At 72.1% G+C, this 56419-nt stretch carries 56 protein-coding genes (2 of these 56 cut by a window edge); 40 read left to right on the top strand and 16 right to left on the bottom strand.

Going from position 1 to position 56419, the window contains the following annotated elements:
- Positions 1–274: the end of a SpoIIE family protein phosphatase gene (locus BLT82_RS20610; RefSeq protein WP_093656913.1), read on the top strand. The gene continues 1628 nt to the left of window position 1, outside the view; 274 of the gene's 1902 nt are visible here — the last part of the coding sequence; the start codon falls outside the window, past its left edge; the stop codon is at positions 272–274.
- A 91-nt stretch (positions 275–365) separates the two neighbouring features.
- Positions 366–1568 (top strand): radical SAM family heme chaperone HemW, encoded by a 1203-nt coding sequence (gene hemW, locus BLT82_RS20605; RefSeq protein WP_404204719.1) that lies wholly within the window; start codon positions 366–368, stop codon positions 1566–1568.
- A gap of 111 nt (positions 1569–1679) precedes the next feature.
- On the opposite strand, the gene BLT82_RS20600 is transcribed toward hemW, so the two are convergent.
- Positions 1680–2480, bottom strand: coding sequence for a DUF3097 domain-containing protein (locus BLT82_RS20600; RefSeq protein WP_093656909.1), 801 nt, complete (start codon positions 2478–2480; stop codon positions 1680–1682).
- Between the two features lie 10 nt (positions 2481–2490).
- Complete coding sequence (locus tag BLT82_RS20595) at positions 2491–3213, bottom strand: MBL fold metallo-hydrolase (protein WP_093656907.1); 723 nt, start codon at positions 3211–3213, stop codon at positions 2491–2493.
- Positions 3214–3387: 174 nt separating this feature from the next.
- On the opposite strand from BLT82_RS20595, the gene hrcA reads away from it, so the two are divergent.
- The 4 genes from hrcA to BLT82_RS20575 all read left to right on the top strand — a co-directional run bounded on the left by hrcA (position 3388) and on the right by BLT82_RS20575 (position 7560).
- Positions 3388–4404 (top strand): heat-inducible transcriptional repressor HrcA, encoded by a 1017-nt coding sequence (gene hrcA, locus BLT82_RS20590; RefSeq protein ID WP_093656905.1) that lies wholly within the window; start codon positions 3388–3390, stop codon positions 4402–4404.
- On the top strand, positions 4405–5541 hold the full coding sequence (dnaJ, locus tag BLT82_RS20585) for a molecular chaperone DnaJ (RefSeq protein WP_093656903.1): 1137 nt from the start codon (positions 4405–4407) through the stop codon (positions 5539–5541).
- A gap of 217 nt (positions 5542–5758) precedes the next feature.
- Positions 5759–6832: a nitronate monooxygenase gene (locus BLT82_RS20580; protein ID WP_093656901.1), complete on the top strand. Its 1074-nt coding sequence runs from the start codon at positions 5759–5761 to the stop codon at positions 6830–6832.
- A complete protein-coding gene (locus BLT82_RS20575) occupies positions 6829–7560 on the top strand; it encodes a 16S rRNA (uracil(1498)-N(3))-methyltransferase (protein WP_093656899.1) in 732 nt (243 codons plus the stop codon). Before BLT82_RS20580 ends, BLT82_RS20575 begins: the two co-directional genes overlap by 4 nt.
- Before the next feature lie 83 nt (positions 7561–7643).
- Here the strand turns inward: BLT82_RS20575 and BLT82_RS38700 are convergent, their stop codons facing one another.
- Complete coding sequence (locus BLT82_RS38700) at positions 7644–8252, bottom strand: hypothetical protein (RefSeq protein ID WP_342029419.1); 609 nt, start codon at positions 8250–8252, stop codon at positions 7644–7646.
- A gap of 72 nt (positions 8253–8324) precedes the next feature.
- On the opposite strand from BLT82_RS38700, the gene BLT82_RS20565 reads away from it, so the two are divergent.
- The 4 genes from BLT82_RS20565 (at position 8325) to BLT82_RS20550 (ending at position 11423) form a co-directional block, all read left to right on the top strand.
- The gene (locus tag BLT82_RS20565) at positions 8325–8870 is read left to right on the top strand and encodes a hypothetical protein (protein ID WP_093656897.1); all 546 of its coding nucleotides are present in this window, start codon (positions 8325–8327) and stop codon (positions 8868–8870) included.
- Between the two features lie 225 nt (positions 8871–9095).
- Positions 9096–9455, top strand: coding sequence for a histidine triad nucleotide-binding protein (locus BLT82_RS20560; protein WP_093656895.1), 360 nt, complete (start codon positions 9096–9098; stop codon positions 9453–9455).
- Positions 9456–9483: 28 nt separating this feature from the next.
- Positions 9484–10392: a ribonuclease Z gene (locus tag BLT82_RS20555; protein ID WP_093656893.1), complete on the top strand. Its 909-nt coding sequence runs from the start codon at positions 9484–9486 to the stop codon at positions 10390–10392.
- Positions 10393–10421: 29 nt separating this feature from the next.
- Positions 10422–11423 carry an adenosine deaminase gene (locus BLT82_RS20550; protein WP_093656891.1) on the top strand — a complete coding sequence of 334 codons (1002 nt, stop codon included), beginning with the start codon at positions 10422–10424 and terminating at the stop codon, positions 11421–11423.
- Positions 11424–11715: 292 nt separating this feature from the next.
- Here the strand turns inward: BLT82_RS20550 and BLT82_RS20545 are convergent, their stop codons facing one another.
- Positions 11716–13002 carry an MFS transporter gene (locus BLT82_RS20545; RefSeq protein ID WP_093656889.1) on the bottom strand — a complete coding sequence of 429 codons (1287 nt, stop codon included), beginning with the start codon at positions 13000–13002 and terminating at the stop codon, positions 11716–11718.
- Between the two features lie 334 nt (positions 13003–13336).
- On the opposite strand from BLT82_RS20545, the gene BLT82_RS20540 reads away from it, so the two are divergent.
- The 10 genes from BLT82_RS20540 (at position 13337) to era (ending at position 22594) form a co-directional block, all read left to right on the top strand.
- A complete protein-coding gene (locus BLT82_RS20540; RefSeq protein ID WP_093656887.1) occupies positions 13337–14446 on the top strand; it encodes a carbohydrate kinase family protein in 1110 nt (369 codons plus the stop codon).
- 290 nt (positions 14447–14736) lie between these two features.
- Positions 14737–15759, top strand: coding sequence for a PhoH family protein (locus BLT82_RS20535; protein WP_093656885.1), 1023 nt, complete (start codon positions 14737–14739; stop codon positions 15757–15759).
- Between the two features lie 14 nt (positions 15760–15773).
- A complete protein-coding gene (gene ybeY, locus BLT82_RS20530) occupies positions 15774–16271 on the top strand; it encodes an rRNA maturation RNase YbeY (protein ID WP_093656985.1) in 498 nt (165 codons plus the stop codon).
- Positions 16268–17536, top strand: a complete 1269-nt coding sequence (locus BLT82_RS20525; RefSeq protein WP_093656883.1) for a hemolysin family protein — start codon at positions 16268–16270, stop codon at positions 17534–17536. The genes ybeY and BLT82_RS20525 overlap by 4 nt, the downstream gene beginning before the upstream one ends.
- An 8-nt stretch (positions 17537–17544) precedes the next feature.
- Positions 17545–17898, top strand: coding sequence for an MmcQ/YjbR family DNA-binding protein (locus BLT82_RS20520; RefSeq protein ID WP_093656983.1), 354 nt, complete (start codon positions 17545–17547; stop codon positions 17896–17898).
- 90 nt (positions 17899–17988) lie between these two features.
- Positions 17989–18342, top strand: a complete 354-nt coding sequence (locus BLT82_RS20515) for a cytidine/deoxycytidylate deaminase family protein (protein WP_093656881.1) — start codon at positions 17989–17991, stop codon at positions 18340–18342.
- Between the two features lies 1 nt (position 18343).
- Positions 18344–18706: a hypothetical protein gene (locus tag BLT82_RS20510; protein ID WP_093656879.1), complete on the top strand. Its 363-nt coding sequence runs from the start codon at positions 18344–18346 to the stop codon at positions 18704–18706.
- A gap of 325 nt (positions 18707–19031) precedes the next feature.
- Positions 19032–20369, top strand: coding sequence for a WxL domain-containing protein (locus BLT82_RS20505; RefSeq protein ID WP_208867990.1), 1338 nt, complete (start codon positions 19032–19034; stop codon positions 20367–20369).
- A gap of 61 nt (positions 20370–20430) precedes the next feature.
- Positions 20431–21393, top strand: a complete 963-nt coding sequence (locus tag BLT82_RS20500) for a DUF916 domain-containing protein (protein WP_093656875.1) — start codon at positions 20431–20433, stop codon at positions 21391–21393.
- Positions 21394–21646: 253 nt separating this feature from the next.
- The gene (era, locus tag BLT82_RS20495) at positions 21647–22594 is read left to right on the top strand and encodes a GTPase Era (protein WP_093656981.1); all 948 of its coding nucleotides are present in this window, start codon (positions 21647–21649) and stop codon (positions 22592–22594) included.
- Positions 22595–22723: 129 nt separating this feature from the next.
- Here the strand turns inward: era and BLT82_RS20490 are convergent, their stop codons facing one another.
- Complete coding sequence (locus tag BLT82_RS20490; RefSeq protein ID WP_093656873.1) at positions 22724–22990, bottom strand: protealysin inhibitor emfourin; 267 nt, start codon at positions 22988–22990, stop codon at positions 22724–22726.
- 25 nt (positions 22991–23015) lie between these two features.
- Entirely contained in the window at positions 23016–24068 is a 1053-nt protein-coding gene (locus tag BLT82_RS20485) for a M4 family metallopeptidase (protein ID WP_093656871.1), read from the bottom strand.
- 323 nt (positions 24069–24391) lie between these two features.
- Between BLT82_RS20485 and leuA the strand changes: the two genes are divergently transcribed.
- The 11 genes from leuA (at position 24392) to BLT82_RS20430 (ending at position 36488) form a co-directional block, all read left to right on the top strand.
- Positions 24392–26155: a 2-isopropylmalate synthase gene (leuA, locus tag BLT82_RS20480; RefSeq protein WP_093656869.1), complete on the top strand. Its 1764-nt coding sequence runs from the start codon at positions 24392–24394 to the stop codon at positions 26153–26155.
- A 159-nt stretch (positions 26156–26314) separates the two neighbouring features.
- On the top strand, positions 26315–27034 hold the full coding sequence (locus tag BLT82_RS20475) for a TerB family tellurite resistance protein (protein ID WP_093656867.1): 720 nt from the start codon (positions 26315–26317) through the stop codon (positions 27032–27034).
- Positions 27035–27517: 483 nt separating this feature from the next.
- Entirely contained in the window at positions 27518–28492 is a 975-nt protein-coding gene (gene bla / locus BLT82_RS20470) for a class A beta-lactamase (protein ID WP_093656979.1), read from the top strand.
- Positions 28493–28578: 86 nt separating this feature from the next.
- Positions 28579–31002 carry a tetratricopeptide repeat protein gene (locus BLT82_RS20465; protein WP_244292055.1) on the top strand — a complete coding sequence of 808 codons (2424 nt, stop codon included), beginning with the start codon at positions 28579–28581 and terminating at the stop codon, positions 31000–31002.
- Positions 31003–31196: 194 nt separating this feature from the next.
- The gene (locus BLT82_RS20460; protein WP_093656865.1) at positions 31197–32633 is read left to right on the top strand and encodes a hypothetical protein; all 1437 of its coding nucleotides are present in this window, start codon (positions 31197–31199) and stop codon (positions 32631–32633) included.
- Positions 32634–33183: 550 nt separating this feature from the next.
- Entirely contained in the window at positions 33184–33390 is a 207-nt protein-coding gene (locus BLT82_RS20455) for a hypothetical protein (protein WP_093656863.1), read from the top strand.
- A complete protein-coding gene (locus BLT82_RS20450) occupies positions 33387–33608 on the top strand; it encodes a hypothetical protein (RefSeq protein WP_093656861.1) in 222 nt (73 codons plus the stop codon). Before BLT82_RS20455 ends, BLT82_RS20450 begins: the two co-directional genes overlap by 4 nt.
- A gap of 254 nt (positions 33609–33862) precedes the next feature.
- The gene (locus BLT82_RS20445; RefSeq protein ID WP_093656859.1) at positions 33863–34237 is read left to right on the top strand and encodes a hypothetical protein; all 375 of its coding nucleotides are present in this window, start codon (positions 33863–33865) and stop codon (positions 34235–34237) included.
- Between the two features lie 147 nt (positions 34238–34384).
- Entirely contained in the window at positions 34385–34717 is a 333-nt protein-coding gene (locus tag BLT82_RS20440; protein ID WP_093656858.1) for an ArsR/SmtB family transcription factor, read from the top strand.
- A gap of 158 nt (positions 34718–34875) precedes the next feature.
- Complete coding sequence (gene recO, locus BLT82_RS20435) at positions 34876–35637, top strand: DNA repair protein RecO (protein ID WP_093656857.1); 762 nt, start codon at positions 34876–34878, stop codon at positions 35635–35637.
- Positions 35638–35648: 11 nt separating this feature from the next.
- Positions 35649–36488 carry an isoprenyl transferase gene (locus BLT82_RS20430; RefSeq protein WP_093656855.1) on the top strand — a complete coding sequence of 280 codons (840 nt, stop codon included), beginning with the start codon at positions 35649–35651 and terminating at the stop codon, positions 36486–36488.
- A gap of 113 nt (positions 36489–36601) precedes the next feature.
- Here BLT82_RS20430 and BLT82_RS20425 read toward each other — a convergent pair whose 3' ends face one another.
- The 4 genes from BLT82_RS20425 to BLT82_RS20410 form a co-directional block, all read right to left on the bottom strand.
- On the bottom strand, positions 36602–37012 hold the full coding sequence (locus BLT82_RS20425; RefSeq protein ID WP_093656853.1) for a Fur family transcriptional regulator: 411 nt from the start codon (positions 37010–37012) through the stop codon (positions 36602–36604).
- 64 nt (positions 37013–37076) lie between these two features.
- Complete coding sequence (locus BLT82_RS20420) at positions 37077–37988, bottom strand: metal ABC transporter permease (protein ID WP_208867994.1); 912 nt, start codon at positions 37986–37988, stop codon at positions 37077–37079.
- Entirely contained in the window at positions 37985–38755 is a 771-nt protein-coding gene (locus tag BLT82_RS20415; protein WP_093656849.1) for a metal ABC transporter ATP-binding protein, read from the bottom strand. Before BLT82_RS20415 ends, BLT82_RS20420 begins: the two co-directional genes overlap by 4 nt.
- A 38-nt stretch (positions 38756–38793) precedes the next feature.
- Complete coding sequence (locus BLT82_RS20410) at positions 38794–39780, bottom strand: metal ABC transporter substrate-binding protein (RefSeq protein WP_093656847.1); 987 nt, start codon at positions 39778–39780, stop codon at positions 38794–38796.
- Between the two features lie 157 nt (positions 39781–39937).
- Between BLT82_RS20410 and BLT82_RS38575 the strand changes: the two genes are divergently transcribed.
- The 3 genes from BLT82_RS38575 to BLT82_RS20395 all read left to right on the top strand — a co-directional run bounded on the left by BLT82_RS38575 (position 39938) and on the right by BLT82_RS20395 (position 43174).
- Complete coding sequence (locus BLT82_RS38575) at positions 39938–41401, top strand: hypothetical protein (RefSeq protein WP_093656845.1); 1464 nt, start codon at positions 39938–39940, stop codon at positions 41399–41401.
- A 66-nt stretch (positions 41402–41467) separates the two neighbouring features.
- Positions 41468–42850, top strand: a complete 1383-nt coding sequence (locus BLT82_RS20400) for a glycine--tRNA ligase (protein ID WP_093656843.1) — start codon at positions 41468–41470, stop codon at positions 42848–42850.
- A 105-nt stretch (positions 42851–42955) separates the two neighbouring features.
- Positions 42956–43174 carry a hypothetical protein gene (locus tag BLT82_RS20395; RefSeq protein ID WP_093656841.1) on the top strand — a complete coding sequence of 73 codons (219 nt, stop codon included), beginning with the start codon at positions 42956–42958 and terminating at the stop codon, positions 43172–43174.
- Between the two features lie 47 nt (positions 43175–43221).
- On the opposite strand, the gene BLT82_RS20390 is transcribed toward BLT82_RS20395, so the two are convergent.
- Positions 43222–43809, bottom strand: coding sequence for a TetR/AcrR family transcriptional regulator (locus BLT82_RS20390; protein ID WP_093656839.1), 588 nt, complete (start codon positions 43807–43809; stop codon positions 43222–43224).
- 185 nt (positions 43810–43994) lie between these two features.
- On the bottom strand, positions 43995–44939 hold the full coding sequence (locus tag BLT82_RS20385; protein WP_093656975.1) for an aldo/keto reductase: 945 nt from the start codon (positions 44937–44939) through the stop codon (positions 43995–43997).
- A gap of 363 nt (positions 44940–45302) precedes the next feature.
- Here BLT82_RS20385 and BLT82_RS20380 point away from each other — a divergent pair, with 363 nt between their 5' ends.
- Positions 45303–45515, top strand: coding sequence for a DUF6243 family protein (locus BLT82_RS20380; RefSeq protein WP_093656837.1), 213 nt, complete (start codon positions 45303–45305; stop codon positions 45513–45515).
- Positions 45516–45636: 121 nt separating this feature from the next.
- A complete protein-coding gene (locus tag BLT82_RS20375; protein ID WP_093656835.1) occupies positions 45637–45882 on the top strand; it encodes a DUF6158 family protein in 246 nt (81 codons plus the stop codon).
- 325 nt (positions 45883–46207) lie between these two features.
- Here the strand turns inward: BLT82_RS20375 and BLT82_RS20370 are convergent, their stop codons facing one another.
- Positions 46208–47686: an MFS transporter gene (locus BLT82_RS20370; RefSeq protein ID WP_093656833.1), complete on the bottom strand. Its 1479-nt coding sequence runs from the start codon at positions 47684–47686 to the stop codon at positions 46208–46210.
- 52 nt (positions 47687–47738) lie between these two features.
- Between BLT82_RS20370 and dusB the strand changes: the two genes are divergently transcribed.
- The 3 genes from dusB (at position 47739) to BLT82_RS20355 (ending at position 53611) form a co-directional block, all read left to right on the top strand.
- Positions 47739–48884, top strand: coding sequence for a tRNA dihydrouridine synthase DusB (gene dusB, locus BLT82_RS20365; RefSeq protein ID WP_093656831.1), 1146 nt, complete (start codon positions 47739–47741; stop codon positions 48882–48884).
- Between the two features lie 425 nt (positions 48885–49309).
- Positions 49310–52018 carry a pyruvate, phosphate dikinase gene (gene ppdK / locus BLT82_RS20360; RefSeq protein ID WP_093656829.1) on the top strand — a complete coding sequence of 903 codons (2709 nt, stop codon included), beginning with the start codon at positions 49310–49312 and terminating at the stop codon, positions 52016–52018.
- A gap of 561 nt (positions 52019–52579) precedes the next feature.
- Positions 52580–53611: an ArsR/SmtB family transcription factor gene (locus tag BLT82_RS20355; protein ID WP_208867989.1), complete on the top strand. Its 1032-nt coding sequence runs from the start codon at positions 52580–52582 to the stop codon at positions 53609–53611.
- On the opposite strand, the gene BLT82_RS20350 is transcribed toward BLT82_RS20355, so the two are convergent.
- Positions 53577–54737 carry a PhoX family protein gene (locus BLT82_RS20350; RefSeq protein ID WP_093656827.1) on the bottom strand — a complete coding sequence of 387 codons (1161 nt, stop codon included), beginning with the start codon at positions 54735–54737 and terminating at the stop codon, positions 53577–53579. The genes BLT82_RS20355 and BLT82_RS20350 overlap by 35 nt on opposite strands.
- Positions 54738–54998: 261 nt before the next feature.
- Positions 54999–55562: a hypothetical protein gene (locus BLT82_RS20345; protein WP_093656825.1), complete on the bottom strand. Its 564-nt coding sequence runs from the start codon at positions 55560–55562 to the stop codon at positions 54999–55001.
- Positions 55563–55809: 247 nt separating this feature from the next.
- Here BLT82_RS20345 and BLT82_RS20340 point away from each other — a divergent pair, with 247 nt between their 5' ends.
- Positions 55810–56217, top strand: a complete 408-nt coding sequence (locus BLT82_RS20340) for a VOC family protein (protein WP_093656823.1) — start codon at positions 55810–55812, stop codon at positions 56215–56217.
- A gap of 14 nt (positions 56218–56231) precedes the next feature.
- Here the strand turns inward: BLT82_RS20340 and BLT82_RS20335 are convergent, their stop codons facing one another.
- Positions 56232–56419: the 3' portion of an oxidoreductase gene (locus tag BLT82_RS20335; RefSeq protein WP_093656821.1), read on the bottom strand. 748 nt of this gene lie beyond the right edge of the window; 188 of the gene's 936 nt are visible here — the last part of the coding sequence; its start codon lies off the right edge, out of view; its stop codon occupies positions 56232–56234.

The raw sequence follows: 56419 nt of genomic DNA, 5'->3' as shown, positions 1-56419 counted from the left end.
ACTGCTCCTGGGCGTGGTCGAGGACGTCGCGTACGAGAGCCAGACCTTCGAGCTCAAGCCGGGCGACACCCTGCTCTGCGTCACCGACGGGGTCACCGAGCGGCGCTCCGGGCAGCGGATGTTCGACGATGCGGACGGGCTCGCCCAGGCACTCGCCGGCTGCACCGGACTCACCGCGGGCGGCGTGGCGGACCGCATACGCCAGGCGGTGCACACGTTCGCGGAGGCCCCGCCCGACGACGACCTCGCGCTGCTGGTGCTCCAGGCCCGCTGAGATCCGGCCCGGGGCTCGGGCCGTGGCCGGGACACCCCGCGCGTACCGGACAATGGGATGCATGCCTTCCGCACTGCCTGATGGTGAGCCCATGCCCGTCGACGGGGCGCTGCCCCCGCACGCCCTCGCGGGCGCGGGCGACCGGCCTCTCGGGTTCTACCTGCACGTCCCGTACTGCGCCACCCGCTGCGGCTACTGCGACTTCAACACGTACACGGCGAGCGAGCTGCGCGGCACCGGCGGCGTCCTGGCCTCCCGTGACAACTACGCGGACACGCTGGTCGAGGAGATCCGGCTCGCCCGCAAGGTCCTCGGCGGCGACCCGAGGCCGGTCACGACCGTGTTCGTGGGCGGCGGCACGCCCACACTGCTCCCCGCCGCCGACCTCGCCCGGATGCTGGGCGCCGTCCGCGAGGAGTTCGGCCTGGCCGAGGACGCGGAGATCACCACGGAGGCGAATCCGGAGTCCGTGGACCCGGCCTACCTGTCGGAACTGCGGGCCGGGGGCTTCAACCGGGTGTCCTTCGGGATGCAGAGCGCCCGGCAGCACGTGCTGAAGGTGCTCGACCGCACCCATACGCCCGGCCGGCCCGAGGCCTGTGTGGCCGAGGCCCGGGCGGCGGGCTTCGAGCACGTGAACCTCGACCTCATCTACGGCACCCCGGGCGAGAGCGACGACGACTGGCGCGCCTCGCTCGACGCGGCGATCGGCGCCGGGCCCGACCATGTGAGCGCGTACGCCCTGATCGTCGAGGAGGGCACGCAGCTGGCCCGCCGGATCCGCCGCGGCGAGGTGCCGATGACGGACGACGACGTGCACGCCGACCGGTATCTGATCGCCGACGAGGTGCTGGCCTCGGCCGGCTTCGACTGGTACGAGGTCTCCAACTGGGCGCGTTCGGAGGCCGGGCGCTGCGTGCACAACGAGCTGTACTGGCGCGGAGCCGACTGGTGGGGAGCCGGACCGGGCGCCCACAGCCACGTCGGCGGGGTGCGGTGGTGGAACGTGAAGCACCCCGGCGCGTACGCGGCGGCGCTGGCGGAGGGCCGCTCGCCCGGCGCCGGGCGCGAGGTCCTGCCGGACGAGGACCGGCGGGTGGAGCGGGTGCTGCTCGAACTTCGGCTGCGCGAGGGCTGCCCGCTGGACCTGCTGCGGCCCGCGGGCCTCGCCGCCTCCCGCCGGGCCCTGGAGGACGGCCTGCTGGAGCCCGGGCCGTACGACGCGGGCCGGGCGGTGCTCACGCTGCGCGGCCGGCTCCTGGCGGACGCGGTGGTCCGGGACCTGGTGGACTGACCGCCCGCGCGCCCGGTCGAGTACCAGGGCCCCGGACGGCACGGGTCCAGCCACGCGCAGCCCGGCCCCGCAGCCCCGGCCCCGGTGCGAGCCCCCGCTCCAGAGCCCGGCTCAGGCCGTGACGAAGTCGATCAGTTCTTCGACCCGCCCCAGCAGCGCCGGTTCCAGGTCCTTGTAGCTGCTCACCCGGGACAGGATGTGCTGCCAGGCCGCTCCCGTGTTCGGCGGCCAGCCGAGCGCCCGGCACACGCCCGTCTTCCAGTCCTGTCCCCGCGGTACCGAGGGCCAGGCGGGGATGCCCAGCGACGACGGCTTCACCGCCTCCCACACGTCGATGTACGGGTGCCCGACCACCAGGACGTGCGGGTCCGTCACCGACTCCGCGATGCGGGACTCCTTGGAACCCGGCACCAGATGGTCCACGAGGACGCCCAGCCGGGCATCGGCGGCCGGGGCGAACTCGGCGACGACGGCGGGCAGATCGTCGACGCCCTCCAAATACTCGACGACCACGCCCTCGACGCGCAGGTCGTCGCCCCACACCTTCTCCACCAGCTCCGCGTCGTGCCGGCCCTCGACATAGATGCGGCCGGCGCGGGCGACCCGGGCACGGGCCCCGTGCACCGCGACCGATCCGGAGGCCGTGCGGGTGGGTCTCCCGGGAGCGCCGGACGAGGGCCGGACGAGGGTGACCGCCTTGCCCTCCAGCAGGAAGCCCCGTGGCTCCATCGGGAACACCCGGTGCTTGCCGAAGCGGTCCTCCAGCGTCACCGTCCCCGCCTCGCACCGGATCACCGCACCGCAGAAGCCCGTGGAGACCTCCTCGACCACCAGGTCGGGCTCGGCGGGGACCTCCGGAACGGGAGCGGACCGCTTCCACGGGGGCGTCAGGTCGGGACTGTAGCTGCGCATCCGCCAGACGCTACGACACCCCGAACCGCCGGGCCAGTTCATCGCGTTGGGCGCGTACGAACGCGGCGTCCACCGCCGCCCCGTGCCCCGGCACGTACACCGCGTCCTCCCCGCCCAGGGCGAGCAGCCGGTCCAGCGCCGCCGGCCATCGGGACGGGATCGCGTCCGGCCCGGCCTGCGGGTCGCCGGACTCCTCCACCAGGTCGCCGCAGAACACGACCTCGCGGTCGCCGGGCACCAGCAGCACCAGGTCGTGACGGCTGTGACCCGGGCCGACGTTCGCCAGCATCACCTGGCGTCCGCCGAGGTCGAGCGTCCACTCGCCGGAGACGACGTGCCGCGGGACGACCAGGGCGTCGGTGGCCCGCGTCGCGTCCTCCGGCGCCACCCCGTGGCGGATCGCGTCGTCGCGCAGCACGGCCCGGTCCCGTACCAGGAGGCTGTCGACGCCGACCGCGCCGTACACCTCGGCCCCGGGGAACGCCGCCGTGCCGAGGACGTGGTCGAAATGGGGGTGGCTGAGCGCGATATGCGTCACACGCCGGCCGCCGAGGAGGGACTCGGCCTGGGTCCGCAGCTCCGCCCCCTCGCCCAGCGTCGAGCCCGTGTCGTACAGGAGCACCGCGCTCTCGCCGGCGACCAGGCCCACCGTGGCGTCCCAGACGGGCAGGCGGCGCCGCCCTACGCCGCGGGCGAGCCGTTCCCAGCCGAAGTCTTCCCAACGGACGTCCATGGGGCGACGCTATCCCGGAGCGACCAGCGGCGTCATGGCTCGTCGCGACGGGGTAGGGTGTCCGGCCGCCCTTGCTAGGGACGTACCTCCCGGCCGTACACTGGGCCGGGGAAAACTGGCACTCAGCGAGGCCGAGTGCCAGACCAGGCCGAACCACAGCTGGAGGTGTGCGCCATGCTCAGCGAACGCAGACTCGAGGTGCTGCGCGCCATCGTCCAGGACTACGTGGGCACCGAGGAGCCCGTGGGCTCCAAGGCCCTCACGGAGCGGCACCGGCTCGGTGTCTCGCCGGCGACCGTGCGCAACGACATGGCGGTGCTGGAGGAGGAGGGCTACATCGCCCAGCCCCACACCAGCGCCGGCCGCATCCCCACGGACAAGGGCTACCGCCTGTTCGTGGACAGGCTCGCGGGGGTCAAGCCGCTGTCGTCGCCCGAGCGCCGGGCGATCCAGAACTTCCTCGAGTGCGCCGTCGACCTCGACGACGTCGTCGCCCGCACGGTGCGGCTGCTGGCGCAGCTGACCCGGCAGGTGGCCGTCGTCCAGTACCCGTCGCTGACCCGCTCCACCGTGCGGCACGTGGAGCTGCTGGCGCTCGCCCCGGCCCGGCTGATGCTGGTGCTGATCACGGACACGGGACGGGTCGAGCAGCGGCACGTCGACTGCCCCGCGCCGTTCTCCGACACCTCGCTCGCCGACCTGCGGGCCAGACTCAACAGCCGTGTCGTCGGACGGCGGTTCACCGACGTGCCGCAACTGGTGCAGGATCTCCCGGAGTCCTTCGACCTGGAGGACCGCGCCACGGTCTCGACCGTGCTCTCGACCCTCCTCGAGACACTGGTCGAGGACACCGAGGAACGGCTGATGATCGGCGGCACCGCCAATCTGACGCGTTTCGCGCACGACTTCCCCCTCACCATCCGGCCCGTGCTGGAGGCGCTGGAGGAGCAGGTCGTGCTGCTGAAGCTGCTCGGTGAGGCGAAGGACTCGGGCATGACCGTACGGATCGGGCACGAGAACCTCCATGAGGGACTCACTTCCACATCCGTCGTCGCGGTCGGCTACGGTTCGGGCGACGAGGCAGTCGCCAAACTCGGCGTGGTCGGACCGACCCGCATGGACTACCCCGGAACGATGGGAGCGGTACGCGCAGTGGCACGTTACGTCGGACAGATCCTGGCGGAGTCGTAAGTGGCCACGGACTACTACGCCGTACTGGGCGTACGCCGCGACGCATCGCAGGACGAGATCAAGAAGGCCTTCCGGCGGCTGGCGCGGGAACTCCACCCGGACGTGAATCCGGACCCGAAGACGCAGGAGCGCTTCAAGGAGATCAACGCCGCCTACGAGGTGCTGTCGGACCCGCAGAAGAAGCAGGTCTACGACCTCGGCGGCGACCCGCTGTCCGCCGCCGGCGGCGGTGGAGCGGGCGGCTTCGGCGCCGGTGGCTTCGGCAACTTCTCCGACATCATGGACGCGTTCTTCGGGACCGCTTCGCAGCGCGGCCCGCGGTCGCGGACGCGGCGCGGCCAGGACGCCATGATCCGCCTGGAGGTCGAACTCAACGAGGCGGCGTTCGGCACGACGAAGGACATCCAGGTCGACACGGCCGTCGTGTGCACGACCTGCTCCGGTGAGGGCGCCGCACCCGGCACCTCGGCGCAGACGTGCGACATGTGCCGCGGCCGCGGTGAGGTGTCGCAGGTCACCCGGTCCTTCCTGGGCCAGGTCATGACCTCGCGGCCGTGCCCCCAGTGCCAGGGCTTCGGGACCGTCGTCCCGACCCCGTGCCCGGAGTGCGCGGGCGACGGCCGGGTCCGGTCGCGCCGCACCCTGACCGTGAAGATCCCCGCCGGTGTCGACAACGGCACCCGCATCCAGCTCGCCGGCGAGGGCGAGGTCGGCCCCGGCGGCGGTCCCGCCGGCGACCTGTACGTCGAGATCCACGAGTTGCCGCACCCGGTCTTCCAGCGCCGCGGCGACGATCTGCACTGCACGGTGACCATCCCCATGACCGCCGGCGCTCTCGGCACGAAGGTGCCGCTGGAGACGCTCGACGGCATGGAGGAGGTCGACATCCGCCCGGGCACCCAGTCCGGCCAGTCGATCCCGCTGCACGGCCGCGGTGTCACCCACCTGCGCGGCGGGGGACGTGGCGACCTGATCGTCCACGTCGAGGTGCAGACCCCCTCGAAGCTCGACCCGGAGCAGGAGCGCCTGCTGCGGGAGCTGGCGAAGCTGCGCGGCGAGGAACGGCCGACCGGCCAGTTCCAACCGGGGCAGCAGGGTCTGTTCTCCCGCCTCAAGGACGCATTCAACGGCAGGTGAGCCTGCCGGGAGCCGCTGACCCCGCTCCGGCGGGGCCGGCTCCCGCCCGAGGACGCGGACGGCCCCGGGCCGTCCGCGCCCGGCGCGGGGCGGTGGCCCGGCGGACCGCGCCCCGATCGTCCGTCCCCACGGCACGTTGCGGACGCGCCGGGGGGAACCTGCGGAGGGCCGGAGGCCTGGATTCGGACGTGCGGTCCGGACGTGGCACCATGCGGGCATGTCCTCCGCGCTGACCGATCTCTGCCGCTACCCGATCGTGCAGGCCCCCATGGCGGGTGGCGCTTCCGGTCCGGAACTCGCCGCGGCCGTGTCCGAGGCCGGAGGGCTCGGGTTCCTCGCCGCCGGGTACAAGACCGCCGGCGGGATGTACCAGGAGATCAAACAGCTCCGAGGTCTCACCGGGCGCCCTTTCGGCGTCAACCTCTTCATGCCGCAGCCCGCGTACGCCGACGCCGCGGCCGTCGACGTCTACCGGCACCAGCTCGCCGGCGAGGCCAGCTGGTACGACACACCGCTCGGGGACCCCGACTCCGGCCGGGACGACGGGTACGAGGCCAAGCTGGCCATCCTCCGGGACGATCCCGTACCGCTGGTGTCGTTCACCTTCGGCTGCCCCACCCCCGCCGCCCTGTCCCCGCTGAAGCGCGCCGGGACGCTCACGGTCGTCACCGTCACCACGCCCGAGGAGGCGCTGGCCGCACAGCACGCGGGCGCCGACGCCGTCTGCGTGCAGGGCATCGAGGCCGGCGGCCACCAGGGCACGCACCGCGACGACCCCGCCAACGACGGCGGCGGGATCGGCCTGCTCGCGCTGATCGGGCAGGTCCGCGAGGCCGTGCCGCTGCCGATCGTCGCGGCCGGCGGCATCATGCGCGGCAGCCAGATCGCCGCGGTCCTGGCCGCCGGGGCCGACGCCGCACAGCTCGGCACCGCCTTCCTCGTGTGTCCGGAGTCCGGTGCGAACGTGCTGCACAAGCAGGCCATGACCAGTCCGCTGTTCAACAGGACCGAGCTGACGCGGGCGTTCTCGGGCCGTCCCGCCCGGGGGCTCGTGAACCGGTTCATGAGCGAGCACGGGCCGTACGCGCCCGCCGCCTACCCCGAGGTGCACCACCTCACCTCCGGCCTGCGCAAGGCCGCCGCCAAGGCCGGTGATCCGCAGGCCATGGCTCTCTGGGCCGGCCAGGGCCACCGGCTGGCCCGCGACCTCCCCGCCGGGCGGCTCGTCGAGGTCCTCGCCGCCGAGACCGCCGCGGCCGGCTCCGCCCTCGCACTCCGGCACCCCGCATGACCGCCCCCGTCTTCCTGGTCGAGGACGTCCGCACCGGCACCGTCATCCTGGACGGGCCCGAAGGACGGCACGCCGTGTCCGTACGCCGGCTGCGCGTGGGCGAGGAGGTCGTCCTCACCGACGGCCGGGGCGCAGGCGGCTACGGCACCGTCGCCGCCGTCGAGGGCAAGGACCGCCTCGACGTCCTGGTCACCGAACTGCGCGAGGAGCCGGAGCCCACGCCCCGGATCACCGTCGTGCAGGCCCTGCCCAAGGGCGACCGCGGTGAACTCGCCGTCGAGACCATGACCGAGACCGGTGTCGACGCGATCGTGCCATGGGCGGCCGCCCGCTGCATCACCCAGTGGAAGGGCGAGCGCGGCGCCAAGTCGCTCGCCAAGTGGCGCTCCACGGCCCGTGAGGCGGGCAAGCAGTCGCGCCGGCTCCGCTTCCCCGAGGTCGCGGAGGCCGCCACCACCAAGCAGGTCGCGCGGCTGCTCGCCGAGGCGGACTTCGCGGTCGTGCTGCACGAGGAGGGCGCGGAACCGCTCGCCACCGCTCAACTGCCGGTGTCCGGGGACATCGTGCTGGTCGTGGGGCCCGAAGGGGGCGTCAGTCCGGAGGAGTTGGCCGCGTTCGCCGAAGCGGGCGCCAGGCCCTGCCGCCTGGGCAGGAGCGTCCTGCGGACGTCCACCGCCGGCACGGCGGCGTCCGCCCTGCTACTCGGCCGCACCGGCCGCTGGTCCTAGGTGTACTGATCAACGAGCGTTGTCGACGCGCACGGGTCTTGATCGTGGCGAAGGCCTCCGTATGTGGTGGAGGTGTCGAATCTTCACCGCACGGAGGCCTTCGTGTCCCGCCGTGGTGCCCGGCTGACCGTCTTCGGGAGGCGGCTGCTGGTCGAACGGCCGGCACGCCCGCCGCCGGACGCCGGCCCCGGGGAACCCGAGCCGCGTTCCCGGCTCTCGGGCCCGGAGTCCGCTCCGGCCCTCAGGGGGCCGTCCGCCGGTTCCCGCCCCGCGGACGGGTCATCCGGCCCCGGCGAGCCCGTACCAACGCCTCCCGCGCCCGTGCGCTCCGCCCCGCCGGCCGGGGCGCCGTGCCCCACGAGGGCGTCGAACAGCGGCCATCCGTCGATCTCGGCCGGAGCCCGCACCCCCGCCGCCAGTGCCGCGTCGAGCAACTTCCGTACGGCGCCCGGCTCATGGAGGTTCATGTCCCCTCCGGCCACGGCGCCGACCGAACCCCCGCTCCAGTACGCGCCGCCGGACACGATCCGCCCGTCGCCCGCCCGGAAGACGATCGACAGCCGTGCGCTCGTGCCCTCGCGGGTGAGGGACAGGGAATCGCGACACATTCCGTCCCGGTGCGAATGCCGCAGCGACCAGAACCAGACGGTGCCGTCGACGACCAGTCTGCGGACCCTGCGTGCTTCACCCATGCGGCTTACGGTACGTGGCCGTTGGCCGCAAACGGGCTACCGCGCCCTCCCCGCCCCTGACACTCTTCCGTCATGACGGCCCCTCACCGTTCTCCCGTCCGCGTCCTCGCCGCCGCCGTCTGCGCGGCCGGGGCCGCGTCCTGCCTCGTCGCGTGCGAACCCGGTACGCCCGGCGGCCTCAGCGCCATGGCGGTGTCGTACACCACCGACATCGCCGGCACCCGGGCCCTGGAGAAGGAGGGTGTCCGCGTCCGCTGGCTCAGTTGCGCGGCGCGGCTGGGCGGCGCCGGCGGCGCCTCCCCCTCGGCTCCTGCGCCGGCGGGTTCGGTCCGCGCGGCCGCCGGTGTCGACTGCGAGGGCGAGACCGACGAGGGCGGCAAGATCACCATCGGCGGCACGGTCACCCAGGAGATCGGCGGCCGGTGTGTGCACGGCGACCTGACGGCCGAGTCGGACGGCCGCCGGGTCTTCCGCGCCTACGTCCTCGGCGACTGCAATGCCCCGCTGCCCACCCGCGCCAGGACGCCGGGGCCTCCCGCCCCGGGGGACGCGGGGGCGCCGCGCCCCACGGTCACCGTGACCGTCACCGTCACCGAGACCCGCACCCCCGTCGGGTAGGGAAGCCCCGTACCCCGTGCGGTGAGCGAACCTCTTGCCCCGTCGGGCGGGAGGAGCCCCCAGCGCGGCCGCACCCGGTCGCACCCGGCCGGACCCGGCCCGGACACGGACACGGACACGGGGACGGCCCCGGCGGCCCGGTCCGCACGGCACCCGCCGGAGGCGTACCCCGGCACCGATACCATGCAGTCCACTGATCGTCGGAGTCGTGAAGGGGCCCGGACCATGGCGGGAGAACCGCAAGCCGACTGCCTGTTCTGCAAGATCGTGGCGGGGGAGGTGCCGGCCACCGTCGTCCGCGAGACCGAGACGACCGTCGCCTTCCGGGACATCAACCCGCAGGCGCCGACGCATGTGCTGGTGATCCCCAAGGTCCACTACCCGGACGCAGCCACCCTCGCCGCGGCCGAGCCGGGCGTCGCCGCCGACATACTGCGCGAAGCCGCCGAGGTCGCCGCGATGGACAAGGTCGACGGCTCCGGCTTCCGCATCGTCTTCAACACCGGCGCCGGTGCCGGCCAGACCGTGTTCCACACGCACGCCCACGTCCTCGGCGGCCGCGGGCTCGAATGGCCGCCCGGGTAGAGCGCCACCGACAGGCACGGAGCCCATCTTGTCCGTACGCGAACTGGTCGTGCTCGGCACGGCCAGCCAGGTCCCGACCCGGCACCGCAACCACAACGGCTATCTGCTGCGCTGGGACGGCGAGGGCATCCTCTTCGACCCGGGCGAGGGCACCCAGCGGCAGATGCTGAGGGCCGGGGTCGCCGCGCACGACATCGACCGGATCTGCGTCACCCACTTCCACGGCGACCACTCCCTCGGCCTCGCCGGGGTGATCCAGCGCATCAACCTGGACCAGGTGCCGCACCCCGTCACGGCCCACTACCCGGCGAGCGGGCAGCGCTTCTTCGACCGGCTCCGGTACGCGACGGCCTACCGCGAGACGGTCCGGCTCACGGAGGCCCCGGTCGCCGACGGCGGTGTCCTGGCCGACACGCCCTCGTACACGCTTGAGGCACGCCGGCTCGACCATCCCGTCGAGTCCTTCGGCTACCGGCTTACCGAGCCCGACGGCCGCCGCATGCTGCCGGAGCGTCTTGCCGCGCACGGCATCAAGGGGCCGGACGTCGGCCGCATCCAGCGGGAAGGCGCCCTCGGCCCGGTCGCGCTGGAGGACGTCAGCGAGGTGCGGCGCGGGCAGCGCTTCGCGTTCGTCATGGACACCCGGCTCTGCGACGGGGCGCGGGAGCTGGCCGAGGGCTGCGACATGCTGGTGATCGAGTCGACCTTCCTCGACGAGGACGTCGCGCTGGCCACGGACCACGGTCATCTCACGGCGGGACAAGCGGCCCGTGTGGCGCGCGATGCGGGCGTACGGCACCTGGTGCTGACACACTTCTCCCAGCGCTACAGCGAGCCCGACGAGTTCGAGCGGCAGGCCCGTGCCGCCGGTTTCGAGGGCGAACTGTCCGTGGCCCAGGACCTCGTACGGGTCCCGGTCCCCAAACGCGACGCCTGATCCACCCGCCGACGTCCGAGCGAGCACCGATGTCACTCATTCCCAAGGCCGAACTGCATCTGCACATCGAGGGCACCCTCGAACCCGAGCTCGCGTTCGCCCTGGCCGAGCGCAACGGCGTCGAGCTGCCGTACGCCGGAACCGAGGCGCTGCGCAGGGCCTACCTCTTCAGCGATCTGCAGTCCTTCCTGGACCTGTACTACGGACTCATGGTCGTCCTGCGCACCGCGGACGACTTCACGGAGCTCGCCGACGCGTATCTGACGCGTGCCGCGGCCCAGGGCGTACGGCATGCCGAGATCTTCTTCGACCCGCAGGCCCACACGGAACGCGGTGTCCCGATCGGCACGGTCGTCGAGGGCCTCGCGCACGCGCTGGACCGCGCCGAGGAGCGGCACGGCGTCTCCACCCGGCTGATCATGTGCTTCCTGCGGGACCGCTCGGCGGAGTCGGCGATGGAGACGCTCGACGCCGCGAAGCCCTATCTGCACCACATCACCGGGGTCGGTCTCGACTCGGCCGAGACGGGGCACCCGCCGTCGAAGTTCCGCGAGGTGTACGCGGCCGCCGAGTCCCTCGGCCTGCGGAAGGTCGCCCACGCCGGGGAGGAGGGGCCGCCCGCGTACGTCCGCCAGGCGCTGGACGTTCTCGGCGTCGAACGCATCGACCACGGGCTGCGGTCGATGGAGGATCCCGAGCTGGTCGAACGCCTGGTGCGCGAGCAGGTCCCGCTCACCCTCTGCCCGCTGTCGAACGTCCGCCTGCGCGCCGTCGACACCCTGGAGGAGCACCCGCTGCGGGCGATGATGGACGCCGGCCTGCTGGTCACGGTGAACTCCGACGACCCCGCCTACTTCGGCGGCTACGTCGGCGACACCTTCCACGCGGTCCGCGAGGCGCTCGGGCTGAACCACGAGCAGCTTCGGGAACTGGCCCTCAACTCCTTCCGCGCGGCCTTCCTCGACCAGGACGAGGCGCGCCGCGAGCGCTGCCTCGCGGAGGTCGCCGGATACGACTTCGACCGGGAGTGACGCGGGCGCTGCCGAGCGCATGAGACCGTCCCGGGCGCCGGGTCCGGCCCAACGGGGCGAGGGGCCGGGCCGGTGCGGGTGCGCCCGGGCCGTCGTCCCACCGGGCTGCGGCGCCGGCCTGCCGCTGACGTCGACCGGGCCGGCCCAGCGGGGACGCGGCCGCCCACGGGGCCGGGCGCGGATATCCCGGCGCTCCGCGGAGCGTACGCCCGAGCGGTGCTCCGGGCCCCGGCCCGCACCACGGGGCACCGGGCGACGGCGCGTTCCCCCGAGGACGCACCGCCGCCCTGTCTCAGGAGGCCAGGACCTTCGCCGTGCCGGCCGGAGCTGCCTCCGCCACGGGGACCGTGATCTCCGCGAGGACCGCGGGCGCAGCCGCGGTGCGGCGCCGGATCGCGGCGGGCACCGGCAGGGGCACGGGCACCAGGCGCCGGCCCGAGGTGTGCACGGCGACCGCGGTCATCGGTACCGCCACGACCAGCAGGGCCCCGCACAGCACGAGCCCCATGCCCGGGTAGCCGGCGTGCGCCGAGAGCAGGCTGCCCGCCATCGGGCCGCACGCCACGCCCAGCGAGGTGGCGGAACCGACGAGGACGGCCCAGCGCCCGCGGGCGTCGAGCGAGGCGGCGAGGCCGATCAGATACGAGAGCACCACCGGGTAGAAGGTGTTCCACAGGATCTCGCCCACGGCGAAGGCGGCCAGGCCGCGCGCGGACGAACTGACCACGATGCAGCAGGCGATGAGCGCCGTGCCCACGCCGATCGGGACCGCCCGCCCGAACCGCGCGCCCACGGCCCCGGCGACGATGACGCCGGTCAGCCCGGCGCCCAGCGCCGCGGCGAAGACCGCGCCGACGGCGACCTCGCTCAGTCCGGCCTGGGTGGTGCCTATACGGCCGCTCACGCCCCACAGTGCGTTCTGCGCCATCGCCCAGCAGAGCATGGCGCCCGCGAGGACCGCCCCGGAGCGGCGGTGGGGGAGCGGGTTCCGGGAGGTGGGCTGGTCCGGCAGGCCCTGGACGCCGGGCACGCTCACCCGGGCCCCTGGGCAGTCCAGCCGGCGGGTCGCGGGCCAGGCCGCGAGTGCCGCCAGGGCGAGCGCGGCGAACGGCAGCGCATGGCCGCCGCCGAGCCGAGGAATCGTCAGGTACAGGGCGCCCGCCGCCGCGGACACCGAGAGCAGGCCGAGTGCGGACACCCGGTGCGGATCGCGCTGGGCGGCGATGCCGGCCGCGGCGACCGCGGTTGCCGTGCCGGAGCCGAAGCCGCCCACCGCGACTCCCGTGACGACCACGGGCACCGCGGACGTCAGCGCCGCCGCGCCGTAGCCGGCGAAGGCGAGGACCAGACCCGTCCGGGCGAGCCTGCGCGGCCCGAACCGCTCGACCCGTGACGCGAGCGCGAATCCGGCGGCCGAGGACGCCAACAGCAGGACGGAGCCGACGAGTCCGGCCTGGGCGGGGGTGAGACCGAGCCCGGCGGACAGCCGGCCGACGACGGTGGGGAGAAGGTAGGCGGCGAGGTAGCCGACGGCGAAGACGGCGACGAGCGGCCACGCGGCGCGCAGGCGCGAGGACATGGGCGTTCCCGGGAACAAAGGGCTGAAGGCATGGGGATCCACCGCGCCGCTGGGACGAGGAGGAGGGAGGAGCGCCCGGTGTCTTCTGCACGGGAACGCGGGCCAATTTGTATCAAGCGCCCCCGGCGGCGGAGAAGCCGAGATGATGTGATGCGGGACACATTTGGTTTGTGCTGTGATCGGTCGGGTAAAAGAGCGCCTTTTCCCCGGTGGGAGCCGGTGCGGAGCCGGTCCCGAACCCGCTCCGCCGGCCTTACGTCAGGGCCCGGATCAGGCACACTGGCTTGATCCGACCGCTCTTTGCACCGCACCGCACGGCAATCCGGGAGCCACCGTGATCACGACCGACGGAGAGCAGCAGCAACACGCCGCGCACGTCGACCCGTTGGGCGCCCTGCGCACCGGAGGGGACCCGGAGTGCGACGTGTTCCTCACCGGCACGGTCTTCCTCGACATCATCTTCACCGGGCTGGACACCGCTCCCGTCCGCGGCACCGAGACCTGGGCGCGCGGGATGGGCCAGAGCCCGGGCGGCGTCGCCAACATGGCCACCGCGCTCGCGCGGCTCGGTCTGCGCACCTCCCTGGCCGCGGCCTTCGGCGACGACTTCTACGGCGACTACTGCTGGGACGCCCTGGAACAGGGCGAGGGCATCGACCTTTCCCCGTCGCGGACGGTGCCCGGCTGGCACTCTCCGGTGACGGTCTCCATGGCGTACGAGGGCGAGCGCACGATGGTCTCGCACGGCCACGAGGCACCGCTCTCCGAGAGCGCCCCGGCGGCGGCGCCCCGGGCGCGGGCCGCCGTGGCCTCCCTCGTGCCCGGTCGTTCGGAGCCCTGGATCGCGGAGGCGGCCACCCACGGCACCCGGATCTTCGCCGACGTCGGCTGGGACGACACCGGCCGCTGGGACCTGCGCGCCCTCCACGACCTGGAGCTGTGCGAGGCGTTCCTGCCCAACGCCGAGGAGGCGATGCGCTACACCCGCACCGACTGCCCGCGCGCGGCCGCCCGGGTACTGGCCGAGAAGGTGCCCCTCGCCGTCGTCACGCTCGGTGCCGACGGTGCGTACGCCGTGGACGGCGCCACGGGCGAGACGGCCGAGGTCCCGGCGATCGGTGTGGAGGCGCTGGACCCGACCGGCGCCGGCGACGTCTTCGTGGCGGGCTTCGTCACCGGCACCCTCGCCGGCTGGCCGCTCGCGGACCGGCTCGCCTTCGCCGGGCTGACCGCCGCGCTGTCCGTGCAGGAGTTCGGCGGCTCGCTGTCCGCGCCCGGCTGGTCCGAGGTGGCGGCCTGGTGGCAGTACGTCCGGGGCTGCGAGGGCCAGGACCCCGAGGCGCTCGCCCGCTACGCCTTCCTGGCCCGGCTCCTCCCCGCCCCCGACCGCCCCTGGCCGCTGCGCCGCGCGGTCCCCACGATCGGCTTCCGCCGCCCGGTCTGACCCCTGACGGAGGCGCACGGCCCGACCCCTTCCCCGGTGGGCGCCGCACGCGTCCTTCCTCGCCCCGAAGCCCTCCCGGGGCCGCGCCCGGCCCCGTCCGCCGCTCCCCGCCCGGGCCTCTTGCCCCGGCCTCCCGGCCTTGCCTCCCGTGCAGGCCGGGAGGGGGTTCTCCGGGTGCCGGGAAAAGCACTTAGGGACTGTCCGTGCGGGGTCGTACGCTGGTAACCCAGAGGTTGTCGAGCGGCGAGAACCCTGCAACGGGAGGTATGCGCAGGCCAGAGGGCCGGCCCATGACTCAGACACCCACAGACCAGACCCTCGCGCCGGGGCAGGCACGAGCCCATTTCACCGTCCCCGCGAAGCACCCCATGGTGACCGTGCTCGGTTCTGGTGATTCCCTGCTGCGCGTGATCGAGCAGGCGTTCCCGACCGTGGACATTCACGTCCGCGGCAATGTGATCAGTGCTGTCGGCGACGAACGCCAAGTCGCACTGGTCCAGCGCCTTTTCGACGAGATGATGCTGGTGCTCCGCACCGGACAGCCGATGACGGAGGACGCCGTGGAACGCTCGATCGCCATGCTTCGCGAGGAAGGCGGAGGAGCGGCGGCCGAGACCCCTTCCGAGGTCCTGACCCAGAACATCCTGTCCAGCCGCGGCCGCACCATCCGCCCCAAGACGCTCAACCAGAAGCGGTACGTCGACGCCATCGACAAGCACACGGTCGTCTTCGGCATCGGCCCCGCCGGCACAGGCAAGACCTACCTCGCGATGGCCAAGGCCGTGCAGGCGCTGCAGTCCAAGCAGGTCAACCGGATCATCCTCACCCGGCCCGCGGTCGAGGCGGGCGAGCGCCTGGGCTTCCTGCCCGGCACGCTCTACGAGAAGATCGACCCGTACCTGCGGCCGCTGTACGACGCCCTGCACGACATGATCGACCCGGACTCGATCCCGCGCCTGATGGCCGCGGGCACGATCGAGGTGGCGCCGCTGGCGTACATGCGCGGCCGTACGCTCAACGACGCGTTCATCATCCTCGACGAGGCGCAGAACACGAATCCGGAGCAGATGAAGATGTTCCTGACGCGTCTCGGCTTCGACTCGAAGATCGTGATCACCGGTGACGTCACCCAGGTCGATCTGCCCGGCGGGACCAAGAGCGGTCTGCGCCAGGTCAGGGACATCCTGGACGGCGTCCCGGACGTGCACTTCTCCATGCTGACATCGCAGGATGTCGTCCGGCACAAGCTCGTGGGCCGTATCGTCGACGCCTACGAGAAGTACGACAGCCGCAACGGCAGCAACGGGAAGTGAAACCGGTCAGCACCATGTCGATCGACGTCAACAACGAGTCCGGAACCGAGGTCGACGAGCAGGCGATCCTCGACATCGCCCGCTACGCGCTCGCGCGGATGCGCATCCACCCGCTCTCCGAACTCTCGGTGATCGTCGTGGACGCCGAGGCCATGGAGCAGCTGCACATCCAGTGGATGGACCTGCCCGGCCCCACGGATGTCATGTCCTTTCCCATGGACGAGCTGCGTCCGCCCGTCAAGGACGACGAGGAGCCCCCGCAGGGGCTCCTCGGCGACATCGTGCTCTGCCCCGAGGTGGCGACGAAGCAGGGCGAGGAAGCGCCGACCCGGCACTCCATGGACGAGGAGCTCCAGCTGCTCACCGTCCACGGTGTGCTGCACCTGCTCGGGTACGACCACGAGGAGGCCGACGAGCGCGCCGAGATGTTCGGTCTGCAGGCGGCGATCGTCGACGGCTGGAGGGCTGAGAAGGGCCTGACCGGTCCGTCCCCGGCGCCGACCGTCTCATGAGCGCCCAGCTCGTCATCGGCGCCGTCGCACTGGTCGTCGTCGCCTGGCTCGCCGCCTGCGCGGAGGCCGGCATCGCCCGTGTCTCCGCTTTCCGTGCGGCCGAGGCGCTGCGCTCCGGGCGGCGCGGCGCGGACCGGCTGGTCCAGGTCGCCTCCGACCCCACGCGCTACCTCAACGTGGCCCTGCTGGTGCGGGTCGCCTGCGAGATGGCGGCCGGCGCGCTGGTCACCTACGCCTGCCTGCAGGAGTTCACGGAGACCTGGCAGGCCCTGGCCGTCGCCATCGGCGTGATGGTTCTCGTCTCGTACGTCGCCGTCGGCGTCTCCCCGCGCACCATCGGCCGTCAGCACCCGCTCAACACGGCGACGGCCGCCGCGTACGTCCTGCTGCCGCTGGCCCGCGTCATGGGCCCCGTCCCGCAGCTGCTGATCCTCATCGGCAACGCGCTGACCCCGGGCAAGGGCTTCCGCAAGGGCCCGTTCGCCAGCGAGGCCGAGCTGCGCGCGATGGTCGACCTCGCGGAGCAGGAGTCGCTGATCGAGGCCGAGGAGCGCAAGATGGTGCACTCCGTCTTCGAGCTCGGCGACACCCTCGTGCGGGAGGTGATGGTCCCGCGGACCGACCTCGTCGCCATCGAGCGCTACAAGACCATCCGCCAGGCGCTCACCCTGGCCCTGCGCTCCGGCTTCTCCCGTATCCCGGTCACCGGGGAGAACGAGGACGACATCGTCGGGATCGTGTATCTGAAGGACCTCGTCCGCAAGACGCACATCAACCGGGACGCGGAGGCCGAGCTGGTCTCCACCGCGATGCGCCCGGCGGCCTTCGTGCCCGACACCAAGAACGCGGGCGACCTGCTGCGAGAGATGCAGCAGGAGCGCAACCACGTCGCCGTCGTCATCGACGAGTACGGCGGCACGGCCGGGATCGTCACCATCGAGGACATCCTGGAGGAGATCGTCGGCGAGATCACCGACGAGTACGACCGGGAGCTGCCGCCCGTGCAGGAGCTCGGCGACTCGCGCTACCGGGTCACCGCCCGGCTCGACATCGGCGACCTCGGTGAGCTGTTCGGCCTCGACGCGTACGACGACGAGGACGTGGAGACCGTGGGCGGGCTGCTGGCCAAGTCCCTCGGCCGGGTCCCGATCGCCGGCGCCAGCGCCCACGTCGAACTCCCGGACGGCCGCGCCCTGCGGCTGACCGCCGAGTCCCCCGCCGGCCGGCGGAACAAGATCGTCACCGTGCTCGTGGAGCCGGCGTGAGCGGCCCGCTGACGCCCCGCCGGCTGAAGGAGCTCTGCCTGGAGCAGAACGCCGCGGTGGAGGACTTCCCCTTCGGGCCCGAGGTCTCGGTCTTCAAGGTCGCCGGGAAGATGTTCGCCCTGTCCGACCTGGCGGCCGACCCGCTGAAGGTGTCGCTGAAGTGCGATCCGGACGAAGCCGTCCGGCTGCGCGCGGAGTACCCGGCGATCGTCCCCGGCTACCACCTCAACAAGCGCCACTGGAACACGGTCACCGTGCCGGAGCTCCCGGCCCGCACGGTCCGGGAGCTCGTCGAGGATTCCTACGACCTCGTCGTCGCCGGCCTGCCGAAGGCGGAGCGGCTCCGTCTGGACCGGCCCTGAGCCCGTGCGCGCCGGGCCGGGCACCTCGGCCCCGAGGGGCCGCCACCGGTGCCCGGCGGGCGGGTCCGGGCCGCGAACTATGCTCGTCCCATGACTGACAGCTCCGGACTCGATCCCGAAGACCGCAAGATCATCACCCTGGCGCGCAGCGCCCGCGCCCGCAACGGCGTACCCGAGGGTGCGGCGGTGCGGGACGAGACCGGACGGACCTACGTCGCGGGCACGGTGGCGCTGGAGTCCCTGCGGCTCAGCGCGCTTCGGACGGCGGTCGCGATGGCCGTGGCCAGCGGCGCCAAGTCCCTGGAGGCGGCGGCGGTGGTCGCCGAGACCGACACGGTCGCCGACGCCGACAGGGCCGCGGTCCGGGACCTCGGCGGCCCGGGGACGCCGGTGCTTCTCGCCGGTCCCGACGGCCTGCTCCGGGCGACCGTGACAGCGGGCTGACGTGTCCCGCACCTGGGGACGCGTCGTCCTGGCGGTCGGCATCGTCGGTGTCGTCGTCAACGGGATCGACGGCGTGGTCTCCGGACCGTTGGCCTGGTCCGACGCGTTCCCGCTGTTCCTCGCCGCGGTGGCGGGCGCCGAGCTGAGCACCGGCCGGCGCCGCCGCGCCCTGCGGGCGGCCGCGGCGGTCGTCCTGCTGACCGTCGGCTTCGCCGCCGGCGTGCCCGCGGCGGCGCACCTGGTCGCGGGCGGCCCGGTCGACCTGCTGAACCTGATGCTGGGCGTCCTCGCCCTGCTCTACGCCGCGGTCGGCGCCGCGGCCCTGCTCGCCCGCCGCCGCGCGAACGGCCCGTCGCCCGCCTGACGACCGCGGCCCACCGGCCCACCGGCTCCACGGCGCTCTCCGGCCCGTCGGCTCCACCCCCGCAGCGGGCGCGAGCCGAAGGGCCACGGTGGGGCGGCTCTGTTCGACGACCGTCACCTCGCCCTCGCCGTCCGGGGCCGTGCTCGCCTGCTCTCTCCCACACTGGCACTGACCTGCGCAAACGCCGATCTTGAGCAGGCGCGGCCTGTGATCTTGACACGATCTGATGGGTCATCAGTCGGTGCATTTCGATTCCATTGACTTCTCTTTCCCCCACCCCGTCAATGACGGCCACCGAGTGAAGGCCGAGTGAAGGGGGAAGCACATGGCATCCCTGCCATCCACACCACGAAGACGCCGCTGGGCGGCGCTGCTGGGGGTGAGCGCGCTCGTGGCCACCGGCGGCGGGTTCCTCGCGCCCTCCGCCGCGGCCCAGGTGAACGCGGCCCAGGCAGTCGACTTCCCGACGCACTGCGTACCACCGCCGATCTCCGGCATCCCGCCCATCGACGGCACGACCAGCGCCGAGATCACCGTCGACAACACCACGCCGAAGGTGGGCGACACGGTCACCGTCACCTACACGGTCACCAAGCCCGCCGCCGGCAACCCCGTCGACCTCGCACTGCCCGCCGACATCATGACCCCCACCGGCAAGGTGACCCTCGGAGGCGCCCAGCCCGGCAGCGTCACGGTCGCCGGGCCCAGGAAGAACCCACCCGTCCCCGGCAAGGCACCGTTCCCGGCGTTCTCCATGACCGGCACGTTCACGGTCACCGCGCCCGGCTCGATCACCCTCTCGCCGGGCGACTACAACATCCACACCAGCTACATCATGGAACTGGACACCCCCTGCACGGTGACGAACCCGCCCGCGCCCGTCTCGCAGACGATCGTCGCCACCGAACAGCCCGGTGCCAACGAACGGTCCGTGCGGCTGGGCACCGCCTCCGGCAAGCCCGGCGACACGGTGACCGTCACCGGCGCCAAGTTCACCCCGCTCGCGGACATCACCGTCGCCGGCCGCGCCGGCGCGGCCGAGACCGCCGACACAACGACCGTGAAGGCCGGCGCGACGGGCACCTTCACCGCGCAGCTCACGGTCGCCGACAAGGCCACCACCGGAGTCGTCGCCTACGAGGGCACCGCCTGGAGCGACGACAAGGGAGCGGGCCCCGCCGCGTACACCGTCGTCGACGACACCCCCGTACCCGCGAACAGCCAGAAGCTCACCACCGCGGTCGCGGCCGGAACCCTGTCCATGACCCAGGCCGGTGACAGCGTCCAGCTGACGTCCGTCGACTTCGGCAAGGGCGGCGCCGCCACCGGCGACCTCCACGCGGCGACCGTCAAGGACTTCCGCGGCGGCCCCGCGGGCTGGTCCCTGACCGGAAAGGTCACCGACTTCACCGGCCCCGGCGGCAGGATCGACGCCGGCCGGCTGAGCTGGACCCCGGCCTGCGCCACCAAGGCCGGCAGCCCCAGTACCTGCGCGGCGGGCTCCGCCGGCGCCGTCGGCACCGCCGGCGCCACCCTGGCGTCCACCCCCAACGGGGCGGTCACCGGCGGCGAGTTCACCGCCGGGGCCAAGGTGTCGCTGGACGTGCCGGCGTTCACCGCCCCCGGCGCCTACTCGGGCGTGCTGACCCTCACCCTCACCTGACACCCACGGCGGGCCGGGCGCGCACCCGGTCGGCCCGCCCCGACCCGGGGGACCCGCACCCGTGCGAAGACTGCCCGCACCCCTCCTGCCGCTGCTCGCACCTCTCCTCGCGCTGGCCGCGCTGCTGTGCGCCGTCCCGGCCGCGCACGCCGCGGACAACGGCGAGTGGTCCGTCGAGCCCACGGCCTCCGGCCTCGGCCGCCGCCCGTACTTCTACCTCTCCGCCGACCCCGGCACGACGCTCACCGACAGCGTCACCGTGACCAACAAGACCGCCGCCCCGCTGACGTTCGTGCTGTACGCGGCGGACGCCTACAACACCGAACGGGACGGGGGCTTCGCCGTCCGCACCCGTCAGGAGAGGCAGCGCGGCGTCGGCGCCTGGGCGAAACCGGACCGCGCCCGGCTGACCGTGCGCGCCCGCTCCGCCGTGACCGTCCCGTACACCCTGAGCGTCCCCGAGGACGCCGAACCGGGCGACCACCCCGGCGCGCTGGTCGCGCTGGACGAACGCGTCGCGGCGGGGCCCGGCGGAGCCGTCGCCGTCGGCATCCAGCGGGCGGTCGGCGCCCGTGTCCACCTCCGCGTGAACGGCCCGTCCGTGCCCGCGCTCTCCGTCGAGGACGTGCGCTACACGACGGACGCGCCCCTCGTGCCGGGCACCGCCGACAGCAGCGCCCTGATCTCGTACACCCTGCACAACCGGGGCAACGTCACGCTCAGCCCCAAGGTGGCCCTCCGCGCCGAGGGACTGTTCGGCCGCACCCTCCTGGCCCGTGACCTGACCGGAGTCCCGGGCGAACTGCTGCCGCGGCAGCGGATCCGGCTCACGGCGAACTGGGCCGGAGCCCCGCAGCTCGACTGGGGCGAGGTGACCCTGACGGCGAGCGCACGCGACGCCCGCGGATCCGGCGCGGCGTCCTTCCTCGCCGTGCCCTGGACGGCCGCCGCGGTCCTGGCCGCGGCCGGGGCCGGGACGCTGGTCTGGCTCCGGAGACGGCGCCGGCGCATGGGCGGGGGCTGACGCGCCCGCCCGGCCCTGCGCAGGGACGTGGGGAGCCGTGACCGGGCGGAAGCCGCCGCCCCGCCCGGTCACGCCCCGGCCCCTTCGCGCGGCGGCCGTCCGTACCACCGGCCGGGCGGTGCGCACCGGGGTCGCCGGGCCCGGCCGGGCCGTCCGCGGCGGAGCCCCGGGCCCCTCGTACGGCGGGCGTCCGTCCCGCCGTTGGCGGGCACGTGGTACGTGACCGCTCCGCGGATCGGGGACAATGGCCCGCATGAGCGTTCACACCCCCCGATCCGAGGCCCCGCACCGCGCCGGCTTCGCCTGCTTCGTCGGCCGTCCCAACGCGGGCAAGTCCACCCTCACGAACGCTCTGGTGGGCCAGAAGGTGGCCATCACCTCCAACCGGCCCCAGACCACCCGCCACACCGTCCGCGGCATCGTCCACCGGCCCGACCTGAACGCCCAGCTCGTGCTCGTGGACACCCCCGGCCTGCACAAGCCGCGCACCCTGCTCGGCGAGCGGCTCAACGACGTCGTGCGCACCACCTGGGCCGAGGTCGACGTGATCGGCTTCTGCCTGCCGGCCGACCAGAAGCTCGGTCCCGGCGACCGCTTCATCGCCAAGGAACTGGCCGGGATCAAGAAGACCCCCAAGGTCGCGATCGTCACCAAGACCGACCTGGTCGACTCCAAGACCCTGGCCGAGCAGCTCGTCGCCGTCGACCGCCTCGGCAGCGAGCTCGGCTTCGAGTGGGCGGAGATCGTCCCGGTGTCGGCCGTCGGCGGCAAGCAGGTCACCCTGCTCGGCGACCTCCTCGTCCCGCTCCTCCCGGAGAGCCCGCCGCTCTACCCGGAGGGCGACCTCACGGACGAGCCCGAGCAGGTCATGGTCGCCGAGCTGATCCGGGAGGCGGCCCTGGAGGGCGTACGGGACGAGCTGCCGCACTCGATCGCCGTCGTGGTCGAGGAGATGCTGCCCCGCGAGGGACGCCCGGCGGACAAGCCGCTGCTCGACATCCACGCCAACGTCTACATCGAGCGCCCCAGCCAGAAGGGCATCATCATCGGCCCGAAGGGCAGCCGCCTCAAGGAGGTCGGCACCAAGTCCCGCAAGCACATCGAGGCGCTGCTCGGCACCCCCGTCTTCCTCGATCTGCACGTGAAGGTCGCGAAGGACTGGCAGCGGGACCCCAAGCAGCTGCGCAGACTGGGCTTCTGACCGGCGTCCGGCCGGAGCGCCGGCGGGCGGCGCGTCACGGGGCCCCGAAGGGCCGCGCCCCGGCCCGCCCCACGGGCACGAGGCCGGGACGTGGCGGCCCCGTCCGTGCCGCCGGCGCCGCTCCGGCCCTCAGGAGCCTTCCTTCAGCACCCGGGTGATCAGCTGACGCTGCGCCTCGGACAGCCGCGGGTCCGCGCAGTACACGGTCGTGCCGTCGACCGTGAGCTGGTACTGGAAGCCGTCCGGCACCCCCACCGGCGGAGTGTCCCGGCCGTCGCCCATCGCCTGCTCGGCCAGGGCGTGCCACTCCCGGGCGTCGGGCCGCCCGGAGGTGTCCACCTCGGCGACCCGCTCGATTCCGGCGAACCCGCCGGTGCGTCGTACGTGGATGCGCATGGCCCTTGTCTAGTACGGATCCCGGTCAGTTGGCAGGCACACCGACCTGGGACCACGCCTTCACCACGGCCTCGCGCTCCTCACCCCTCCCGTAGCGGGCGGTGGCCGCCTCGACCGTCTCCGCGGCGAAGTCGGCGAACGACGCGTCGACCTGGAGCCTTCCCGAGGTCATCGTGTCGTACCAGATCCGGCCGGCCCGCTCCCAGGCCTTGCCGCCCAGCTGGGTGGCGAGCAGGTAGAAGGCGTGGTTGGGGATGCCCGAGTTGATGTGGACACCGCCGTTGTCCCGGCCCGTGCGGACGTAGTCGGCCATCGTCGCCGGCTGGGGGTCCTTGCCGAGCACGTCGTCGTCGTACGCCGTGCCCGGCGCCTTCATCGACCGCAGCGCCACGCCGCTGACCCGAGGCGCGAGGAGCCCGGCACCGATGAGCCAGTCCGCCCGGTCCGCGCTCTGGTCGAGCGTGTACTGCTTCACCAGCGAGCCGAACACGTCCGACACCGACTCGTTCAGCGCGCCGGGCTGGCCGAAGTAGGTGAAGTTCGCCGAGTACTGGGTGAAGCCGTGCGCCAGCTCGTGGGCGATGACGTCGACCGGACCGGTGAAGTCGAGGAAGATCTCGCCGTCACCGTCGCCGAACACCATCTGCTCGCCGTTCCAGAAGGCGTTCCCGTACTCCTCGTCGTAGTGGACCGTCGCGTCCAGCGGCAGCCCGGCGCCGTCGATCGAGTCGTGCCCGTACGCCGTCATCAGCAGGTCGAACGTCGCGCCGAGGCCGGCGTACGCGCGGTTGACCGTGGCGTCCTGGACGGGCTCGTCGCCCTCGGACCGGACCTTCGTACCGGGCAGCCCGGTCGTGTTCCCCGCGTCGTAGAGCGTGCGCTGCGGCCCGGGGACGACCTCATCGGCCGGGGCGGGGGCGCCGGTGACGGTGGTAAGCCGGCGGCCCGTGCGGTGCGCGGCGTCCGCGACCAGGGTGCGGCGGGCCGCGGCGGCGACGGCCGGGTCACCGGCACGCGCGAGCTTGTCGAGCAGGTGCGGCGGCACGATGCCGCAGAAGACAGGCGTGAAGGAGTCCATGTCTGGCAATGTGGCACTGCGCCATTCAGCTGTCACTGGATGCGACGACGATTAGTGAAATGTAGTGATCTGTCACTTTTGCCCGTTACTGATCGGTCGTCCCGCATACTGAAACGGGACCGGCGCCCACGCCGAAGCTCAGCTAGGCTCGTCCGCATCATGCGTTTCGGGCTGCTTCTTCTTAGCTGCCGCGGCGAGGGCCTGTAGTCGTAGGCCGACCCCCTCCCCGCGGAGTCTGGTGCTGCGTTGACAGTCGGCCTCTCCCACCGCCCTCGGGGCGTGGGAGGACCCCCAGCCCGCAGGACCCCGAGGAGCCCGACGCAATGTCACAGTCGCAGTGGAACGGCCGCCCCACGCCGGTCACCAACACCACGCACACCCAGAAGCCCTCCGGTATGCCGGTCCACAAGTACGGCCGGTACGAGGCCGTGGACATCCCGGACCGCACCTGGCCCGAGAAGCGGATCACCAAGGCCCCCCGCTGGCTGTCCACCGACCTGCGGGACGGCAACCAGGCCCTGATCGACCCGATGTCGCCGGCCCGCAAGCGCGAGATGTTCGACCTGCTGGTCCGCCTGGGCTACAAGGAGATCGAGGTCGGCTTCCCCTCCTCGGGCGAGACGGACTTCGCCTTCGTACGCTCGATCATCGAAGAGGGCGCGATCCCGGACGACGTGACGATCTCCGTCCTGACCCAGGCCCGCGAGGACCTGATCGAGCGCACCGTCGAGTCGATCGTCGGCGCCAGGCGCGCCACCGTCCACCTCTACAACGCGACGGCTCCGACGTTCCGCCGCGTCGTCTTCCGCGGCTCCAAGGACGACATCAAGCAGATCGCCGTCGACGGCACCCGGCTGGTGATGGAGTACGCCGAGAAGCTGCTGGGCGACGAGACCGTCTTCGGCTACCAGTACAGCCCGGAGATCTTCACCGACACCGAGCTGGACTTCGCCCTGGAGGTCTGCGAGGCGGTCTGCGACGTCTGGCAGCCGGGCACCGGCCGCGAGATCATCCTGAACCTGCCCGCCACCGTCGAGCGCTCGACGCCCTCCACCCACGCGGACCGCTTCGAGTGGATGTCCCGCAACCTGACCCGGCGCGAGCACGTCTGCCTGTCCGTGCACCCGCACAACGACCGCGGCACCGCCGTCGCCGCCGCCGAGCTGGCGATCATGGCGGGCGCCGACCGCATCGAGGGCTGCCTGTTCGGCCAGGGCGAGCGCACCGGCAACGTCGACCTGGTCACCCTCGGCATGAACCTGTTCTCCCAGGGCGTCGACCCGCAGATCGACTTCTCGCAGATCGACGAGATCCGCCGCACCAGCGAGTACTGCAACCAGATGGAGATCCACCCGCGCCACCCCTACGCGGGCGACCTCGTCTACACCGCCTTCTCCGGCTCCCACCAGGACGCCATCAAGAAGGGCTTCGACGCGATGGAGGCCGACGCGGCCGCCCGCGGCGTGACGACCGACGACATCGAGTGGGCCGTCCCGTACCTGCCCATCGACCCGAAGGACGTGGGCCGCTCCTACGAGGCGGTCATCCGCGTCAACTCGCAGTCCGGCAAGGGCGGCATCGCCTACGTCCTGAAGAACGACCACAAGCTGGACCTGCCGCGCCGGATGCAGATCGAGTTCTCCCGCATCATTCAGGCCAAGACCGACGCCGAGGGCGGCGAGGTCACGCCGAAGGAGATCTGGTCCGTCTTCCAGGACGAGTACCTGCCCAACCCCGTCGACCCGTGGGGCCGCGTCCAGCTGCGTTCCGGCCAGACCACCTCCGACACCGACGGCACCGACACCCTGACGGTGGAGGCCGTCGTGGACGGCGCCGACACGGTGCTGACCGGTAGCGGCAACGGCCCGATCTCCGCGTTCATCGACGCCCTGAACACGATCGGCGTCGACGCGCGCGTCCTGGACTACCAGGAGCACACGATGAGCGAGGGCGCGTCCGCGCAGGCCGCCTCGTACATCGAATGCGCCATCGACGGAAAGGTCCTGTGGGGCATCGGCATCGACGCCAACACCACCCGCGCCTCGCTGAAGGCGGTCGTCTCGGCCGTCAACCGCGCCTCCCGCTGACGCCCGCCGCCACCCGCGGCCACCGAACCCCGCCTCTGCACAGAGGCGGGGTTCGGCCATGTCCGGGCGATGTGACGCCCGGGTACTGACGCCACCTCCGCGATGTGGCTAACATCACGTCAACGCGGCAATGTTGCCGAAGGGTCACGGAGGTGCGACGTGCTGCCAGCCCGCGGACGGAGCGGCCGAAAACCGCACATCCACGGTCATCGTGGTCTTCGTGTCTTCGGGGTGCGCACGTCGTGGAGCACCGTCGGTGACGGCGAGTTCTTCTGCCCCGAATGCGGAGGCGACCGCAATTACCGCCGCCGCACCGGCCGCCGCCGCTTCACCGTCCTCGGCGTCCCCGTCCTCCCGCGCGGCCACGCCGGGCCGGTCGTCGAATGCGCCGCCTGCCACGGCCACTTCGGCACCGAAGCCCTGGACCACCCCACCACCGGCCGCTTCTCCGCGATGCTCCGCGACGCCGTGCACACGGTCGCGCTCGCCCTCCTCGCCGCCGGCGGCACCTCCTCGGGCACGGTCCGGCGGACCGCGGTCGCCACGGTCCGCGCCGCCGGGATCAGCGACTGCACCGAGGACCAGCTGACGGCCATGGTGGAGGCACTCGCCGCCGACACCGGCCGCTTCATCACCGACGCGGGACCCTGCGGCGCGGCCCTCGCCATCGAACTCCACGAGGCGCTCGAACCGCTCACCCCGCACCTGGCCCCGGCAGGGCGGGAATCGATCCTGCTGCAGGGCGCCGGCATCGCCCTCGCCGACGGGCCCTACACCCCGGCCGAGCGGGAAGTACTGACCACGATCGGGAACGCCCTGCAACTGTGCGCCGACGACACGGCACGCCTGCTCGCCGCTGCGCGCACGCCGTCCCCGTAGCCGCCCGGCCATCGCGCCCGCCCGTCAGCGCCCCCGCCCTTCTGCGCCGGGTGTGCGCCTCCGGCGCGGGCGCCGCTCCCGGTGCCCCCGCAAACAGGACGTCCGCGAGCGGGTCCAACGCGTCCTCGTGCCTGCGGATCGGCCTTCTGGCGCCGGGCAGCGGGCCGGCGCGGCAGCGGCCGTACGGAACCGATCGGGTCGCAGCGCCATCCTCAAGAGTGATCGCCGCGGACGGGGATCGCCGGACGTGGGACGGCGGAGGCACCGCGGTCCGGCCGAGAGCGGGCGGTAACACCCGCGCACAAAAGCCGAAGACACCGGGGCAGAGGGGGGAGACTCCGCAGGCGGGCGCGAGCAGGCACCGGCAGGGCAGGCGCAGACAGCGCGGCCCAGGCAGGCGAAGGAGCAGTGGTCGCACACTCGCCGCGGCCGCACGGGCACCGCGGCCGTACGCAGGGGCCGCAGACGAAGGGAAGCACGGCCTTGGAATCGTCACGAGCACACCGGACCCGTCGCACACTGCTGGCCGCCGGCGCGGGGGCCGCGCTGGCCGCGGGCCTGCCGTCGAGCGCGGTGGCGACCTCGGCGCGGCGCGGCGACGAACCACCCGCCGGTGACGGCCCGCGCGGCGCCGCCCGCGGCGGCACGCCCCGGCCGGACGCGATCTCCCGCAGCCTGACCGAGCTCGAGCAGACGCACTCCGCCCGACTCGGCGTCTTCGCCCGCAACATGAGGACGGGCCGGACCGTCTCCCACCGCGCCGGCGAACTCTTCCCCATGTGCTCGGTGTTCAAGACGCTCGCCGTCGCGGCCGTGCTCAGGGACCTCGACCGGGAGGGCGAGTTCCTCGCCGAGCGCATCCGCTACACCGCGAAGGACACCGAGGAGTCGGGCTACTCCGTCATCACCGGCCGCGCGGAGAACCTCGCCAACGGCATGACCGTCTCCGAACTCTGCGACGCCGCCATCCGCCACAGCGACAACGCCGCGGCCAACCTCCTTCTGCGCGAACTCGGCGGCCCCACCGCGGTCACCCGCTTCTGCCGCTCCGTCGGCGACGGCGTCACCCGGCTCGACCGATGGGAGCCCCGGCTGAACTCGGCCGAGCCCTGGCGCACCGAGGACACCACGGACCCGCGCCACATCGCACAGACGTACACCCGCCTCGTCCTCGGCGACGCGCTCTCCCTCCCGGACCGGCAGCGGCTGACCGGCTGGCTGCTCGGCAACACCACCAGCACGGAACGGTTCCGCGCCGGACTCCCCGAGGACTGGGCCCTCGCGGACAAGACCGGCGCCGGCGACTACGGCACCAACAACGACGTCGGTATCGCCTGGACGCCCGACGGCACCCCCGTCGTGCTCGCGGTCCTGACGACCCGCCGGCGTCCCGACGACGCCGGGGACAACCGTCTCGTCGCCCGCACCGCCGAACTGCTCGCCGACGCACTCGGCTGAGTTCCCGGGGACCGCGGTCCGGCCGCGCGCCGATTCCCGAAATCCCCGCACCGATCGGGCGCATCGGAAGCGGCGAGGGCCAGAATGTGACGAACACGTACGGCGTGGGCACGGACCAGGGCGCCGGACAGGACGGGACGGGGAACCGGAACCGGGACGGGGGGACCGTGCTGCGCACTCATGCCACTGCCGTGCTGGCCACGGGATCGGCGCTGCTGTCGGTCCCGCTCGCCCTGGCCCTGCACACGGCGGCCTGCGGCACTCTCCCCCCGGTCCTCGCCCCGCTCCTCCCACTCGCCCCGTTCGTCTGGCCGCTCATGGCCGCCGTGGCGGCAGGCGCCGCGTACGCCGCCGTCCGCCGGGCACGCACCCGGCGACGTCCGGCGGCGCCGCCGCCCACGGCAGCCGCCCTCGCCCCCGTCCCGACGGATCCGGCCGGACTCCCCGCCCCCGCCGACCACTTCACCGGACGTGCCATCGAGACGGACGCGGTCCTGCGTCTGGTCCGCATCGGCCACCGTGCCATCGCCGTGACCGGCGCGCCCGGCACCGGCAAGTCGGCGCTCGCCGTCCGTCTCGCCCACGAGCTGCGGCCCCTGTACCCCGACGGACGGTTGTACGCGGACCTCGGCGGCGGGCGCGGCGAACCGTCGGCGCCCGCCGCCGTACTGGCCGTGCTCCTCGCCGCCCTCGGTGCTCCCGCCGAGGAGCGGTCGGGCACGAGCGACACCCTGGCCGCGCGCTTCCGCGGCCGCACCGCGGGCCGGCGGATCCTGCTGCTCCTCGACGACGCCGCGGACGCCGCGCAGGCGCGCGCCCTGCTGCCGGCCGGCGAGCACTGCCTGACCCTGATCACCAGCCGTGACCCGCTCCGGGAGCTGCCCGAGGCCACGCCGGTCCCGCTCACCCCGCTCACCGAACCCGACGCGCTCGCCCTCCTCGCCGCCGTCGCCGGGCCCGCCCGCCCTGCCGCCGAGGCCGGCCGGGTGGAGGCCGTCCCCCGCCCTGCCGCCGAGGCCGGCCGGGTGGAGGCCGTCCCCGGCCCCGCCGCCGAGGCCGACCACGCGCGGGCCGTCGTCCACGCCTGCGGGCTGCTGCCGCTGGCCGTCCGGGTCGCGGCCGGCGCGACGCGATCCCGGCCCAACGGGCGGATACCGGCCCTCGCGGGCCGTCTCGCCGCCGAACGCGACCGGCTCCACCAGCTGCGCCTCGGCGACCTCGCCGTCCGCGGCGCCTTCGAGGCGGCCTACGCCGCACTCCGCGCCGACGACCGGGCGCTGCTGCGCGGCCTCGGCGCCTGCCCGGCGGCCCGTGTCACCGTGCGGATCGCCGCCGCGGCCGCGGCGCAGGACCCTGCCGGGATCCGAAGCGGCCTCGACCGTCTCGCCGACGCCCAACTCGCCCGTCCCGCGGGCCCCGACGCGTACCGGCTGCACGACCTGGTCCGGCTGCTCGCCGCGGAGCGCTTCGACCACGAGGCGTCCCCCGCCGACCGCCGGGCGGTCCTCGAACGGATCCTGATCGCCTACACCGAGGACGCCTCCGGCCACGGGAGCCGGGCGTGGGGACTCGCGGAACAGCACGCCGTCCCGCACCTCGTCCGCGCCGCGGTACGCGAGGGACTGCACCACCGGGCCCACGGGCTCGCCCTCGCCGCCGACGCGTGGCTGGACGGGCGGCCCGGGCAGTCCCCTCGCATCGCCATGTGGACCGCCGTCCTCGACGCGGCCCGCCGCTCCGGCGAACAGGGCTGGACGGCACACGCCATGCGCGGGCTCGGCTCCGCGTACGCGCACGAAGGACAGCTCGACCGGGCCGTGGACCACCTGGGCATGGCGGCCGCCCTCCAGCGGCACGCCGCCGCCCGCACCGAGCGGACCGCCACCCGCCGGCTGCTGGGCGCCGTCCTGCGCGGAGCCGGCCGCCACGAGGAGGCCCTGCGGGAACTGCGTGCCGCCCTGGAGGGCTGCCGGGAGGCGAACGACACGGTGGGGGAGGCGGAGGTGCTGTGCGGCCTCGGCGTCCTCCACCTGGACCGGGGCCGTCCCGACGAGGCGATCGACTGCCTGGAGCAGGCGCTGCCCGTGCTCGCCCGGCACACCGGTGACACGGCGGGACTCGCCGACGCCCGGCGCCATCTCGGCACGGCCTACGCCCAGGCCGGCGGGTTCGTGCCCGCCGAGCGTCAGCTGCACTCCGCCCTCGCCCTCTACCGCCGCGGCGGTCTCACGGCGGGGGAGGGCTGGACCCTGCGCGAGCTGGGGCGGCTGGAGGAGCAACGCGGCGCGTACGGCGCGGGCGTCGTGCTGCACCGCGCCGCGCTGGCCGCCTTCGAACGCGCCGGCCTCGGCGCGGGGATCGCGGCGGCCGCGGAGGCGGTGGGCGACAACCTCCAGGTGCAGGGCGACCAGTTGGGCGCCGACGAGGAGTACCGCAGGGCCGCGGCCGCCCACCGGCTGCTGGGCGACCACGCCGGGGAGGCGGAGGTCCGCCGCAAACTCGGCTTCTGAGCCCGGTGGTTGTACCCGCGGACCCGCCGGCCGTTGATCCAGCGCTCAACCACCTCCGGGGTTACGGGTGTTGGGTGCACCGGGATTGTGAGAGCGGCGTGTGTGCATGCCATGATTCCCCCGCTGTTACTCGCCGGTAAGTGCGGGTCGCGGCAACCACCCCCCTCACCGTTCCACCGCCGGAGGACACCCCCGTGCGCCATGCCACCAGGAGACTCCTGGTCCCCGCGCTGACCGCCCTCGCGCTCGCCGCGAGCGGATGCTCGACCGGACCCGACAGCTCCGACCGCCCCGAGGCCGGGCCCACCCCCGCCGCAACCGCCGCGGCGGGCGACGCGACCGAGCAACTCGACGTCGAAGCCGCTCCCCAGGGCGAAGCCACCCCGACCGCCGTCGCCCGCCGCACCACCAAGGGCACCACCGACGCGGCCGAGAGCACGCTGAAGGTCGCCGCCTACGACAAACGCACCCGACGCGCCGTCATAGCCGCCCCGCCCCGCGACACGAACCCGCCCGGCTCCGGCAGCCCGACCGCCCGTCCCACCGGCAGCCCGACCGCGGCCGCCCCCGTCAAGACCGGCGACGTCATCGCCAGCGCCCCCGCGCCCGGCGCCCCCGACGGCCTCCTCGCCGAGGTCACCGAGGTCCTCGGCACCACCGACCGGGGCACCGAGGTCCGCACCGCACCCACCACCCTCAGCACCCTCCTCGCCGACGACAAGGCCGAGGGACAGGTCCCCGTCGACCCCTCCACCGTCGACGTCGAACCCCTCGTCGAAGGCGTCAAGGTCTCCTGGGCGCGCACCGGCGGCGCCACCTTCGGCCCCAGCGGCAGCAAGCTGCCCCTCGGCAGCCTGCGCCTCGACGTCGGCGCCGCCCTGGCCACCGCGGACGACGCCCCCGTCTCCGCCGCCGCCTCGCTCTCCGGCTTCGTACAGCTCGCCCCGCAGGTCGAGTTCTCCTACGACGGCAGCGCCAACGGCCAGTCCGGCCGCCCCGCCCCCGGCTCGGCGTTCCTCGGCATGACCGGCGACTGGACCGCCCAGTGGGCCCTCAAGGGCCGCGCCTCTGCGAAGGCCACCCAGCGCATCCCCTTCGCCAAGCTCCACGCCGACCCGGTGATCCAGGTCGGCCCCGTCCCCGTCGTCGTCAACCTCGACCTCACCTGCTACCTCCAGGTCGAGGCCGACGGCCGCATCACCCTCGACGTCCGGCAGGACGTACAGGGCGACTTCCGCGTCGGCGGCACCTACGCCCCCGGCAACGGCTGGACCCCGGTCAGCACCTCCGACGTCAAGAGCACCCCCGTCCGCACCACGGTCACCGCCGCGGGCCAGGCCAAGGCCACACTCGGCGCCGAGGCGTCCGTCGGCCTGTACGGCATGGTCGGCCTCACCGCCGACTTCGCCCCCTACCTGCGCGCCGAGGCCGAGGCCCGCGCCGACGCCGCCACGGACGGCACCGCGTCGCTCACCGGCACCTGGGCACTCCACGGCGGCTTCGACCTGAGCGGGAACCTCCAGCTCCAGCTGGCGATCTTCGGCACGCCGATCCTCCAGCACCGGATCCCGCTGGGCAGCCTCCACCGCGAATGGCCGCTCGCGAACGGCAAGGGCGCTCTGGCGGCCTGACCCGCCCCGCGCCCACGGTCCCGGGCCCGCCCGGCCCGGGACCGTGGGCGCTCCCGGCCCCGACCGCACCCCGGCCCCGACCGCACCCCGGGCCGACCGCACCCCGGGCCGACACGCGCCCGTGGCGCACCCGGGTGCGGCTCACGGCCACCGCCCCCGCGCTCGGCCATTCGCACAGCAGAATCCCGAATCCGGTGACGGGCGCGAAGAACCATTCCGCGCCGCGGCACCCATCCGGGGCTTCCGAATAACCTGTTCGAATGGGCCCGTCCCGGCCCCGGACACGAAATACCCGACGCGCCGGCCCTCCTTGCTCCGCACCCGCGACCCGGTGTTCCCGACTCGGCTCAGGCCGAACAACTCGCAGGCAGTGCTGCCGTGGCCATGACCCCTCACCCCGGTACCTGTGTTGGCCATGGATTAACTCCTTTGTGCAGCCGTGGAGTTGCGGTGCGCGTTTGTCTGCCGATTCCACGTCCGTGTCCTCACACTCGAGATGGGAAAGAGGAAAGGCATCGGGATGCAGGAGGAGAGGAGAGCCGTGGCGGAAATGGACCGTCTCCGCGACGCCGAAGCGGCAGTGGCGGAGCTGCGGGGCGCGCTCGCCCGCGCCGGCGTGACACTGCCCTCGCTGGGCGTCGACCCCCTGTCGTACACCGGGGACGAGCAAGGTGTTCTCGTCGAGCTGGGCCGCTGCAGTGTCGACACCGCGCGGCTGATGGCCGCGGCGCTGCCGGCGGAGGAGACGGGCCGATGACATCACCGCCACCCGTGGGGGCGTACGTCGTCGACTCGGGCACCGGCCGCGTCGGGCGGGTGCTCGGCCTCGGCGGCCCGTACGTCCGCCTCGCGCCGTTCGGCGGCGGGCGCGAATGGGACTGCGCCCTCGGGGAACTGCGCCTCGCCACCGCCGCGGAACGCCTCAGCGCGGCGACCGCCTACGCGAACGCCCGCAGCCGCGGCGAGGTCCCGTAGCCCCGCCGGACCCGGCCGAGCCCCCTGCGCCGAACGTCCGCGGCGGCCCCGCGCGACCCGGGCGCCCGAGCGGGAACCCTGCATCCTATGGACCGGGGGTCTCTTTCCGGCCTGCTGTTGGCATATTCCGCCGATACTCCTCCACGAACCCTTCACCGTGGGTAGCCTCCTCGTCACATGTCGGCCGAGCGGCGGGTCCGTCCGCGCCTGGACCGGCATCCGACAGCACGCACTGATGAGGAGTGAGCGCAGCGATGGCCAATGTGGAGACCTCCCTGAAAGAGTCCATGACGTCGATCGAGGGGGCGCTGGGGGTGGCGCTCGTGGACTACACCAGCGGGATGGCTCTGGGCACCCTGGGAGGCGGCAAGGACCTCGACCTGTCGGTGGCGGCGGCCGGCAACACGGACGTGATCCGCGCCAAGACCCGCACCATGGAACACCTCGGTCTCACCGACGACATCGACGACATCCTGATCACCCTCGGCACCCAGTACCACCTCATCCGGTTGCTCAAGGGCCGCGGGGGCAACGGCCTCTTCCTCTATCTCGTCCTCGACAAGGCCAACGCCAACCTGGCCATGGCCCGCCACCAACTGAAGCGCATCGAGGCGGATCTCGAGCTGTAGCGCCGTGACGATCCCCTCGTCTCCGGCTGCCCACGAATTGAAAATGTCTTCAATTCGCCAGATCCCGATGGGATCAACCCTCTGGGAGGGGGGCACCCGGAGGCGGGAGGATCAGCCCGTAACCGACGAGTCACCGGGAGCGATCACATGCAGGTGCCGCTGTACCAGGCCAAGGCGGAGTTCTTCCGCATGCTCGGGCATCCCGTCCGCATCCGGGTGCTGGAGCTGCTGCAGAACGGTCCGGTGCCGGTGCGCGACCTGCTCACGGCGATCGAGATCGAACCGTCCAACCTCTCCCAGCAACTGGCCGTGCTGCGCCGCTCGGGCATCGTCGTGTCGATACGCGACGGTTCCACCGTCAGCTACGCCCTCGCCGGCGGCGACGTCGCGGAACTGCTCCGCGCGGCCCGCCGCATCCTCACCGAACTCCTCGTCGGACAGAACGAACTCCTCGAGGAACTCCGCCAGGCCGACGTGTGAGACCGGCCCCGGCGACCCCCGGAAACGGTCCCGGGGAGGTCCCCCGGAAACGACCCGGCGGTCCCCGGGAACGGTCCCGGCGATCCCCGGGAACGGTCCCGGGGCGGTCCTGCCGAACCCGCCCCGGTGCCGCCCGGCCGGTACGAGACAATGACCCCATGACCCTGTTCCGCGACGACGGCATCGTGCTGCGCACCCAGAAGCTGGGTGAAGCGGACCGCATCATCACGATCCTCACCCGCGGACACGGGCGGGTCCGCGCCGTCGCCCGCGGAGTACGCCGCACCAAGTCGAAGTTCGGCGCGCGCCTCGAACCGTTCTCGCACGTCGACGTGCAGTTCTTCGCCCGCGGCAGCGACCTCGTCGGCCGCGGCCTGCCGCTGTGCACCCAGAGCGAGACGATCGCTCCGTACGGCAGCGGCATCGTCACCGACTACGCCCGCTACACGTCCGGCACCGCCATGCTGGAGACCGCGGAACGGTTCACCGACCACGAGGGCGAGCCGTCCGTACAGCAGTACCTGCTGCTGGTCGGCGGGCTCCGCACCCTCGCCCGCGGCGAGCACCCGCCGCACCTCGTCCTCGACGCGTTCCTGCTGCGCTCCCTCGCCGTCAACGGCTACGCGCCGTCGTTCTCCGCCTGCGCGAGATGCGGCATGCCAGGCCCCAACCGGTTCTTCTCCGTCGCCGCGGGCGGGGTCATATGCGCCGACTGCCGTGTCCCCGGCAGCGTCGTACCCTCTGCTGAGGCGATCGGCCTGCTCAGCGCGCTGCTGACCGGAGACTGGGACTCGGCGGAGGCGTGCGAGGAACGCCACGTCAGGGAGGGCAGCGGACTCGTGTCCGCCTATCTGCACTGGCACCTGGAGCGCGGCCTGCGCTCGCTGCGGTACGTAGAGAAGCACGTCGAGAAGAAGTGAGTGTGACCCCCATGGCACGACGCGGAATCCTGGGACGTTCCCGCCGCGAGTACAAGGTCCCCGAGCCGCACCCGTCCGGAGCGCGACCGCCGAGGATCCCGGGCGAGCTCGTGCCGAACCACGTCGCCGTCGTCATGGACGGGAACGGGCGCTGGGCCAAGGAACGCGGACTGCCGCGCACCGAGGGCCACAAGGTCGGCGAGGGCGTCGTCCTCGACGTGCTCAAGGGCTGCCTGGAGATGGGCGTCAAGAACCTGTCCCTCTACGCCTTCTCCACCGAGAACTGGAAGCGCTCCCCGGAGGAGGTGCGCTTCCTGATGAACTTCAACCGCGACGTGATCCGCCGCCGCCGCGACGAGATGGACGAGCTCGGCATCCGCATCCGCTGGGTCGGCCGCATGCCCAAGATGTGGAAGTCCGTCGTCCAGGAACTCCAGGTCGCCCAGGAACAGACCAAGACCAACGACGCCATGACGCTGTACTTCTGCGTCAACTACGGCGGGCGCGCCGAGATCGCCGACGCCGCGAAGAAGATCGCCGAGGACGTCGCCGCCGGCCGGCTCGACCCCTCCAAGGTCAACGAGAAGACGTTCCAGAAGTACCTGTACTACCCGGACATGCCGGACGTCGACCTCTTCCTCCGCCCCAGCGGCGAGCAACGCACCTCCAACTACCTCATCTGGCAGAGCAGTTACGCCGAAATGGTCTTCCAGGACGTGCTGTGGCCCGACTTCGACCGCCGCGACCTGTGGCGCGCCTGCCTCGAGTACGCCCAGCGCGACCGCCGCTTCGGCGGAGCCGTCCCGAACGAGGAACTCGCCAGGATCGAGAAGGAACTCGACAAGGCGTAGCCGGCCCGGGCCCGCACCCGCCGGCACCCCACGACGAAAGGGCCCGCACCGGCAGCAATCGGTGCGGGCCCCTCACACACCCCGACACAACCCCTTGGCCACGGGGGGCGGGGTCACTTCTTCGCGCACTCCGCGCACGTACCGAAGATCTCCACCGTGTGCGCCACGTTCACATAGCCGTGCTGCGCCGCGATCGTCTCCGCCCACTGCTCCACCGCCGGGCCCTCGACCTCGACCGCCTTGCCGCACACCCGGCACACCAGATGGTGGTGGTGCTCACCCGACGCACAACGCCGGTACACCGACTCACCGTCGCTCGTGCGCAGCACATCGACCTCGCCGGCGTCGGCGAGCGACTGCAGCGTCCGGTAGACCGTCGTCAGGCCGACCGAATCGCCGCGGTGCTTGAGCATGTCGTGCAGCTCCTGCGCACTGCGGAACTCGTCCACCTCGTCCAGCGCCGCCGCGACCGCGGCCCGCTGACGGGTCGACCGGCCGCGCACGGGGGGTCCAGCCGTCGCCACAGGTACCTCCTTACGTTCCGCCGCTCCTCGACGGCCATTCTGCCAGGCCCGCCACGAGCGCCGGTCAGACCGCGGCGTCACCCGCCGGACGGCGGGTCGCCGGAACGTCCACGTCGCACTCCGTCCCCGCGGCCCCGGCCGCCGCCTCGACCGCCCTCGACCGCCGCCGCGCCAACGGCGTCGCCAGCGCCGTGAACAGCACGAACACCGCGATCGCCAGCAGCACGATCGTCGCGCCCGGCGGCACGTCCTGGTAGTACGTGGTGACCGTACCGGCCAGCGTCACCGCCACCCCGATCGCCACCGCCACCACGAACGTCACCGCGAACGAGCGAGTGACCTGCTGCGCCGCCGCCACCGGCACCACCATCAGCGCGCTCACCAGCAGCAGCCCGACGACCCGCATCGCGACCGTCACCGTCACCGCGGCCGTCACCGCCACCAGCAGATTCAGGGCCCGCACCGGCAGACCCGTGACCCGGGCGAACTCCTCGTCCTGGCTGATCGCGAACAGCTGACGCCGCAGCCCCACCGTCACCAGCAACACGAAGCCCGCCAGCAGACAGATCGCGACGACGTCCTCGTCCGACACCGTGGACAGCGAACCGAACAGATACGACGTGAGATTGGCGTTCGACCCGGTGCCGCTGAGGTTCATCAGCATCACACCACCCGCCATACCGCCGTAGAACAGCATCGCCAGCGCGATGTCACCACGGGTCCGCCCGTAAGCCCGGATCAGCTCCATCGCCACCGACCCGACCACCGCGACCAGCGTCGCCATCCACACCGGATTCGTCGAGAGCAGGAAGCCGAGACCGACACCGGTCAACGCCACATGGCCGATGCCGTCGCCCATCAGCGCCTGTCGGCGCTGCACCAGATGGATGCCCACGGCAGGTGCCGTCACGCCCACCAGCACGGCGGCCAGCAGCGCCCGCTGCATGAAGGGGTCCTGGAGGAATTCCATGATCAGCTCAGCAGTCCCGTGCGGAGCGGCTCGTCGGCCGCATGCGGATGTACATGGTCATGGCCGGGCAGCGCATGCTGGCCTACGGCACGCGGAGGCGGCCCGTCATGGACGACGCAACCGTCCCGCAGCACCACCGCGCGGTCGATCAACGGCTCCAGCGGGCCCAGCTCATGGAGCACCAGCAGCACCGTCGTCCCCGCCGCCACCTGCTCCCGCAGCGTCCCGGCGAGGATCTCCTGACTGGCGAGGTCCACACCCGCCATCGGCTCGTCCATGATGAGCAGTTCGGGCTCGGCCGCCAGCGCACGGGCGATCAGCACCCGCTGATGCTGCCCGCCCGACAGCGCGCTCACCGAATCCCTCGACCGGTCGGCGAGCCCGACCAGCTCGATCGCCCGCCGCACCGCCGCACGGTCGCCCCGCGACGGCCACCCCAGCCGCGTACGCGACAGCCGCCCCGACGCCACCACCTCGCGGACCGTCGCCGGCACCCCGCTCGTCGCGGTCGTGCGCTGCGGCACATAACCCACCCGCGACCACGCACGGAAACGGCGCAGCTCCGTACCGAACAAGGACACCGAACCGCCCGTGAGCGGCACCTGGCCGATCACCGACCGCACGGCCGTCGACTTCCCCGAGCCGTTCGCCCCGAGCAGCGCGACGACCTCACCGCGCCCCACGGTGAGGTCGACACCACGCAGCACGGGCCGGGAGCCCAACGTGGCCCGGGCCCCGCGGACGGATATGACGGGCTCTGCGACGGACTCCATGGGCTGCGCCTCCGATGCTGCTCCTGCCGAAACGTCTGTCACTTCGCGCCGAGCGCCTTCTGCAGCGCGGCGAGGTTCGACTCCATCACCGACAGGTAGTCGTCACCCCTGGACCGGTCCGTGATGCCCTCCAGCGGGTCCAGCACGTCCGTCCGCAGCCCCGTGTCCTTCGCGAGCGTCCTCGCCGTACGGTCACTGGCCAGCGTCTCGAAGAAGACCGTGGACACCTTCTCCTGCTTCGCCACCGCCTGGAGCTCCTTGATCCGGGCCGGACTCGGCTCCGACTCCGGGTCGATCCCCGCGATGCCGTGCTGGTCCAGGCCGTAGCGCTCGGCGAGGTAGCCGAAGGCGGAGTGGGTGGTGATGAAGGTCTTGGTGGTGCCGTTCTTCAGCCCGGCGGCGAACCGCGCGTCCAGCGACTTCAGCTTGCCGACCAGCGTCTCGGTGTTCTTCCGGTAGTCCGCGGCATGGGCCGGGTCGGCCTTCGCCATCGAGTCCCCGACACCCTTCGCGACCTCGGCGTACTTCACCGGGTCCAGCCAGACGTGCGGATCGGCACCGCCCTCGGCGCCGTGCTCCCCGCCCTCGTGGCCGCCCTCGTGCTCCTCACCCTCGTGGCCGTGGTCGTGCCCGACGTCGGTGCCGTGGCTCTCCATCGTGGTGAGGGTCCCGGCGTCGACGGTGTGCTCGACACCGGACTGCGCGATCGCCTCGTCCACGGCGGGCTGAACGCCCTTGAGGTACAGGATGTAGTCGGCCCCGCGGAGCTCGGACGCCTGCCTGGGCTTCAGCTCCAGGTCATGCGGCTCCACGCCCGGCTTCGTCAGCGTCGTGACCTCGACACGGTCACCGCCGATCTGCTCGGCCAGAAACTGCATCGGGTAGAACGACGCCACCACGTCCAGCTTGCCGCCGCCCTTGTCACCGCCGGCCGCGGACGTACCCGAGCAGGCCGAGAGGCTGACAAGGCCCAGCGCGGTCGCTCCCGCGACAGCGGTGGTCGATATGAGGCGTCGTACGTTCATGACACTCATTTTCAACAAAGATGGAAACGATTGTCAATTGAATCATGGCTTCCGATCACCCGACGCCCACCAACAACGCAGGCCCTCCGCCTATGCCCGCCCGCCCCCACCGCCGCGACCACCCCGCCACCGACGATCACCCCCGTACAGTGCCGCCATGCAGCGCACCGAGATCGACGGCATAGCCGCCTTCTGGGCCGAAGGACCGAAACCCTTCGCCGGCCGCATCACCTTCCACATCGGCACCGCCGACGAGACCCTCCCGCAACGCGGCCTCACCGAACTCGTCCACAGCCTCGTCGCCGACGCCCTCACCTCACCCGACACAGCACCACGCGTCCACTGGGGCTCCGTCGTCGAACTCACCGACACCGCCTTCTGGGCCGAAGGCGAACCCGACCGCGTCGCCGCACTCCTCACCCGCGTGTGCCGCACCCTCGCCGACCCGCCCGCCGACGCCCTGCCCCGCGTCACCCGCCGCCTCCAAGCCACCCTCGACTGCGCCGCCCCCGACCCCGCCGCCGAACACCACCACATCCGCCACGGCTACCGCGGCTACGGCAGAACAGCCTTCGACCGACCCCACCTCGCCCAGCACACCCCCGACGACATCCGCACCTGGGCCACCCGCCACTTCGTCCGCGGCAACGCCGCCCTCTCCCTCACCGGCCCCCCACCGCCCGGCCTCCACCTCCCCCTCCCCGACGGCCCGCGCCACACCCGCCCGCCCCAGCGGCCCACCCCCCACGTCGGCGGCCACTGGTACGAACACGGCCACGAAGCCGGCCACACCCTCTCCGTCTCCTTCGTCATGCCCACCACACACCACCGCCCCGCCCTCACCATCGCCCTCGACCGCATCGCACGCGAACAACACACAGGCGACGGCAGCCTCGGCGACCTCGACCTCCGAGCCGACCTCACCGGAGACGGCCGCACCCTCGCCCTCATCACCGCCACCACCGACGAACACGGCGCCGCCGCAGCCGCCACCACCCTCGACACCACCCTGCGCACCCTCGCCCAGCACGGCCCCACCCCCCAGGAGATCGACACCTACCGCACCACCGGCCTCGAAGACCTCGACAACCCCGCCTGCACCCGCGCCCTCGTCGACTTCACCGCCGACGACCACACCGCCGGACACGACCACCTCGACCTCCCCTCCCTGCGGGCATTCCTCCACACCCTCACCCCCGACACCGTCCGCGCCACCCTCGCCGACTACCCCCGCACCGCCCTGCTCGGCATGCCCCGCCACACCGCCCCCACCCCCGACACCCCCCTCACCCCCCTCCCCCCACTCCCCGCCGGAACCCTCACCACAGCCGACGAATACCGGCCCCGACTCCGCAGCCCCCTGACGCGGCGCACCCGCCTCTACATCGGCGACGAAGGCATCACCCAGTGGTGGCCCGACGGAGCCGTCACCATCCCCTGGTACGGCGTCGCCGGCCTCTCCACGGACGAAACAGGCACCGCAACCCTCTACGGCGAGAACGGAGCGTGCATCACCTATCACCCGGACTGGTACAGGTCCGGCGACGGCATCCACGACCGCATCCGATGGCACGTCCCCCCACGCCTCCACTTCCGCGAACGAGGAGGCGAACCGATTTGATACAGGGGGTACGAGCGCCGGTAATCTGAAGCATTCGCACTTCGTCGTCGTAATGAAGAGAGCACCGTGGCCGCCGACAAGATCGACACGATCGTCAACCTGAGCAAGCGCCGTGGGTTCGTCTACCCCAGCAGCGAGATCTACGGTGGCCAGCGCGCCGCCTGGGACTACGGGCCGCTGGGTACCGAGCTCAAGGAGAACATCAAGCGCCAGTGGTGGCGCTACATGGTCACCTCGCGCGAGGACGTCGTCGGAATCGACTCGTCGGTGATCCTGGCGACCGAGGTCTGGGAGGCCTCCGGCCACGTCGCCACCTTCACCGACCCGCTCACCGAGTGCACCTCCTGCCACAAGCGCTACCGCGCCGACCACCTCGAAGAGGCATACGAGGAGAAGCACGGCCACGCCCCCGCCAACGGCCTGGCCGACATCAACTGCCCCCACTGCGGCACCAAGGGCCAGTTCACCGAGCCCAAGCAGTTCTCCGGCCTCCTCGCCACCCACCTCGGCCCCACCCAGGACTCCGGCTCCATCGCCTACCTGCGCCCCGAAACCGCCCAGGGCATCTTCACCAACTTCGCCCAGGTCCAGCAGACCTCGCGCAAGAAGCCGCCCTTCGGCATCGCCCAGGTCGGCAAGTCCTTCCGCAACGAGATCACCCCCGGCAACTTCATCTTCCGCACCCGCGAATTCGAGCAGATGGAGATGGAGTTCTTCGTCAAGCCCGGCGAGGACGAGAAGTGGCACGAGTACTGGATGGAGCAGCGCTGGAACTGGTACACCGGCCTGGGTCTCCGTGAGGAGAACATGCGCTGGTACGAGCACCCCAAGGAGAAGCTCTCCCACTACTCCAAGCGCACCGCCGACATCGAGTACCGCTTCCAGTTCGGCGGCAGCGAGTGGGGCGAGCTCGAAGGCGTCGCCAACCGCACCGACTACGACCTGGGCGCCCACTCCAAGGCCTCCGGCACCGACCTGACGTACTTCGACCAGGAAGCCGGCGAACGCTGGACGCCGTACGTCATCGAGCCCGCCGCCGGCGTCGGCCGCACCATGCTCGCCTTCCTCCTCGACGGCTACAACGAGGACGAAGCCCCCAACGCCAAGGGCGTCATGGAGAAGCGCACCGTCCTGCGCCTCGACCACCGCCTCGCCCCGGTCAAGGTCGCGGTCCTGCCGCTGTCCCGCAACGCGCAGCTCTCCCCGAAGGCCAAGGGCCTCGCCGCCGACCTCCGGCAGAACTGGAACATCGAGTTCGACGACGCCGGCGCCATCGGCCGCCGCTACCGCCGCCAGGACGAGATCGGCACCCCCTACTGCGTCACCGTCGACTTCGACACCCTCGACGACAACGCCGTCACCGTCCGCGAGCGCGACACCATGAAGCAGGAGCGCGTCTCCCTGGACCAGATCCAGGGCTACCTCGCCACCCGCCTCCTCGGCTGCTGACGCTCACCGTCACGACCGCAACAAGGCCCCCGGTTCCGGGTACGGAACCGGGGGCCTTCGTGCACACTGGGCCCACTCGTCGACCGCCGGCAGCGGAGGCACGCCATGCCGTCCATCACCAGCAGCAAGGTCAGCAGATGGGACCAGCACGGACGCGAACACACCGTCCGCGTCCGGAAAACAGGCGTACAGAAGACACTGACCTGCGACACCTGCGGCTGGCGCAAGGGCGCCCAATTCCTGCCCTGGCTCAAGGCCGAGGAACACCTCGCCGACGCCCACCAGGCCACCGTCGACCCCGGCAACCGCACCCGGAACGACTGACACCCCACCCCCAGGCTCCACCGCTCAGCCCGGCCGGGACGGAACCATCACGCCCGCAGCCCACGCAGCAGCAACTCGCACACCGCACGGAACTCGTCGTCGATCGACGGCCTCCGCCACTCCGGCGCGAACACCGGATCGTGGAAACGCGCCGTCGCGTCGAACACCGCCTGCGCCGCCGACACCGGCGACGCAGCCTCGAACTCCCCGCCGCGCACACCCTCTTCGACGATCCGCGTCAACTGACTGACCAGCACCACCAAATGCTCGTCCACCACACCACTGGCCTCGGTGATCAGCACCGCGTACGTGGCGAACAACTCCGGATCGTCACCCGCCTTGTGACGCTTCGCCTCGAACAGACGCGACAGCCACGCCCGCAGCTTCTCCTCCGCCGAACCGGCAGGCCCCTCCGTGATCTCCGACAGCAACTCCTCGGTACGGCCCAGCCAACGAGCCGTCACCGCCTCACGCAGCGCCGCCTTCGTACGGAAATGCCGGTACACACTGCCGTGACTCACCCCGAGGACGCGCGCCACGTCCACGACCGTCGCCTTGGACGGGCCGAACCGGCGCAGCACCTCCTCGGTCGCCTCGAGGATGCGGTCGGCGGTCAGGGTCTCCGTGCTGGACATGGCACCGACGTTACCCTTCCCCACCGACACGGCCGGGATCGCCGGCAGCAGCGGGCCGGCCGGCCGGCCCGGGACGGCCGCCAGAGGAGCGGCGGCAGACGGAAGCGGGCCGACCGGGGCCGGCCGGCCAGGACCCCGCCGGCCGGCCCCGGCCGCACCCCGCTCCGGCCATGCGCCGCGACACCTCAGTGCTCGCTGTCGAGATGCGCCATCTGCGCCGCCGGGTAACGCTCACCCGCCGCGGCGCCGCGCGGAACGGCACGCTCGATCGCCGCGAGCTCATCCTCGCCGAACGTCACGTCCAGCGCCGCCAGCGCCTCCGCCAGCCGGTCCCTGCGCCGGGCACCCACCAGCGGAACGACGTCCTCGCCGCGCGACAGCACCCACGCGATCGCCAACTGGGCGACCGAGACGCCCTTCTGCTCTGCGATCTTGCGCAGCTGCTCGACGAGCTCGAGGTTGTGGCGCAGGTTGTCGCCCTGGAAGCGAGGGCTCATACCGCGGAAGTCATTGGCGGCCAGCTTCCGGTCACCGCTGAAGTGCCCGGAGATCAGCCCGCGGGACAGCACACCGTACGCCGTGACACCGACGCCCAGCTCCCGCGCCGTCGGCAGGATCGCGTCCTCGATACCGCGGGAGATCAGCGAGTACTCGATCTGCAGATCGGCGATGGGGGCGACCGAAGCCGCGCGGCGCAGCGTCTCCGCACCCACCTCGGAGAGGCCGATGTGCCGGACGTGACCCGCCTCGACCAGCTCGGCGATCGCGCCGACCGTCTCCTCCACCGGCACGTCAGGGTCGACCCGGGCGATCCGGTAGACGTCGATGTGGTCGGTGCCCAGCCGCTGGAGGGAGTACGCCGCGAAGTTCTTCACCGCGGCGGGGCGGCCGTCATAGCCGGACCAGCCGCCGTCCGGGTCGCGCAGCGCCCCGAACTTCACGCTGACCAGCGACTTCTCACGGTCCGCCGCGGGCGCGGCACGCAGTGCCTCGCCGATCAGCATCTCGTTGTGGCCCATGCCGTAGAAGTCGCCCGTGTCGATGAGGGTGACTCCGGCGTCGAGGGCGGCGTGGATGGTCGCGATCGACTCCGACCGGTCGGAGTCGCCGTACAGCGCCGACATGCCCATGGCGCCCAGCCCGATCGCGGAGACACGGGGGCCGGTGGCGCCGAGCGGGCGGGTCGGGACGGGGCGGGACACGGGGGAGTTGGGGGAGGTCATGGAAAGGGCTCCTCGGGGGAGAGAGTGCGCTACCGCTGACAACTATGGCATGACGAATGACAGATTTCAATATCTGTCATTCGTCATCGGATGGCAAGGATGCACGACGCGCCGGAGCAGGCCGGAAAACCAGGTGTTCGCCACGCCCCCGACGGGTACCGTCGCCCGCATGTCCTCCTTCTTCCAGATCTACGAGTGAGAGTGCGGCGGCCACGTCCCGCCCCCACCAGCTGACATCCGGATCACTTCTCACCACGATGGGAGAACCCCGTGGCCAAGGGCCGTAACAACCTCCTCGGCGTCGGAGGGCAGCGCAGAAAGCTGTCCCGCGCCGACCAGCAGGGCAACGGGCCGGCGAGCCAGGCAGACCGCCGGACGGCCGCCGACCAGAAGCAGGAGCTCCTGCGCAAGATGCGCGAGCGCACCCAGGGCGCCGAGGAGGCGCACGGCGAGACGCAGGACGCGGGCCGAACGCAGAGCTGACGCCCTCTCACGTCGAAGGGCCCGGATCACCCCTCTCGGTGATCCGGGCCCTTCGTCTTCGGATGCGGTCGTCCGATCCGGGGCCATGATGGAAGGGGCGTACCTACCGGAGGTGTGTGTCATGGCCGAGCAGGACCGCGGAGTGCCGCCGGAGCGTCTGGAGGACATGCAGCTGCTCAAGGAGCTGGAGGCCATCCATCGCACCCGCCACGAGACCCTGCTGTACGGCTCCGACGACGCTCTGCGGACGCACACCTCCCGGATGTCCGCCCTGGAGGCGGAGTACGTCCGCCGCCATCCCGGGCGGGCCGCGTCGAGGTCGAGGACCCGGGAGGGTGCGCGGGCCCGCACGTGTGAAGAGACCTGAGGTCAGCCGTCCGTGACGTCGGCGGGGATCTCGAACGCCCCGGTGTCGAGCTCGCAGCGGAACGGGCCGGGGATCTCCGGCCTTCCGCCGAACGGGACGGTCCGCCGGGCCAGGTAGCCCTTGGCCGAGGCCCTCAGAACACCGTGGCCGTCATTTCCCGCACGTCCAGCAGGAGGTACACGGGCAGGCCGGTCCTGCCGTACACGGGGACCTTGTCCTGCCAGCCCACGAGGCGTGCCGAGGCCGAGGTCAGCTCGCAGACGAAGGAGAGCGCCTCGCCGTCGACGTACCGGGCGACGGTGTGGATAGCGGGCGCGGCCCGGGTTCAGGCTCTGCTGTCGTCGGCGGTGGGGTGTGTGTCCGCCGATTCGAGGCGTTGTGCCGTGCGGCGGGCGGTTTCCCGGGCCCAGCGGCCGCTGGTGGCGAGGCCGACGGCGAGGACGGTCAGTGCGCAGGCCGTGATGATCCACCATGCGGGGCGGGCGGCCTCGACGAAGCCGGTGGCGTGGCCGGCGGCGCCGGTGCCCGCCGCGAGCACGGAGCCGATGACGGCGACGCCGAGGGTGGCGCCGGTCTGGCGGCTGGTGGAGGCGACGGCCGCGGCGACGCCGGCCTGGGAGCGGGGCATGCCGGAGACGGCGGTGTTGGTGATGGGCGCGTTGACCATGCCGAAGCCGAGGCCGAAGAGGACGTATCCGGTGAAGAGCAGTGGTGTGGACGTCTCGGCTTCGAAGGCGGCGAAGAGCAGTCCGCAGGCTGCCATGGAGGTGCCGGCGACGATGAGTGGCAGCCGTGGTCCGCGGCCGGCGACGAGGCGTCCGGAGAGCGGGGCGCAGAGGAAGGTGAGGGCGGCCATGGGGAGCATGTAGAGGCCGGCCTGGAGGGCGGTGAGTCCGCGGACGTCCTGCAGGTAGAGGGTGTTGAGGAAGAGGAATCCGCTGAGTGCGGCGAAGGAGCTGATCGCGATGACGGTGGCGCCGCTGAAGGGTGCGGAGCGGAAGAAGCACAGGTCGATGAGGGGTTCGGGGCGCCGGGGTTCGTAGAGGACGAGCGCGGTGAGCGCGGCTGCGGCGAGGGCGGCGAAGGGGAGCAGGGTGGCGGGGCCTGTGGTGGGCGCTTCGATGATCGCGTAGGTGAGGCTGCCGAGGAGGGTGATGACGAGGAGTTGTCCGACGGGGTCGGCGCGGCGGGGCTTGGGGGCGCGGGACTCGGGGACGTAGCGCCAGGTGAGGAGGAGGGCGGTGAGGCCGACGGGGACGTTGATCCAGAAGATGGAGCGCCAGCCGACGGTTTCGACGAGGAGTCCGCCGACGACGGGTCCGGCGGCCATGGATATGCCGACGACGGCGCCCCAGGCGCCGATGGCGCGGGCGCGTTCGCGCGGGTCGGTGAAGGTGTTGGTGATGATCGACATGGCGACGGGGTTGAGCATGGAGCCGCCGATGGCCTGGAGCATGCGGAAGGCGACGAGTGACTCGAGGTTGGGGGCGAGGGAGCAGAGGACGGAGCCGAGGGTGAAGAGGACGAGTCCGGTTTTGAAGACCTTGCGGCGGCCGATGCGGTCGGCGGTGGAGCCGGCGAGGATGAGCAGGGAGGCGAGGACGAGGGTGTAGGCGTCGACGGTCCACTGCATTCCGGCGACGCCGGTGTGGAACTCCCTGCGCATGGAGGGGAGGGCCACGTTGAGGACGGTGGTGTCGAGGCTGACGATCAGCAGGCTCATGCAGCAGATGGCCAGGACGAGGAGCCGTCGGCGTTGGCTCGGCCGGGTCTGAGTGGTGCCGGTGATCTCGGACACGGACATTTGTACATAGTACGTCTAACTAATGAACTTGACAGTGCGCGACAATGGTCCAATGACCACGCTCGCTCAGCCCTCGACGCTGTCCATCGGCCCGCACGCCGTGCAGCCCCCGGTGGTGCTCGCGCCCATGGCCGGCATCACGAACGCGCCGTTCCGCACCCTCTGCCGGGAGTTCAGTGGCGGCAAGGGGCTGTTCGTCAGCGAGATGATCACGACCCGGGCGCTGGTCGAGCGCAATGAGAAGACGATGCAGCTGATCCACTTCGACGCGTCGGAGACGCCGCGGTCGATCCAGCTGTACGGGGTGGACCCGGTCACGGTCGGCAAGGCGGTCCGCATGATCGTGGACGAGGACTTGGCCGACCACATCGATCTGAACTTCGGCTGCCCGGTGCCCAAGGTGACGCGCAAGGGCGGCGGCTCGGCGCTGCCGTACAAGCGGAATCTGCTGCGGGCGATCCTGGCCGAGGCCGTCGGCAACGCCGGGCGTCTTCCGGTGACGATGAAGATGCGCAAGGGCATCGACGACGACCACATCACGTATCTGGACGCGGGGCGGATCGCGGTCGACGAGGGCGTCACGGCGATCGCCCTGCACGGGCGTACGGCGGCCCAGCACTACGGCGGCACGGCGGACTGGGACGCGATCGCGCGGCTGAAGGAGCATGTGCCGGAGATCCCGGTGCTCGGGAACGGTGACATCTGGTCGGCGGACGACGCGCTGCGGATGATGCGGGAGACGGGCTGCGACGGGGTGGTCGTGGGGCGTGGCTGTCTGGGCCGGCCGTGGCTGTTCGGTGATCTTGTCCGGGCCTTCGAGGGGTCGGGGGAGTACGCGCGGCCATCGTTGCGTGAGGTGGCGGACGTGATGGTGCGCCATGCGCGGCTGCTGGGGGAGTGGATCGGGGACGAGTCCCGTGGCGTGATCGACTTCCGTAAGCACGTGGCGTGGTACCTGAAGGGGTTCGCGGTCGGTTCGGAGATGCGCAAGCGGCTCGCGGTGACGTCGTCGCTGGACGAGCTGCGCGCTCAGCTGAGCATGCTGGACCTGGATCAGCCGTGGCCGTCGGGTGCGGACGGTCCGCGGGGGCGTACGTCGGGGAACAACCGGGTCGTGCTGCCGGACGGCTGGCTGAGGGACCCGTACGACTGTGCAGGTGTGGGCGAGGATGCGGAGCTGGACACGTCCGGGGGCTGATCGGGCGGCGGGTCGGGAGGCCTGTCCGGATCCGGGTGCGAGCGGGTCCGGATGGTGGGATCCGGTCGTCCTGTGCGGCGTGATTCTCGCCACCCCTGATCAGGGCGGCGCTCAGATGAGCACTCTGGGGGTGCTTGTGACTTCAGAAAGGGTGGCACTCAGTGCCACCCTTTCTGTGTTCAATAGTTGAACTCAGATGCCTTGAAGGGTGCTCACCTGAGCGGCAATTTCCCGCTTTGGGTCAAGTGCTCTTCGAGGGATGAAGATGCCGAGGGCTCTGGCTTTACGCATCGGTAACCTGCGATCTACTGGCGGACGGGTGGTTACGGCCGAATGACGGACAAGTGGACGTACCCAGGCGCCTTCGATCTGGGTATGTTCCTCGCCGTCAGGGCAGCCACCGAGTCCTCGAGGAGTCGAGACCCGTGTCGGAAAACAAAGATCAGAAGTTCGTCTACGACTTCACCGAGGGCAACAAGGACCTCAAGGACCTCCTCGGTGGCAAGGGCGCGAACCTCGCCGAGATGACCAACCTCGGTCTGCCCGTCCCCCCGGGCTTCACCATCACCACCGAGGCCTGCAAGGTCTACCTCGACAGCGGTGAGGAGCCCGCGGCACTGCGTGACGAGGTGAGTGCGCACCTCGACGCGCTGGAGCAGCGCATGGGCAAGAAGCTCGGCCAGACCGACGACCCGCTGCTGGTATCCGTACGCTCCGGCGCCAAGTTCTCGATGCCGGGCATGATGGACACCGTCCTCAACATCGGGCTCTCCGACAAGTCCGTCGAGGGACTGTCCAAGCAGGCCGGCGACGAGCGCTTCGCGTGGGACTCGTACCGCCGTCTCATCCAGATGTTCGGCAAGACGGTCCTCGGCGTCGACGGCGAGCTGTTCGAGGAGGCCCTGGACGAGGCCAAGGAGGCCAAGAAGGTCACGGTCGACACCGACCTCGACGCCTCCGACCTCAAGAAGCTGGTCAAGCAGTTCAAGAAGATCGTCAAGTCCGGGACCGGGCGCGATTTCCCACAGGACCCGCGCGAGCAGATGGACCTGGCCATCAAGGCCGTCTTCGACTCCTGGAACGGCGACCGGGCGAAGCTCTACCGCCGCCAGGAGCGCATCCCCGGCGACCTGGGCACCGCGGTCAACGTGTGCTCCATGGTCTTCGGCAACCTCGGCCCGGACTCCGGCACCGGCGTCGCCTTCACCCGCGACCCCGCCTCCGGGCACCAGGGCGTGTACGGCGACTACCTGCAGAACGCGCAGGGCGAGGACGTCGTCGCGGGTATCCGCAACACCGTGCCGCTCGCGGATCTCGAGTCGATCGACAAGAAGTCGTACGACCAGCTGATGCAGATCATGGAGACGCTCGAGACGCACTACAAGGACCTGTGCGACATCGAGTTCACCATCGAGCGCGGCCGGCTGTGGATGCTGCAGACCCGGGTCGGCAAGCGCACCGCGGGTGCGGCCTTCCGGATCGCCACCCAGCTCGTCGACCAGGGCCTCATCGACGAGGCCGAGGCGCTCCAGCGCGTCACCGGTGCCCAGCTCGCGCAGCTGATGTTCCCGCGCTTCGACGAGGCCGCGCAGGTCGAGAAGCTCGGCCGGGGCATCGCCGCCTCCCCGGGCGCGGCGGTCGGCAAGGCCGTCTTCGACTCCTACACGGCGGTCAAGTGGTCCCGTTCCGGCGAGAAGGTCATCCTGATCCGCCGGGAGACCAACCCGGACGACCTCGACGGCATGATCGCGGCCGAGGGCATCCTGACCTCCCGCGGCGGCAAGACGTCCCACGCGGCCGTCGTGGCCCGCGGCATGGGCAAGACCTGTGTCTGCGGTGCCGAGGAGCTGGAGGTCGACACCAAGCGCCGCCGGATGACGGTGAACGGCACCGTCGTGGAGGAGGGCGACGTCGTCTCCATCGACGGCTCCACGGGCAAGGTGTACCTCGGTGAGGTCCCGGTCGTGCCGTCGCCGGTGGTGGAGTACTTCGAGGGCCGGATGCACGCGGGCGCCGACGACGCCGACGAGCTGGTGCAGGCCGTGCACCGGATCATGGCCTACGCGGACCGGGTACGCCGGCTGCGCGTACGTGCCAACGCCGACAACGCCGAGGACGCGCTGCGCGCCCGCCGCTTCGGTGCGCAGGGCATCGGCCTGTGCCGGACCGAGCACATGTTCCTCGGCGAGCGCCGCGAGATGGTCGAGAAGCTGATCCTCGCCGACACCGACGACGAGCGCGAGGAGGCGCTGAAGGCGCTGCTTCCGCTGCAGAAGAAGGACTTCGTCGAGCTGTTCGAGGCGATGGACGGGCTGCCGGTGACGGTTCGGCTGCTGGACCCGCCGCTGCACGAGTTCCTGCCGGACATCACCGAGCTGTCGGTGCGGGTGGCGCTCGCGGAGGCCCGCAAGGACGCCAACGAGAACGACCTGCGGCTGCTGCAGGCGGTGCACCGCCTGCACGAGCAGAACCCGATGCTGGGCCTGCGTGGCGTCCGTCTCGGCCTGGTCATCCCCGGACTGTTCACCATGCAGGTGCGGGCCATCGCGGAGGCCGCGGCGGAGCGGAAGAACGCCAAGGGCGACCCGCGTGCCGAGATCATGATCCCGCTGGTGGGCACCGTCCAGGAGCTGGAGATCGTCCGCGAGGAGGCCGAGGAGGTCATCGCCGAGGTCCAGGCGAGGACGGGTGTGGAGCTGAAGCTGGCTCTCGGCACGATGATCGAGCTGCCGCGGGCGGCGCTGACCGCCGCTCAGATCGCGGAGGCCGCCGAGTTCTTCTCCTTCGGCACGAACGACCTCACGCAGACGGTGTGGGGCTTCAGCCGGGACGACGTGGAGGCCAGCTTCTTCACGGCCTACCTGGAGAAGGGCATCTTCGGCGTCAGCCCGTTCGAGACGATCGACAAGGACGGTGTCGGCTCGCTGGTGCGCAACGCGGCGGCGGCGGGCCGTGCGACCCGTCCGGACCTGAAGCTCGGCGTCTGCGGCGAGCACGGCGGTGACCCGGAGTCGGTGCACTTCTTCCACGAGGTGGGCCTGGACTACGTCTCCTGCTCGCCGTTCCGGATCCCCGTGGCCCGTCTGGAGGCCGGCCGCGCCGCGGCGCAGTCCTCCGGCAGCGACAGCCGCTGATCCGCCAGGCCGGCCGCGTGTGCGGCCGGCCCCCGGCTCCGGGGCCGTCGGTGGTCCCCGACCCTCACCGACCGGCCGGCGGCCCCGGTGCACCAAGGGCGAGCGGGACGGACACCTTGTGCGGAGGTGTCCGTCCCGCTCGTTTCCTTTTGGCGATTCCTGTTGTCGGCGAGTCCCGTCGTGGCGGGTCCATCGCCGGCAAGTCCTGTTGAATGACGGACCAGTAGCGCGTTTTAACGGAAGCTGGATTTTCGCCATTCGTTGAGCAAAGAACAGGCGGGGCGCGGTCGACGGATCCCCACCCGCCGGCCGCGCCCCATTACCGATGCCGGACACGGAGCCGCAACCTCCGCCGACCGCCGCCAGGCGCGGAAAGCCCCCCACGGTCTTTGCCTCGCCCCTCGGTACTCGAAGGTTTCGTGCCCGACGTCGTACAGCTTTTCGGTTCACCGCCCTGTTACGCGATGCGTTTCAACTGTGGCTGAAACACCGTGGTAACGTCCTGTGATTGCGTGCATACTCAGTGACGGGGGCGATTGCGGATGCAACAGTGGGGGTTCCGTGCTGCGAATCCACTTCACCGGTGAAGACCTCGCCAGGGTGCGGATGGCGGCCAGACCGGACGTTTTGTGGGAAACGATTCTGAGTTTCCACCGTTTACGGGACCGCCGCGGCGCCACCGTCTTCGGTGAATGGCGGTCGGAAACGCGCGCCCGCCTGAACGGTGAAACACGGCTTCTCGCGGCGCTCGTCCCGCAGCGCGGCTATTTCCCGGACTTCCTCACCCCGCCCGAGGCGCTGGAGGGCCTCGAGGAGGGACTGGAGGCGGTGCGCGCCACCCCGGTGCGCCGAATCGGCGCCGAACTGGCGCTGCTCGCCGCGGAGCGGCCGCACTCGGTGCTGACGGGCCGGCTCGCCGGGCTCGCCGAAGGCGCGGACGGGCCGATGGACCGGCTCGTCGGGGCGCTGCGCAGCTACCACCGATCGGCGATCGAGCCGTACTGGCCGCACATCCAGGCGGCGGTGGAGGCCGACCGTGCCGTGCGGGGCCGGGCCCTGCTCGACGGGGGCGCGGACGAGCTGCTGGCCTCGCTGCCGCCGATGCTGCGCTGGCGGGCGCCGGTGCTGGAGGCCGACTATCCGGTGGACCGCGAGGTGCGGCTGGAGGGGCGCGGGCTGCTGCTGCAGCCGTCGTACTTCTGCCGCGGTACGCCCGTGGTGCGCCGGGACCCGGAGCTGCCGCCGGTGCTGGTCTATCCCGTGACGCACACCGGCTCGCCGGTCACGTGGGAGCGGGACGGGCTGTCGCTGGGCCGGCTGGTGGGCCACACCCGCTCGGCGGTGCTGCAGTCCATCGGCAGCGGCTGCACGACGAGCGAGCTGGCCCGCAGGGCGGGGGTGTCGCTCGCCTCCGCCAGCCAGCACGCCTGTGTGCTGCGGGAGGCGGGGCTCGTGGTCACGCTGCGGAACGGGAACGCGGTGCTGCACACGATGACGCCGCTGGGCGCGGCCCTGCTGAGGGGCCGCGCCCAGCGTGATCCGGAGCCGCCGGGGGTGCTTACGCCCGGAACGGCCCCGTCACCTCGTAGGTGATGCCGCCCGAGGAGCTGCCGCTGGTGCCGCGCTGGCTGGAGAAGTACAGCCGCCGCCCGTCCGGTGAGAAGGCCGGTCCGGTGATCTCCGAGCCGGATTGGCCGTTGATCCGCAGGAAGGAGGCGACGACGTCGTCCGGGGTGATGAGGCAGATCTCCATGTTGCCGCCGTCCTCGGCGACGAACAGATCGCCGGAGGACGAGCCGGTGACGTTGTCCACGCCGGTGAGCGGGGCCGAGCCGCCCGTCACCAGCGAGTCGTCGTAGGCGAGTTCGTAGGTGCCGGCGTTGAGGTTGAGCTGCCAGAGGCGGTTGTCGCCCTTGGTGGTGAACCAGACGGTGTCGTTGGCGTAGTGGCAGCCCTCGCCGCCGTTGAAGCGCTTCGCGCCGGACACCTGGCTGCGGGTGGCGGTGGGGGAACCGTCCGGGTCGGGTACGTTCGCCCAGCTGAACGAGCCGGAGGTGGCGGTCCCGGCGACCAGTACCTGGAGCGTGCCGGAGGACAGGTCGCCCCAGGTCGTGGGGATGAAGCGGTAGAGGCAGCCGTTGGTCTCGTCCTCGGTCAGGTAGACGACCCTGCGGACGGGGTCCGCGGCCGCGGCCTCGTGCTTGAACCGGCCCATGGCGTCGCGGCGGACGGCCGCGTTCACACCCCACGGGTCGGTCTCGTAGACGTAGCCGAGGCTGACCTCCTCGCACGACAGCCAGGTGTTCCACGGGGTCTTCCCGCCCGCGCAGTTGGTGCGGGTGCCCGACAGGATCCGGTACGCGCCGGTGATCGCGCCCGTCGAGGAGAACCGGACCGCGCCCGCGCCGCCGGACGGGTTGATCTCCGAGTTGGACACGTAGATCCAGCCGCTGCCGTCGGCGAAACAGGCGCCGCCGTCGGGGGCGTTGTGCCAGGTGTACGAGGTGCCGGCGACCTTCTGCCCGGACCGGGCGATCACTCTGCTGGTGAATCCGGCCGGCAGTTGGATGCCGTTGGCGTCGGCGGGGCCGAGCGCCCCGTACGGCCCGGGGCCGGGCTGCGCCGGGGCCGCGGAGGCGGCGCCCTGCCACAGCGTGCCGCCGAAGGCCGCCGCGGACGTGCCGATGACCGCTCCGCGCAGGAAGCTGCGTCGTTCCACTGTCACTCCAGGGGGTCGTGACTGCCGTGCCCCGCCGGACGGCGGGGCACGGTCGCGCCAACGGACCATAGGAGTGGGGAGTTGACGCAGCGTCAACGAAGCGTGACGTGGAGGCGTCCCGTACGGGACGGGGCGGACGGCCGCCCCCGCCGGGTGCCCGGACGGGCGTCCGCCCGGCGCGGGCATGGTCTTCGAGGTGGAGGGCACGGGCAGCACCACGCTGCCGGAGCACGGTGCGGAGGCCCTCGCGGGCGGCGCGGATCAGCTCTCCAGCTGTTCCTTGAGGTCCGCCAGGCGCTCCTTCCAGAACGCCTTGTACGCCGCGACCGCGTCGGCGTCCGGCAGCTTGGTGTGGCCGAGGCCGATCTGCGTCTTCCCCTCGCCCTTCGCGGTGAGATGGACCGAGATGCGGCTGGCGCCGCCGTCCCAGTCGGCCGTCACGGACTTGCCGGGCCGGTGGGTGCGGAGGGTGAACCCGCCGTCCGGGAGCCAGCGGGCGCGCAGGGTGTCGTCGGCGAACCACGGGGTGACGAGGTGCGCCGGTACGTCGACCGTCTTGCTGCCCGAGGCCTGCCAGTCGCCGCCGGAGCCCTGCCCGACGGCGCGCAGGCCCCGCTCCTGCTCGTAGCCCACGGTGATCGACTGCGCGTACCAGCCGGGGACCCCGTGGGCGTCGACGAGATGGCGGGCGATGGCGGTGTGGCCGTGACCGGTGGCGCCCCAGGCGTCGAGCAGGGCGAACCAGCCGTCCCAGTCCTTGCCGGTGGCCTCGCGCAGCGCCTGGCCCGACAGCTTCTCGGTGATCTTCCTGCCCGAGGTGCTCATGGGCCGACGGTACCGCGCGGCCGCTCCAGGGGCGCTGCGGCGGCGATGGAGCGGTGCTCCGCGGCCGGGCCGGGCGCGGCGGCAGCGCGGGCCGGGTGATCCCTATCGCCGCGGGGAGTCGGAGGCTCGCGTTCCGGGAAATTGCGTCCGCCGCGGGCGATGATTTCGCCGGGCCCTGCCGGTCTACCCCCACGACAAGCGGCGCCGGAGGGCGACGACGAGCAAGACCAGGAGAGAGGCACCCGCCATGTCCCAGATGATCTTCGTGAACCTGCCGGTGAAGGACCTCGACAAGTCGAAGGCGTTCTGGGAGGCGGTCGGCTACACCTTCAATCCCCGGTTCACCGACGAGACCGCCGCCTGCATGGTGATCAGCGACACGATCTTCGCGATGCTGCTGACCGAGGCCCGGTTCAAGGACTTCACCAACAAGGACGTCGCCGACGCCGCCACCAGCACCGAGGTGATCGTCGCGCTGAGCGCGGAGAGCCGCGAGAAGGTCGACGAGCTGACCGACGCCGCCCTCGCGGCCGGTGGCTCGCCGGCGAACGAGACGCAGGACCACGGCTTCATGTACGGCCGGTCCTTCCAGGACCCGGACCACCACATCTGGGAGGTCGTCTGGATGGACGCGAAGGCCGTCGAGGGCGAGTAGGCCCGGCTTTGGGGTCAGCCCCGGAGGTCGTCGTACGTCACGCCGGTGAGCTGCTCGGAGGCCATCCAGAGCCGCTCGCCGGCGACGTCGTTCAGTGTCCACTTCGCGCGCCGGGACGGTGCGGGCGCGCCCCGCCAGCCCATCAGGCGCGGGCCCGTGAACGTGTCGGGGCGCACGCCGGGAGCCGTCGCCGCGTACAGAG

Source organism: Streptomyces wuyuanensis (assembly GCF_900103455.1).
Classification (GTDB): domain Bacteria; phylum Actinomycetota; class Actinomycetes; order Streptomycetales; family Streptomycetaceae; genus Streptomyces; species Streptomyces wuyuanensis.
This window is presented reverse-complemented; position numbering and strand designations above follow the sequence as displayed.

What these genes read in the sequence shown, in the direction of transcription:
- BLT82_RS20560 (WP_093656895.1), top strand. Translation starts at nt 9,096, where the DNA reads ATGGCGGGAGAACCGCAAGCCGACTGCCTGTTCTGCAAGATCGTGGCG.
- BLT82_RS20430 (WP_093656855.1), top strand. Translation starts at nt 35,649, where the DNA reads ATGGCACGACGCGGAATCCTGGGACGTTCCCGCCGCGAGTACAAGGTC.
- BLT82_RS20550 (WP_093656891.1), top strand. Translation starts at nt 10,422, where the DNA reads ATGTCACTCATTCCCAAGGCCGAACTGCATCTGCACATCGAGGGCACC.
- BLT82_RS20390 (WP_093656839.1), bottom strand. Translation starts at nt 43,809, where the DNA reads ATGTCCAGCACGGAGACCCTGACCGCCGACCGCATCCTCGAGGCGACC.
- BLT82_RS20505 (WP_208867990.1), top strand. Translation starts at nt 19,032, where the DNA reads ATGGCATCCCTGCCATCCACACCACGAAGACGCCGCTGGGCGGCGCTG.
- BLT82_RS20485 (WP_093656871.1), bottom strand. Translation starts at nt 24,068, where the DNA reads ATGGACTCCTTCACGCCTGTCTTCTGCGGCATCGTGCCGCCGCACCTG.
- BLT82_RS20345 (WP_093656825.1), bottom strand. Translation starts at nt 55,562, where the DNA reads ATGAGCACCTCGGGCAGGAAGATCACCGAGAAGCTGTCGGGCCAGGCG.
- BLT82_RS20440 (WP_093656858.1), top strand. Translation starts at nt 34,385, where the DNA reads ATGCAGGTGCCGCTGTACCAGGCCAAGGCGGAGTTCTTCCGCATGCTC.
- BLT82_RS20545 (WP_093656889.1), bottom strand. Translation starts at nt 13,002, where the DNA reads ATGTCCTCGCGCCTGCGCGCCGCGTGGCCGCTCGTCGCCGTCTTCGCC.
- BLT82_RS38575 (WP_093656845.1), top strand. Translation starts at nt 39,938, where the DNA reads ATGCAGCGCACCGAGATCGACGGCATAGCCGCCTTCTGGGCCGAAGGA.
- BLT82_RS20445 (WP_093656859.1), top strand. Translation starts at nt 33,863, where the DNA reads ATGGCCAATGTGGAGACCTCCCTGAAAGAGTCCATGACGTCGATCGAG.
- BLT82_RS20595 (WP_093656907.1), bottom strand. Translation starts at nt 3,213, where the DNA reads ATGGACGTCCGTTGGGAAGACTTCGGCTGGGAACGGCTCGCCCGCGGC.
- era (WP_093656981.1), top strand. Translation starts at nt 21,647, where the DNA reads ATGAGCGTTCACACCCCCCGATCCGAGGCCCCGCACCGCGCCGGCTTC.
- BLT82_RS20455 (WP_093656863.1), top strand. Translation starts at nt 33,184, where the DNA reads ATGGACCGTCTCCGCGACGCCGAAGCGGCAGTGGCGGAGCTGCGGGGC.
- leuA (WP_093656869.1), top strand. Translation starts at nt 24,392, where the DNA reads ATGTCACAGTCGCAGTGGAACGGCCGCCCCACGCCGGTCACCAACACC.
- BLT82_RS20340 (WP_093656823.1), top strand. Translation starts at nt 55,810, where the DNA reads ATGTCCCAGATGATCTTCGTGAACCTGCCGGTGAAGGACCTCGACAAG.
- BLT82_RS20410 (WP_093656847.1), bottom strand. Translation starts at nt 39,780, where the DNA reads ATGAACGTACGACGCCTCATATCGACCACCGCTGTCGCGGGAGCGACC.
- BLT82_RS38700 (WP_342029419.1), bottom strand. Translation starts at nt 8,252, where the DNA reads ATGGGTGAAGCACGCAGGGTCCGCAGACTGGTCGTCGACGGCACCGTC.
- BLT82_RS20370 (WP_093656833.1), bottom strand. Translation starts at nt 47,686, where the DNA reads ATGTCCGTGTCCGAGATCACCGGCACCACTCAGACCCGGCCGAGCCAA.
- BLT82_RS20450 (WP_093656861.1), top strand. Translation starts at nt 33,387, where the DNA reads ATGACATCACCGCCACCCGTGGGGGCGTACGTCGTCGACTCGGGCACC.
- BLT82_RS20375 (WP_093656835.1), top strand. Translation starts at nt 45,637, where the DNA reads ATGGCCGAGCAGGACCGCGGAGTGCCGCCGGAGCGTCTGGAGGACATG.
- BLT82_RS20580 (WP_093656901.1), top strand. Translation starts at nt 5,759, where the DNA reads ATGTCCTCCGCGCTGACCGATCTCTGCCGCTACCCGATCGTGCAGGCC.
- BLT82_RS20525 (WP_093656883.1), top strand. Translation starts at nt 16,268, where the DNA reads ATGAGCGCCCAGCTCGTCATCGGCGCCGTCGCACTGGTCGTCGTCGCC.
- BLT82_RS20515 (WP_093656881.1), top strand. Translation starts at nt 17,989, where the DNA reads ATGACTGACAGCTCCGGACTCGATCCCGAAGACCGCAAGATCATCACC.
- BLT82_RS20490 (WP_093656873.1), bottom strand. Translation starts at nt 22,990, where the DNA reads ATGCGCATCCACGTACGACGCACCGGCGGGTTCGCCGGAATCGAGCGG.
- BLT82_RS20385 (WP_093656975.1), bottom strand. Translation starts at nt 44,939, where the DNA reads ATGGGCATGTCGGCGCTGTACGGCGACTCCGACCGGTCGGAGTCGATC.
- BLT82_RS20600 (WP_093656909.1), bottom strand. Translation starts at nt 2,480, where the DNA reads ATGCGCAGCTACAGTCCCGACCTGACGCCCCCGTGGAAGCGGTCCGCT.
- BLT82_RS20565 (WP_093656897.1), top strand. Translation starts at nt 8,325, where the DNA reads ATGACGGCCCCTCACCGTTCTCCCGTCCGCGTCCTCGCCGCCGCCGTC.
- hemW (WP_404204719.1), top strand. Translation starts at nt 366, where the DNA reads ATGCCCGTCGACGGGGCGCTGCCCCCGCACGCCCTCGCGGGCGCGGGC.
- dusB (WP_093656831.1), top strand. Translation starts at nt 47,739, where the DNA reads ATGACCACGCTCGCTCAGCCCTCGACGCTGTCCATCGGCCCGCACGCC.
- recO (WP_093656857.1), top strand. Translation starts at nt 34,876, where the DNA reads ATGACCCTGTTCCGCGACGACGGCATCGTGCTGCGCACCCAGAAGCTG.
- ybeY (WP_093656985.1), top strand. Translation starts at nt 15,774, where the DNA reads ATGTCGATCGACGTCAACAACGAGTCCGGAACCGAGGTCGACGAGCAG.
- BLT82_RS20395 (WP_093656841.1), top strand. Translation starts at nt 42,956, where the DNA reads ATGCCGTCCATCACCAGCAGCAAGGTCAGCAGATGGGACCAGCACGGA.
- hrcA (WP_093656905.1), top strand. Translation starts at nt 3,388, where the DNA reads ATGCTCAGCGAACGCAGACTCGAGGTGCTGCGCGCCATCGTCCAGGAC.
- BLT82_RS20535 (WP_093656885.1), top strand. Translation starts at nt 14,737, where the DNA reads ATGACTCAGACACCCACAGACCAGACCCTCGCGCCGGGGCAGGCACGA.
- BLT82_RS20575 (WP_093656899.1), top strand. Translation starts at nt 6,829, where the DNA reads ATGACCGCCCCCGTCTTCCTGGTCGAGGACGTCCGCACCGGCACCGTC.
- BLT82_RS20415 (WP_093656849.1), bottom strand. Translation starts at nt 38,755, where the DNA reads ATGGAGTCCGTCGCAGAGCCCGTCATATCCGTCCGCGGGGCCCGGGCC.